Here is a 54,776-nt window from a genome sequence, read left to right on the forward strand (position 1 = left end):
TGGTGCTGATGGCGCGCACGGGCGGCGCTGGCGCCAGTGGCATATCGGCCTTCGCGGTGCCGGCCGACGCGCCGGGCATCAGCTACGGCAAGAAGGAGCACAAGATGGGCTGGAACAGCCAGCCCACGCGCACCATCAGCTTCGACAACGTTCGCGTTCCCGCGCAGAACCTGCTGGGCAAGGAAGGCGAGGGCTTCCGCATCGCCATGAAGGGCCTGGACGGCGGGCGCATCAACATCGCGACCTGTTCGGTGGGCGCGGCGCAGGGCGCGCTCGACGCGGCGCGCCGCTACCTGCACGAGCGCCAGCAGTTCGGCAAGCCGCTGGCGAGCTTCCAGGCGCTGCAGTTCAAGCTGGCCGACATGGCGACCGAACTGGTCGCGGCGCGGCAGATGGTGCGGCTCGCAGCCTCGAAGCTCGACGCCGGCCATGCCGACGCCAGCACCTTTTGCGCGATGGCCAAGCGCTTCGCGACCGACGCGGGCTTCAACGTCTGCAACGACGCGCTGCAGCTGCACGGCGGCTACGGCTACCTGGGCGAGTTCCCGCTGGAGCGCCTGGTGCGCGATACGCGCGTGCACCAGATCCTCGAAGGCACCAACGAGATCATGCGCGTGATCGTTGCGCGAAAATTGCTGGAAGGGGACAGCGACATCCGCTGAAGCCCAACTTCAGAACGCAGAAGTCGCGAAGGTTTCGCAAAGGTCGCAGAAAAGACAAAAGAAAATTGATATTCCTTCTGCGACCTTTGCGAAACCTTTGCGGTCTCTGCGTTCGGTTCCCGTATTCAAGCAACCCCAAAACATGACTGACTCAGTAGTTCTCTTCGACGAAATCAAGACCGCCGGCGGCCAGCGCTTCGCAGTGGCCACGCTCAACGCACCGGCTTCGCTCAACGCGCTGTCGGTGGACATGGTGCGCCTGCTCACCCCGAAGCTGCGCGAATGGGCCGGTGATGCCGGTATCGTCGGCGTGCTGCTGCAGGCCGCGGGCGACAAGGCCTTCTGCGCCGGCGGCGACCTGCGCCAGCTCTACCAGACGCTGCTCGACTGCGGCCCCGCGCGCAACACCTACGCCGAAGACTTCTTCCGCGAGGAGTACGAGCTCGACTACCTGATCCACACCTTCCCCAAGCCCTTCCTGTGCTGGGGCCACGGCATCGTGATGGGCGGCGGCGTGGGCCTGCTGGCCGGCGCCTCGCACCGCGTGATGACGCTGCAAAGCCGCATCGCCATGCCCGAGATCAACATCGGCCTGTACCCCGACGTGGGCGGCAGCTGGTTCCTGCGCCGCACGCCGGGCCGCACGGGGCTGTTCCTGGCGCTCACGGCTGCCAACGTCAATGCGGCAGACACCATCTTCTGCGGGCTGGCCGACGTGCTGGTGCCGCAGGAGCGCAAGAGCGAAGTGCTGGAAGCCATCGCCTCGACGAAGTGGGCCGGCGAGAACAAGGCCGACCGCGCCACGCTGTCGCGCATCCTCGCCAAGGCGGGCGAGGGTGCCGAGATGCCGGCCTCGAAGGTGCGCGAGCACTACGACACCATCAACGCGCTGATGGCGGGCGACGACCTGCTCGACATCGCGAAGCGCCTGCGCGATCTGCAGAGCGACGACGCATGGCTGCAGAGCGCGGCCAAGACCTTCGCCAAGGGCGCGCCCAGCTCGGCCGCGCTCAGCTTCGAGCTGTGGCAGCGCGTTCTGCGCATGTCGCTGGCCGAGGTGTTCCGCCTCGAATACTGGGCATCGCTCGGTTTCTGCGCGCACAAGGACTTCGCCGAAGGCATCCGCGCGGTGCTGGTCGACAAGGACCGCAATCCGCGCTGGAGCCCGGCCACGCTCGAGGAGATCACGCCCGCCTTCATCGAAGACCACCTGCGTCCGCGCGGCGAGATGCCGGCGGAGCTGGCATCGCTGAAGTAAATCGGACAGCCGAACGCAGAAGGAAGACAAAAGCTACGCAGAAGTCGCGAAGGAGAAACCTGTTTTTGTGTTTCTTCTGCGACCTCTGCGAAACCTTCGCGACTTCTGCGTTCTGAACCCGTATTCAAACAACCTGGAGACAAAGCAATGAAGATCGCATTCATCGGCCTGGGCAACATGGGCGGCCCGATGGCCATGAACCTGCACAAGGCCGGCCACGCGCTCGCCGCCTTCGACCTCTCGAAGGAGGCCTGCGCGAAGTTCGGCGCGGATGGCCTGCCCATCGCCAAGTCGGCCACCGAGGCGGTGGCCGATGCCGAGGTCGTCATCAGCATGCTGCCGGCCAGCGCGCACGTCGAGGGCCTGTTCCTGGGCGGTGCCGGCAAGCCCGGCCTGCTCGAGAGCATCCGCGCCGGTTCGCTGGTGATCGACAGCAGCACCATCGCGGCGGCCACCTCGCGCAAGGTCGCCGAAGCGGCTGCCGCCAAGGGCATCGCGATGATCGATGCGCCGGTGTCCGGTGGCACGGGCGGCGCCATCGCAGGCACGCTGACCTTCATGGTCGGCGGCGAGACACAGGATCTGGAGCGTGCGCGTCCCGTGCTCGAAAAGATGGGCGCGAACATCTTCCACGCCGGCGCGGCCGGAGCGGGGCAGACCGCGAAGATCTGCAACAACATGCTGTTGGGCATTCTGATGATCGGCACTTCCGAAGCGCTGGCGTTGGGCGTGGCCAACGGGCTCGATCCGAAGGTGCTGTCGGAAATCATGCGCCGCAGCTCGGGCGGCAACTGGGCGCTGGAGAAGTACAACCCGATGCCCGGCGTGATGGAGACCGCGCCCGCCTCGAAGAACTATGCCGGTGGCTTCGGCACCGACCTGATGCTCAAGGACCTGGGGCTGGCTCAGGAGAACGCCACTGCCGTGCGTGCGGCCACGCCGCTGGGCGGGCTGGCACGCAGCCTGTATGCGGCCCACAGCCTCGCCGGCCACGGCGCGCTCGATTTTTCGAGCGTGCTGAAGCTGGTGCAGAAGGCTTCCTGAGCCTCCCGCACTTGCCGGTTCAGCTGAAGTGGGACTGAAGCAGCCACAGCAGGCCGAGCACGACAGCGAACAGCACCGCGAACATAACCCAGGCGCGCGTGAACGCCTGGGTCTCGGTGAGTTCGATCTGCTCGATCTGCCGTGAAGGAGGCGGGCTGACGGTAACGTCGGGTTGCGGTTGTGTCATTTCCCCACTGTACAGCGCAGTTCGCCGGCCGTGGCCGGCTTTGCACGGGCATCCATCCGCGACATCGTCCACATGATGGCGGCCGCCACCAGGTTGGCTCCCACGCTGAACAAGATCGGCAGCAGGTAGCTGCGGCTGATGTCGAAGGCATAGCCCGCGGCGGCCGGACCGACCAGCGTGCCGAAGGCCACGCTGGTGTAGAGCACGCCGATGATCGCGCTGATGTTGCGCCCGCCGAAGTAGTCCATCACCAGCGCCGGCAGCAGCGCGACGAAGCCGCCGTAGAACGCGCCGTAGAAGAAGGCGAACACCGCCAGCCCCCGGAAGCCGTCCGATGAGGCCCACACCAGCAGCGAAAGCGCCATGCCGGTGGACATCAGCAGCATGGTCTGCGCGCGCCCCATGCGGTCGGCAAGCCCGCCCAGGAAGAAACGCCCGGCCGTGCTGCCCACGCCGATGGCCCCCAGCAGCAGCACCGCCGACGCGTTCGGCACCCCGTGGTCCAGCGCATAGGGCACCAGGTGCACGAAGGGCACGAACAGGCCGAACGAGCTGATGAGGCAGGCTACGTACAGGCCGGCGAAGCGCCGCGAGCGCACGGCATCGCGCACCGTGAAGCCCTCGGGCCGGGCTGTTTGGGCCTGAGGCAGGGGAGCATCGCCATCCGGCCCCAGGCCACGGTCGCGCGGGTCGTTCTCGATCAGCAGCGCCATGCCCACGCCCACCACCACCGCCAGCACACCCAGCGCCAGGTAGGCGTTGCGCCAGCCCAGCGTCTCGATGAATAGCGATGCCAGCGGCGGCATCACCAGCGTGCCCACGCCGATGCCGCTCACCGCCAGCCCCGAAGCGAAACCGCGCCGCCGGACGAACCAGCGCTGCACCGCGCCCAGCACCGGCACGTACGAAGCGCCGACGCCCAAGCCCACGCCGAGCCCATAGGCGAGGTAGATCTGCGTCAGGCTCCGTGCCTGCCCCGCGAGCGCAAGCCCCAGCCCCACCAGCACCATGCCCGCCACGGCCAGCCGCCGCGAACCCCAGCGGTCGGCCAGCGGCCCGCTGAGCACGCCGAGGCCGAAGTAGAGAAAGCCCGCCAGCGAGAACACCAGCGACACCGACCCGCGCGAGGCGCCGAAGTCCTTCTGCAGCGATTCGAGAAAGGCGCTGAAGGTGTAGGCGCAGCCGAAGCCCACGAAGGTCACGGCAAAGGCGCCCGCGACCACCAGCCAGCCTCGGAAAAGGCCCGCGCCTTGCTGCGATGCGGAAGAAGGCTGGCTCGGAGGTGTGGTCTTCATGCGGGTGTCCGGATCAAAATATCTAAGCTCGCGAGACTCGTTCTGGCCACGCGGATGCTGATACTCCTCCTTTGCTGTCTGCGGCACAAACCAGAATTTCTGCCTCTTTCGAATCAGTCTGGCTAAACGATGGAACATTAGCTCCCGCCACTCAACGCACTGCGCGCCTTCGAGGCCACCGCGCGCCATCTGTCGGTGAAGAACGCGGCCGACGAGCTCTGCGTGACGCCGGGCGCCGTGAGCCAGCTCGTCAAGGCGCTGGAGCTGCACCTGGGCGTGCAGCTGTTCCGCCGCGTCAACCGGGGCATCTTTCTGACCGACGCGGGCCAGGCCTACCTGCCGCCGGTGCGCAATGCGTTCAGGCAGATCAGCGATGCGACGCAGAAGCTGGCCGTGCCCGCCGAGAGCGGCCTGCTCACCGTGAGCACCACGCCGTTTTTCGCCTCGGCGTGGCTGGTGCCGAGGCTCAAGTCATTCCAGAAGGCACATCCCGACATCGACCTGCAGGTGCAGGCGAGCAACGCGCTGGCCGATTTCTCGCGCGACGGCGTGGATGTCGCCATTCGCCACGGCACGGGCCATTACCCGGGGCTCGTCAGCCAATGCGTGCTGACCGTCGAGGTTGTTCCCGTTGCTGCGCCTTCGCTGGTGGCCGAGCTGGGCAAGCCCGCGAAGCCAGCCGATCTGCTGCACTGGCCGCGCGTGAACGACGCGCAGCGCAAGGGCTGGCGCCTGTGGTTCGCGGCGCAGGGCGTGGCCGATACGGGCCCGGTGCGCGGACCGTCCTTCGACGATGCTGGCCTTTTGCTGGGGGCTGTGCAGACCGGGCAGGGCGTCGCCTTGCTGCCGGCTGCACTGGTGGCGAGCGACGTGGCCGAGGGCAGGCTGGTGCGTCTCTTCAAGGCCGCACTGCTCGACGGCTTCGCCTACCACCTCGTGTATCCGCCGGCCAGCCACGAACGGCCGAAGGTGGCGGCCTTCCGTTCATGGCTCGCTGAGGCGATGGGCGACGGCGGCGCTCAGACCGCTGCGAGAAAGACCTCGGCGTCGCCGCCCTCGCACTTCCAGTCGGCGAAGACGCCGACGAGGCTGCAGCTGGTGCAGCGGCAGCCGAGGTAGTACCAGCGCACGTCGTTGCTCTCGGCGTAGAGCGCAACGCCCGACACCAGTTCGAAGCTTTCCTCGCCGCACACGCATTCGTGGCCTCCGAACTCGGCCTCGTCCGCGTATTCGGCGCTATCGCCCATCAGGTGCACATTGCCGCAGGCCCTACAGGTGCGGCGGGCTGCGCCAGTCTCCTCGTCGCTTTCCAGACTGAACACGCGATGGCCGCAGATGCATGCCGATGCGGCGAAGCGGGTGGCAGGGTACTTGTTGGCCTTGCTGTAGCGCTGGATCTCGGCTTGCGTGTCTTCAGGGCCGTTGCCGTACCAGTAGCGGCCTTTCTTTTTCAGAGCCATGCGGTCTTCCTTTTTCCTCTGTTCGGTGTACGGCAGATTCTGGCGCGCGCCAGCTACAGCAGCTCGATGCCCGGCAGGCTCTTGAAGCAGCTCTCGCGCGTGATGCGCACGAAGTCGGCGAGCCAGGGCTGTGCCGAGGTGCCCTGTGTGCACGCCATGTAGAGCCGGCCGGTCAGCCCCTTGCTGCCCACGCGGCGCGCGGTGACATAGCCGCGGTCCAGGTAGTTCTGCACCGCCCACAGCGGCAGCGTCGCCACGCCGCGCCCGCTGGCCACCAGCTGCAGCATCGCGACCGTGAGTTCGGTGGTGCGCCGGTGCGCGGGCTCCACGCCGGCGGGGCCGAGCACCTGCCGCACGATGTCGAGCATATCGTCGGGCACCGGGTAGGTGATGAGCGTCTGGTCGGCGAAGTGCCGTGCCGTGAGGTAGGCCTTGGCAACGAGCGGGTGTTCGTTGGCCAGCAGTGCCACGATCTCGAAGCGGAACAGCGCGTGGTAGTCCACGGTTTCGCCGGGGTCCTGCTCGGACACGATCGCCACCTCGGCGCGGTTCTGCATCACCAGCGCGATCGGGTCGGGGTGGAAGCCCGAGACGATGTCGAGTTCGATCTCGGGCCAGCGCTGGCGAAAGGCGTCCATGGCTGGCATGAGCCAGTCGAAGCAGGTGTGGCACTCGACCACGATGCGCAGCTGGCCGCTGCGCCCGAGCGCAAGCCGGGCCACGTCGCGCTCGGCTTCCTCGATGAGCGGCAGCGCGGTGTCGGCCAGCTGAAGCAGTCGCAGGCCGGTGGTGCTGAACTGCGGCGGCACCGACTTGCGCTCGAACAGCTGCGCGCCGTAGCGGTCTTCCAGCAGCTTGATCTGGTGCGACAGCGCCGATTGCGTGAGGTTGAGCAGCTGCGCGGCGCGCACGAGGCTGCCGGTGTCGCGCAGCGCGATGAGCGTGCGCAGGTGGCGTATTTCAAGGATCGATTGCTGCATGGCGGGCTGCATGAAAAATATTCAATCGAATGGGCAAAAGGTTTCGTTTGAATCATATGCCGCAAACGCCGACCATCCCGGATTCCCAAGATCAGCGACCGGATTACCTTCAAATGACCACCCGTACCCACACCCTCGGCTTTCCGCGCATGGGCGCGCACCGGGAACTCAAGTTCGCCCTCGAGAAGCACTGGCGCGGCGAGATCGACCGTGCCGCGCTCGAAGCGGTCGGCGAGCAGCTGCGCGCCCGCCACTGGCAGGCCCAGCGCGATGCAGGGCTCGACTTCGTGACGGTGGGCGATTTCGCCTACTACGACCATGTGGCCAACCACATCCAGCTGCTCGGCTGCGAGCCGGCGCGCTTCGGCTTCCATGGCGACGAGCCCGAACTTTCGCGCTACTTCAAGATGGCGCGCGGCGTGGAGAGCGAAGCGGCCCACGCGCACGGCGAAGGCTGCGCGCACGGCAGCGAAGGCACCTTCGCGCTGGAGATGACCAAGTGGTTCGACACCAACTACCACTACCTCGTGCCCGAGTTCGATGCGCGCACGCAGTTCAGGCTGGCCTCGACGCGCCTCTTCGACGAGGTGGCGCAGGCGCAGCAGGCCGGCCACGCGGTCAAGGCCGTGCTGCTGGGGCCGCTGAGCTTCCTGTACCTCGGCAAGGAGAAGGCGGCCGGCTTCGACCGCTTCTCGCTGCTCGATGCGCTGCTTCCGGTGTACGAGCAGGTGCTCACGCGGCTGAAGCAGCAGGGCGTGGAGTGGGTGCAGATCGACGAGCCCATCCTCGGCCTCGACCTGCCCGATGCATGGCGCAACGCCTTCGAGCGCGCCTACTGGCAACTCGCCCGCAGCGCGCCGAAGCTGCTGCTGGCCACGTATTTCTCGCCGCTGTCGGACAACCTGCGCCTGGCCTGCCAGCTGCCGGTGGCCGGCCTGCACGTCGACGCGGTGCGTTCGCCGCAGGAGCTCACGGGCGTGGCCGACTGGCTGCCGGCGCACAAGGTGCTGTCGGTCGGCGTGGTCGACGGGCGCAACATCTGGCGCACCGACGTCGATGCGGCACTTGCCAAGCTCAGGCAGGTGGCGGGCAAGCACCAGGGCGAGCTGTGGATCGCGCCTTCGTGCTCGCTGCTGCATGTGCCCTTCAGCCTTGCGGCGGAAACGAAGCTCGATGCGGAACTGAAATCGTGGCTCGCCTTCGCCGTCGAGAAGCTCGACGAGCTGCGCGTGCTGCGTGCGGCCGTCGATGGCGACGAGGCCTCGGTCGCGTCCGAACTCGCGGCGGCCCGCGCCGCGGTGGAAGCTCGCCGCACCAGCCCGCGCGTGCATCGTGCAGATGTGGCCCTGCGCCTCGCGCGCAGCGTGGCGGGCGACGACAGCCGTGTCTCGTCGTTCGGAATGCGCCAGCTGGTGCAGCGCACGCGTTTCGCGCTGCCCGCGCTGCCGACCACCACCATCGGATCGTTCCCGCAGACCGCCGACATCCGCGCCGCCCGCGCCGCCTTCAAGCGCGGCGAACTCGACGCGGCCGGCTACCGCGAGAAGATGCGCGCCGAGATCGCACTGGCCGTGCGCAAGCAGGAGGAGCTGGGCATCGACGTGCTGGTGCATGGCGAGGCCGAGCGCAACGACATGGTCGAGTACTTCGGCGAGCAGCTCGACGGCTTCGCCTTCACCGCCAACGGCTGGGTGCAGTCGTACGGCTCGCGCTGCGTCAAGCCGCCGGTGATCTTCGGCGACGTGGCGCGCCCCGCGCCGATGACGGTCGAATGGACCGCCTACGCGCAAGGCCTCACGAAGCTGCCAATGAAGGGCATGCTGACCGGCCCCGTCACCATCCTGCAGTGGTCCTTCGTGCGCGACGACCAGCCGCGCGCCACCACCTGCGAGCAGATAGCCTGGGCGATCCGTGACGAGGTGGTCGATCTCGAAGGCGCGGGCATCGGAATCATCCAGATCGACGAGCCGGCCATTCGCGAAGGCCTGCCGCTGCGCCGCGCCGGCTGGCCGGCTTATCTGAAGTCGGCCACGCGCGCTTTCCGCATCAGCGCCTCGGGCGTGCGCGACGAGACGCAGATCCACACGCACATGTGCTATTCGGAGTTCAACGACATCCTGCCTGAGATCGCGGCCATGGACGCCGACGTGATCACCATCGAGACGAGCCGCTCAGACATGGAACTGCTGCGCGGCTTCGGGGGCGAGCACAACGCGGGCGGTTTCCGCTACCCCAACGAGATCGGCCCGGGCGTTTACGACATCCACTCGCCGCGCGTGCCTTCGGTCGAAGAAATCGTGCGGCTGATGCGCAAGGCGGCCGACGTGGTGCCGCCCGCCAACCTGTGGATCAACCCCGACTGCGGCCTCAAGACTCGCGGCTGGCCCGAGACGGAGGCGGCGCTTTCGAACATGGTGGCGGCTGCGAAGCAGCTGCGCAGGGAGCTGGCGCAGGCCTGAAGCACGGAAGAGACCGGGGCGGACGGGGGCGGACCAGGGCGGCGGGAGGGAAACGCCGGCGTGCCAATAATGGCGCCATGCTTTCCCCGAACCGTCTCTTCCTCTTCCGTTTCTCCCTGTTGCTTCTCTTGCTCCCGCCCCCCTTGATGGGCTGGGCGCAGAGCCGTGCGGAAGCGCTGCTGCAGTTCGAAGGCGTGCAGCAGCGCTACCAGGCCTCCTACGGGCCTGGCGCCGTCTCGCGTGGTGCGAGAGAGCTGCTGGACCCCGACGACCAGGCCATCGCCGACAAGGCGCTCAAGGCGCTGGACACGGCGGCGACGCGCGCCTTCGACACGAAGGCCTCGGTGTCCGCCATCCAGCAGGAAGTTGCATCGGCCGGTAACGGTGGTGCGGCACCCAACCCGCAATTGCTCGCCGCCGTGTCGCGCTTCGTGAAGCTGCGCACCGACTATGCGGCGATGAGCGATGCCGGCAAGGCGGAGTTCTTCAACCGCGAGCGCGCCAAGCCCGTGGACCCCGCGCGCGCGGAACTGCTGGAGCGCATGGCTGTGGCCGAGGTGCGCGAGATCGACTTCTCCAGCCAGTTGCTGATGAGCGCCGTCGTCAAGCAACTCGCGCGCGGCAATGGCGGCCAGTTCAGCTCGCTGCCCGACCGCACGCTCGACATGGCCCTCGACACGCTCTGGTCGCGCGGCGTGACCTCGACCCGCCCGCGCAACCTGATGCTCGTGGCGCGCGAATTCGAGAGGCAGGTGACGCAGGCGCTGCTCGCCGCGCTGCCCGATACCGACGTGGCCGCGCTGCTCGCATGGCGCAATGACCCGCAGGCCGCCGCCGAGCGCGAGGCGCTGGTGGGCACCTATCGCGCCGAGGTCAAGGGCAGCGGCGGCGTGGCGTTGCGCACGCTGATTCGCGCCTGGCCGCGTTCCTGACCGGCAGGCCTCTGGGAGAAATACCGAGGTCAAAGCCGACCCAGGAGCGTGCAATGGGCGCTGTACCTGACAACGACTCACAACACGCAGGAGACTTCCCATGCTTTCCAACCGCATCGCATCGCTCGCCGCCGGGCTGGCCGTGTCCGTCCTCGCCCAAGGCGCCGCCGCGCAGGCCTGGCCAACCAAGCCGATCAGGCTGGTCGTTCCCTTTTCCGCAGGCGGCGCCAACGACCTGATGGCACGCGCGGCGGCCGAAGGCGCGTCGAAGCAGCTGGGGCAACCGGTGATCGTCGACAACAAGCCCGGCGCGGGCGCGGTGCTCGGCGCCGACGTGGTCGCCAAGAGCGCGCCCGACGGCTACACCTTCCTGGTGAGCGCGGCCGGCGTGGTGTCGAACAGCATGATCAAGAAGAGCATGCCGTACAAGGACGAGGCGCTGGTGCCGGTGGCCATGATCGGGCTGGCGCCTTCGGTGGTGGTGGTGCCGGCCGATGCGCCGTACAAGGACCTGAAGGAATTCGTCGCCGCGTCGAAGAAGTCGGGCAACGGCTTCCACTGGGCCACCGCCGGCACGGGCAGCACGCCGCATTTCGTCGAGGGCATCCTGCAGACGAAATACGGCGGCAAGCTCGACGTGGTGCCCTACAAGAGCGGCTCGGAGTCGATCACCGCGGTGCTCGGCAGCCAGGTCGAGGCGACTTCCGAGGCCAGCATCGTGGTGCTGCCCTACGTGAAGAGCGGCAAGCTCAAGGCGCTGGCGGGCACGTGGACGCAACGCATCTCGGCCTACCCTGAACTGCCGACTGCGGCGGAGGAGGGCTTCCCCGAGATCCGCATCGCGCACTGGGCCGGCGTGCACGCGCCGCGCGGCACGCCCGACGCGATCATGGACAAGATGGCCGCGGCAGTCGACGCAGCAATGAAGTCGCCCGAGATCGCGAAGCGCCTGAAGGACATGGGCATCGAGCCCGTCGGTGGCACCCGCGCGAGCTTTGCCAAGTTCGTCGACGAGGAGCGTGCGCGGCTCGGCAGCGTGGTCAAGGCGACCGGCATGAAGGAGGACTGAGCGGGCGAAGCGCTCCGGAACAGGCGCACCGGTTGGCATGCAACCTGCAAGAGCTCGTTGAAACGCGCGGCGAGGGGCGAGGCTGCCTTAGCACCTTTTGCTGAAAGGCCGAGCCAGGCTGCCAGGTTCCGCTTGACGGTCTAGAGACAAAGTATGCAAACTGCCCACGTTCTTGACGGCGCAAAGAGCACTTGGATTAGCGTTGTCAGAAAGTTCCTGGCTATTGTTTCAATTTCGTGAACACTGCGGTTCATTCTTCATAGGGTTTGCCCTAGTAATCCTGGTGCACACTTGCGGCACCGAAAAGCCCAATGAAGAAGGAATTGAAATGAAGACCTCGAACATCCTCGCCGCCGCCGCTCTGTCCCTGCTCGCCGCCGCTGGCGCCCACGCAGAAACCTACGAAGGCGTCCAGCCCCTGACTTCCGGCTACAGCCGCGCCGACGTGGCGCCCCAGGCCGTGGCAGCCGCCCGTGCCGGCAACGCCTACAACGACAGCGAAGGCGCCGCTTCGACCGCAACGCCCGCTCTGACCGCTTCGGTCGACCGCGCCGCCGTCCGTAGCCAGGCCGTCGCCGCTGCACACGCTCCGGGCCAGAACCTGCGTCCCGAAACCTTCGCCGGCAGCGTGATCCCCGCGCAAGCCAAGGGCCTGACCTTCACGCGTCAAGCCGGCCTGTAATTCGAAAGCGGCGCGAGCCGCTTCATCGAATCACAAGTCACACATCAGGAGAAACCGGACCTGCGAAAGCAGCGTCCGGTTTTTTCATTGGGCCTTGCCGCGTCCGTGCTTCGTCCCGTGCCGGTGGCAATCGTGCGCATGGTCGTCCACGATGCCCGTGGCCTGCATCCACGCATAGACGATCACCGGCCCCACGAACTTGAAGCCGCGCTTCTTCAGCGCAGCCGAGATGTCTTCGGACAGCGGCGTCTTCACCGGCACGCTGCCCGTGCGGTTCACGACGGGCTCGCCGCCCGCCATGCCCCAGATGAATTCCGAGAAGTCCTCGCCCTTGGCCTGCATCGCGAGGTAGGCGCGCGCGTTGCCGATGGTGGCCTCGATCTTCGAGCGAGAGCGCACGATGCCCGGATCCTGCAGCAGCCGCTCGACGTCTGCCTCGGTGAATTTGACGATCTTCTCGGGGACGAAGCCCTTGAAGGCCTTGCGGAAGGCATCGCGCTTTCGCAGGATGGTGAGCCACGAGAGCCCGGCCTGGAAGCCGTCGAGCATGAGCTTTTCCCACAGCGCGCGGCTGTCTCGCTCGGGCACGCCCCATTCGGCGTCGTGATAGGCCATCAGCAGCGGGTCGGTCTGGGCCCAGGCGCAGCGGATCTTGTCGGTGCTGTTGCTCATTGTTCTTTCGATTCTTCGCTCGGCTATCGTCGCGGGATGTTTTCAGAATGAGGGGGAGACCCTGATGCAGCAATCTCGATTTTCATTGTCGGCGCTTTCGCTGGGCCTTGCGCTCGCGCTCGGCTCTCTGGCGCATGCGGAAACGATCAGGAAGCCCCAGCTCGATCAGCTCGCCGCCGCCTGGCAGGCTGGCAAGCCGCCCGCCGACTTCAACGCGTTCCTGGCGCAGGCCGAGAAGACCAACCCGGAACTCAAGCCGGGAGGGGCCGCCTACCGCAAAAAGGCGCCGCTGGCCGGCGAAGACCTCGTCAACATCGCGCGCCTGCTCGGCCTCTACAACCGCCTGAAGAACCAGCAGGCCGTGATCGCGAGCATCGGCACCATGGTGGCGATCCCGACGGTGCGCAACGTGCAGGTTCCGCCCCACGAAAGTGCGCCGATCATCGAGTTCGGCCAGCTCGTGCAGAAGATGGCGGGCGATTTCGGCCTGGCCTACCGCAACGTCGACAACCGCATCTTCGAAGTCAGCCTCAAGGGCACGGGCTCCGAAGAGTTCGGCATCCTCACGCACTCCGACGTGGTGCCGGCGGTGCTGTCCGAATGGGTGCTCGACGACGGCACGCGGCTCGATCCGTTCAAGATGACGCGCGTGGGCGACTTCCTCTACGGCCGGGGCACCATCGACGACAAGGGCTCCATCGCGGCGGTGCTCTATGCGATGAAGACGGTGAAGGAAAGCGGCCTGCCCATCGAGCGCAGCATCCGCCTGATGATCGAGACCACCGAAGAAACCGGCGGCGACGCGATGCAGTACTACCGCACCAAGACGCAGCTGCCGGCCTACAACATCGTCCTCGACAGCAAATACCCGGCAGTGGTGGCCGAGAAGGGCTCGGGTGCGCTGAAGGTGTTTTTCCCGGCGGAAACTGCCGATGGCGCATCGACGGCGATCACAGGCATGAGCGCCGCCGCATCGGCCAACGCGATCTCGCAGACGGCGACGGCCGTGCTCAAGGGCGGCGACCAGGCGGCCGCGCTCGCGAAGCTCGAGGCCGCGAAGCCGGCATTCCTGCAGAAGTACGAAGGGCAGGGCGGCAAGTTCTCCATCGACATCGCGCGCGGCGCCGATGGCATCGAGCTGAAGGTGACAGGCGTTTCCGCCCATGGCTCGCGGCCCGAGGAGGGCGTGAACCCGCTGCCTCGCCTCGCGCTCTTCCTGCAGGAATCCGGCGTGCCGCTCGCGCCCAATCACTACCTGAAAGCCGTGAAATACATCGACGCGCTCTACGGCACCGGCTACCTCGGCGAGAAGATGGGCCTGGGCTATGCCGACGACTTCATGGGGCCGCTGACCTTCTCGCCCAACCTCGTGCGCATGGGCAGCGATGGCAGGCTCGAAGTCACGGTCAACGCGCGCATGCCTCGCGGCCGTACGCCCGAAGAACTCAAGGCGCAAGTCACGCAGAAGATCGATGCGTGGGCCAACGCGAACAACGTGAAGCTCGAAGTCGCCTACGAGCAAGGCAACTGGATGGCGCGAGACCCGAAGGGCGCATGGCTGTCCACGCTGCTGAACATCTATGGCGACACCACCGGCCTCGAGGCCAGGCCCGTGCCCACGGCCGGCAGCACCACCGCGAAGCTGATGCCCAACGCCATCAATTTCGGACCCGCGATGCCCGGCAAGAAGTACACGGCGCACAACGCCAAGGAGTACAAGGAAGTGCCCGACCTCGACGCCGACCTGCAGATGTTCACCGAGATGCTGGTGCGCATCGGCAATCTGAAGCAGATGCAGTAGCGCCAACCGGCTGGGAGGCGAAGCCCCTGAGCTCCAGCAGTTCGTCGAGGATGGGACAGGCGGGCTGATGATTGCCCAGGCACAGGCCGGCGAGGCGCTCCAGCACGCGCTTCGTGGCCTGCAGTTCCTCGATCTGCGATTCGAGTTCCTCGGTGCGCGTCAGCGCGATGAGTTTCACCTCGGCGCTCATGCGGTGCTCGTCCTGCCTGAGCGCGAGCAGCCTTGCGATGTCGCTCATGCCGAAGCCCAGCGCGTGCGCCCTGCGCACGAAGCGCAGCACGTCGACGTGCTCGCGGGTGAATCCGCGGCCGACGGTGCCCTGAATGAGGCCGCGGGCTTCGCACTGGCGCAGCAGCCGCTCGGAGACGCCGGCGCGGGCCATGGCCTCTTCCATTCCGAATCGGCGGCCGGACTGCGTCGTTGCCGGTGCGGGCTGTGGCGTGCCAAGGGTGCGAGGGTTCATGCGGGCTCCTTCCTGTTGAGAAGGCCCGCAGTCTTCGGCTTCGCATGGTGTCAAGGTCAAGGGGCGGGCCGCTTCCCCCTGAGGGTAGGAGGGGCGATGCGCTCGCCCTCGGGCTCCTATCGGAGGCCGTGGGCGTGCAGCGCTGCCTTAAGCCTCCGCACCTCGTGCTGCAGGTCGAGGATCAGCGCCGCCGCGTCGAGATTCACGCCGAAGTCGCGCTCCAGCCTGCGTGCCTCGAGCGCGCATTGCAGGTCGGTGCTCGAGAACTCCCAGCGCTCAGGCGGCGCCTCGGCGGTTTCGATGCGCAGGATGCCGACTTCGACCAGTTGCACGACCCAGGCGGTATCCGCGCCGACGGCATGCGCCAGTTCGCTCGCGGCGAGCGGCTGCGAGGCGCTGATGGCGGTGGTGCTCGTGAGGGTGAAATTCACCATGCTCAGACTCCCAGATGCTGGCGTGGGTGGAAGGAAGAGGTGGCCTGCGCCAGCTGCTCGTAGGCCCTGCGGGCCTCGTCGCCGTCAACGGGCGGCAGTGCGATGTCGAGCAGAAGGTACAGGTCGCCCGGCGTCTTGCCCGCGAGCCCACGGCCCTTCAGGCGCAGCTTCAGGCCGCTGCGCGCGTTGCGCGGCACGGTCACCTCGACCACGCCGCCGGTCGGCGTCGGCACCTGCACCTGTGCGCCCAGCGCGGCCTCGGTGGGCGTGACGGGCAGCGTCATGTACAGGTCGCGCTCTTCCACGCGGTAGAGCTTGTGCGGCGCGATGCGCACTTCGAGGTACAGGTCGCCCGCGGGCTCGCCGCCGTGGCCGGGCATGCCCTGGCCGGCAAGGCGGATGAACTGGCCCGGATGCACGCCCGGGGGGATCTTCACGCTCAGCGTGCGATTGGTCCACTGCGGATGGCCCTGCGCGTCGATGGTCTGCGCGCGCAGCGTGATCTCGCGTTCGGCGCCGCTGAGCGCGTCTTCCAGCGTAATCTCGATGGCCGCATGGTGGTCTTCGCCGCGCGCGCGGAAGTTCTGCCGCGCGGCGCCGCGGCGCTCGGCCTCGCCGAAGAGCGACGAGAAGAAGTCGCTGAAGTCGGCATGGTCGGCCGGGCCCTGGCGCGGGCCGCGATGGAACTCGAAACCTTCGTCCCAGCCCGGCGGCGGACGGAAGTCGCCCTCGGGGCTGCCGCCGCGCGCGACGCGGTCGGCCAGCGCGTCATAGGCGGCGCGCTTTTCCTTGTCGCCCAGTACGTCCTTGGCCTCGTTGATGTCGCGCATGCGCTGCTCGGCATCGGCCTCGGTGCTGACGTCGGGGTGGTACTTGCGGGCGAGCTTGCGGTAGGCCTTGCGCACCTCGTCGTCGGACGCGGTGCGGTCGATGCCCAGTGCGCTGTAGTAGTCCTTGAATTCCATGGTGCGTGGTGCTTCGTTGGGTGGACGGCATCGAGGTGGGGAATGTCCCCGGCAGCTAGGCCAGGGCCGCGTCGCCGTCGGCGTGCCGCAGCAGCGGCGTCACGGCCCATGTGGGGCCGCGGCGCTCGAAACGCAAGGGCTGGGCGTTGCCGAGCAGGCCGAGGTCGACCGGCACGCCCAGCAGGGCGGCCAGTGCGTAGAGCGTTCCGCCGTGCGCGACCACCAGCACCGGGGCGGGCAGCCGCAGGGCGGTGTCGATGGCCTCTCGCGTGCGCGAGACGAACTGCGAGAGCGTCTCGCCGCCCTCGGGCTCGCAGGCCCAGTCGATGTTGGCGGACGAGGTGCCGATGAGCGCGCCGAAGTTGCGCTCGCGCAGCGTGGCCTGCGCGGCCGGCACCAGCTTGAGCGCGGTCGCCACCGCATAGGCGGTGTCGTTCGCGCGCCGCGCGTCGCTGCACACCACCGTGCGGATCGGCTCGCCCGCCAGCAGCGTGGCGGCGCGCGCGGCCTGCTGCAGGCCGAGCTCGCTCAGCGGCTCGTCCACGGCCTGGAAGATGCGCAGCGCGTTGCGGCCGGTCTGCCCGTGGCGCAGGAAATAGAAATGGTCGCAGTCGGGCGAGAGCGGCTGGTCCGCCGCGATGCGGATCAGCTGGTCGAGCCCGCTGGGCCTGGTGTGGGTGGGAGCGGTCTGCAATGACATGGATGAGAGGAAGCGTTGTAGATCAGTACGCGAGCTGCAGCGGCGCGCCCACCCGCTGCGCCTGCACGTCGGTGCGGTGGAAGGGCAACGGGTGCCACTGCTTGGCGGCGAACAGCGGCAGCTGGTCGTAGGCGCGCGGCGAGGCGGGGTCGCTGCTCTGGCCGTAGGTCAGCAGCCCCTGGGCGACGGGGCCGTTGGCGTCGAAGCTCACGACCTGCATGTAGCTGCTGCCGTAGTTGATGTTGTAGCCCTTCGGGTCGATCAGCGACTGGCCCTGCGACTCCAGCTTGTTGAGCACGCCCTCGAACTCGTCGCCGCCGTGCAGCGCGATCTTCTGGCCGCGCACCAGGCGCGACTGCGGCACGCCCAGCGGCACGTCGGCCGCGAAGCCGGCGGTGCGCAGGATGCCGACCGCGTCGCCCAGCGCCTTGAACACGGCCTCGCGCGTGGCCGGCGTGGCCATGTCGAGCCCCGCCGGCGTCGCCACCGGCTGCGCGGGGTCGAAGGGCACGCGCCAGACCTTCGGGATGTCCTTGGCCTTGCGCCAGAACTCGCGAAAGAGCGGCGCGCCCTTCGAGTCGGCATTGCTGGTGCGGTCCCAGGCCGAGAGCACGCGGCAGCCCAGCGCCTGGTCGGTGCCGAGCGAGCCGCCGGCGGCGCGGCAGGCGGCCTGCAGGTCGTCCATCACCAGCATGCCGGCGAGGTTGCGGTCGCGGAAGATCACGCTGCGCAGCTCGGCCGCGCCCATGCGGTTGCCGGGCAGGCCGTCGGTGCCGGCCAGGCGGCCGCGGATTTCCATGATGCCGCTGCGCGTGCGCAGCCGCTGCGGCACGCCGACGGGGCCCACCAGCGGCGAAATGCCCGCCATCGGCGCGATGTCGGGGTTGCTGAGCCAGAAGCTGTCGTTGCTGTTCTGCACGTAGTCCGGCGTGACGAGCACCGGCATGCGCGCCGGCGCGATGATGCCGGGCGAGGCGGCCGTGCTGTCGCGATTCCATGCGCAGGCGGCGCGCGAGCCGTCGAGCACCGCCAGCCCGGCCGCGTTCAGCAGCGCCGCGGCGGCGGGCGAGGGCGCGCAACTTTTCAGCATGTCGGCCGACACGTCGGGCACCACCGAAAGATCGGCATACATCGCGTTGCCGTCACGGTCCGCCGCGATGGTGTTGATCCATGGCATGCCCTGGTTGCCCATGGCGGCACGCAGTTCGGCCACGTTGCGGGCCTGCGCCATCTTCATCCAGGCCTCGGCGGAACGCACGTTGAGCGTGTTGGCGTCGCGGATGGCATAGGCCCTCTGCGCGGTCCAGCCGAGGCCGGCGCGCGGCAGCGAGATCACCGGGCCCCACTCGGTCGAATAGAAGGTGTGCTGCACCGCAGGCGCGTTGCCCCCCGTTGCCGCGGCCGGCAGCGTCACGGTGCGCGCGAGCATCTTCCGTGGCTGGCCGTCGACCAGGTACACGGTCGGGTCGGCGGGATCGAGCTTCAACTCGTACAGGGTGAAGCGCTTGCCGGTCGAGACGGTGTGGGTCCAGGCCACGTCCTTGTTGAAGCCGATCGCCACCACGGGGCTCAGCCCGCCGGTGGCGCCCATCACGTCGAGCTTGCCGGGAATGGTCAGGTGCATTTCCCAGAAGCGGTTGGTGCCGTTCCACGGGAAGTGGGGGTTGCCCAGCAGCAGGCCCCGGCCGTCCGGCGTGGCGTTGCGGCCGAAGGCCCAGCCGTTGGAGCCGAGCTCGCCGCCCTCGGGGCTGGCGTTGAAGCTGTGGCGGCCGATCTCGGCGACGGCTTCCTTCAGTTCGACGGGCGCGGCGCCGGTCTTCGCGCCGGGCGCGGGCGGCACGGCGGCCAGCACGGCGCCGGCCAGCGCGCCCAGGCCGCCCTGGATCATCGACATCTCGGTGGCGCGCGCCAGGTCGGCGGCGGTCATCGGCCTCACCCAGGGCTTGCCGCGGCAGGCCTCCGGCAAACCGCCGGGGCCGGCGTCCTGCAGGTAGCGGTTGTAGCCGGCCACGTAGCCGCGCAGCGCGGCCTGCACTTCGGGGCTGGTAGTGGCGCCCGCGCGTGCCAGCGCCGCGTCGTCCATGTGATAGCGGATGAACAGGTCGATCTGCGCGTTCGGCGCGCGGCCCAGGCCCAGCTCGCCGGTGTTCTGCGCGCCGAGGAACTGCGAGCGCTCTCCGCGCAGCGTGAGCAGGTGCTCGGCCGTCTGGCAGACGTTGTCCTGCGCATGCGCATAGGCGCTGCCGTACGCCAGACCCTCGTAGTCCGGCGCCGTGATGTGCGCGATGCCGAAGGTGGTGCGCTCGATGGTCACGCTTCGCCCGCCGGGCGGCGGCGCGCTCGCACAGGCGGCGAGCAAGGCGGCAAGGCCCAGCGAAAGGGCCGTGAGCGGAAACCGGGAGGGCGTGGCGTTCTTGGATGTCATGCGGGCGTCTCTCTTCTTTCTTGGAGGGGAACAAGCAAGCCGATTAAAGAGCGTGCCTTCGCCGCGCGTTGTCACCAGCGCGGCACGCCGCGCCGCGTTCAGCCGAACTTCATGCCCTTGGGGCGGGCCTGCAGCCGGTGGATGTACGCATCGATCTTCGGGCGGTTCGAGCGGCCGCCGAATGCGCGGTGCCAGATGAACATCGAGCCGATCATCACGTCGGCGGCCGTGAACTGCGCCCCGAAGAGGTAGGGGCCGTCGCCAAGTTCGCGTTCGACCGCGTCCTTGGCAGCCTCGAAATTGGTCCAGCCGCGCGCGCTGTTGTTGCTGCGGATCTTCATGATGGCGTCGCCCATCGCGGGCTCGAGCTGCGAGGTCGAATAGACCATCAGCGACAGGTAGCGGCCACGCTCGGGCGAACCCACGGGCGGCGCCAGCCGCTTGCCGGGAAACTTCTCCGCCACGTACATGCAGATGGCCGCGTTCTCGAAGATGCGCGTGCGGCCGTCGACCAGCGCGGGCAGCTTGCCCGCCGGGTTGATCTTCAGGAACTCGGGCGTCTTGTGCGCCTTCTCCCTGATGAGGGTGGGCACGATCTCGTAGTCGACGCCGGCTTCGTCGAGCATCCATTTCGCGACCTGGGCTCGGCTGTGCGGGTCGAAATACAGCTTCATGGTCATGGGCGTGTCTCCTGTGGCCTTGATCGGCGATGGGTCAGAACTTCGGGATGCGCAGCGTCTTGCTGATCATGAGCGTGCCCGAGAGCGCGAACAGCAGCGCCAGCGGATGCAGCTGCCAGGGCCCCAAGACCCAGGCGCCGCCCCACACGTCGGCGCCGATGCGGCCCTGCCACGCGGCGTACGCCAGCACGCCCACCAGCACCACGCTGGTCGGGATGGGCGTGCCCTCGAAATACTTCACCTTGTCGGAGCCGGCCGAGAGCGCCTCGGCCGTCACGTTGAAGCGCGCGAGCCGGCTCACGCCGCAGCAGACGAAATAGACCAGGATCGCGCAGTCCCAGCCGCCGTTCAGCCCGGCCGCGAAGCCGAGTGCGGCGGGCGCCACGCCGAAGGAGATCACATCGGCCAGCGAGTCGAGTTCGCGCCCGAGGGCCGACTGTGTCTGCCGCCAGCGCGCGATGCGGCCGTCGAGCACGTCGAACACGAAGGCCGTGGGCGCGAGCGCGGCGGCCCACAGGAACTGCGCGAGCGAATGGCTCGCCATGAAGGCCATCGCCAGGAAGACCGCGCCCACGCCGCTCGCCGCGTTGCCGAGCGTGAACACGTCGGCGAGGTGGAACTCCCGGATCATCGAGAAATGCTTGCGGGCCGGCACAGGGGAGGGGGTGGTCATGAAGGGGAAGAAAAAGGAACCGGCGGGCGGCCGATGGACCGCACCTTAACCGAAGCGGCGAGCGTAGCCTGTAGTCGCGGTCCGACGCGCGAAAGCCGCCGTCGGACAGGCCGGGTGGGATGGGTGGGTGGGGTGGGATGGGCGCTCAGGCGCCTTGGTGCGCCTCGACGATCCGCGCGAAACGCCCGAGCAGGCTGGCGGCCGCGCCGGTGTCGACCACGCGCTCGCGCATCGCGGCCGCATCGGCGCCCATCGAGGCCAGCTCGCCGGCCAGCATCTCGATGTAGCCGCGCATGGCGTCCGCGTCGAACTCCGGATGGAACTGCACGCCCCAGGCGTTCCTGCCCGCGCGGAAGGCGTGCACCGGCTCGTGCTCGTTGCCGGCCAGCAGCACCGCGCCTTCGGGCAGGCGCAGCGCGCTCTGCCAGTGCACCGCATGTGCCGGGAACTGCGCGGGCAGGCCCTGCAGCAGCGGATCGGTGGCGGCGGCCTCGCCGAGCGTGACTGTCACCGTGCCGACTTCCGCGCCCTGCGGATGATCGCCGGCCTCGCCGCCCAGCGCGTGCGCCAGCAGCTGGTGGCCGTAGCAGATGCCCAGCACGGGCGTATCGCGCGCGACCAGCTTCGCGAGCCACGCGGCCGTGGCCTCGCTCCAGGGCTCGCGGTGCGACACCATCGCATGAGAGCCGGTCACCACCACGCCCGAAACCCCGGCCGGGTCGGGCAGGGCGTCGCCGCGTCGCGGATCGATCACCAGCAGGGGCAGCGCGTGCGCGCCGAGCCCGTCGGCGATCCAGTGTTCGAAGTCGCCGCCCTGCCGCGCGCGCAGGGCTTCGAAAGTACTTCCCAGTTTGACGATGACGAGGGGATGCGGTCGGGGAATGTCCATCCCGCGATCATGCCGCAGGTGCGCAACCGGCACGCAACGGCTAAAGTGGGCGCCATCGGGAGCCGTTCCCGGTACCTGACCTGACCGAAGAACCCTGCCGGAAACACATCGATGCGCGCACTGGCTGCCTTCCTCGCGATCTCCGCTGCGGCGCTCGGCGCGCATGCGGCCGAGGTGGTGCGCTGCACCGATGCCAGCGGAGCCATCTCGTACACCAATGTCGCTTGCCCGCCGGGCAGCAAGCAGTCGCGGCAGGTGCCCATCCTCGAATCGCCGCCGCCCGACCCGGCACGCCGCGACTACACGCCGCCGCAGACCTCGTCGGTGCCGCCGGTCGTGCCGCCGAGCCAGGTGGCCAGCAATCCGCCCTCGGGCCCGGCCATCATTCCGCGCTACCCGGCCGAGAGCCAGCCGCAGGCCGCGGCCGAGCCACCGGGCGTGGTGATCCTGAGCCCCGATCCGTACTACGACGGCGTGCGTCCCATCCGCAGGCCGCGGCCGCCGCATGCGCACGACTCCGGTCCGCCGCCGGGCCAGCGGCCGTGCCAGAACCTCGCGGGCATCAAGCGCAGCAACTGCTGAAGTCCGGATGAGCGTGGGAGAAGAACAGGGTTGCGGCAACCTGCCGTGGACCATCTATTGCGACGGCAGCGCCATGCCCAATCCGGGCCGCATGGGCATCGGCGCAGTCATCACCGCGCCCGACGGCAGCCGCCACACGCTGTCGCAGGCCACGCAGACCACGGGCTGCAACAACGAAGCCGAGCTGCTGGCGCTGACCCTCGCGCTGCGTGACCTGCGCGAGCGCGGCGCCACCGCTGTGCGGGCCTACAGCGACAACAGCATCCTGGTCGAGCAACTCGGCGCGGCAGGCCCGGAGCCGGTGGCGCCCATCGTCCGGCTGGCCGCCCTGTTCGACGAGGCCCGCGTGCTGCTCGGCAGCTTCGACGACGTGCGCCTGCAATGGATTCCGCGCCATCGCAACGGCGAGGCCGACGCGCTGGCACGCGCCGCGCTGGGCTTCGGCCCCAAGCCGCCGGCCCGACGGACCCGCAAGCGCCGGTAGGCGCCAAAAGGGGAGCCCGATCCGGGAGCCCCTATCATCACGCGCCATGACAGAAGCCACCTCCCGCCCACCTCTTCCCGACCATCTTTCCATCGACCCGCGCAGCCCGCACCACGTGGCGGCCGCCTTCGAGCACGACATCGGCATCCGCTTCAACGGCAAGGACCGCCTCGACGTCGAGGAATACTGCATCAGCGAAGGCTGGATCAAGGTGCCCGCCGGCAAGACGCTCGACCGCAAGGGCAAGCCGCTGCTGATCAAGCTCAAGGGCACCGTCGAGGCGTACTACAAGTAACCGCCGCCGGCCTCTTCAGCGCCACTGCAGCAGCAGCGACCAGGGCTGCCGGCTCATGTGGCGGTCGATGCACCCGGGCACGCCCACCGTGCCCGGTGCGCACCCTTCGGGCAGGTAGCTCGGGTCCAGCCGGCGCGTGCCCGGCGCGAAATCGAGCCGGCGCCGCGTGACCGACTGCAGCACGTTGCCGCCCACGGTGTCGAAGCCCGTGGCATCCACCGCCACCACCACGTCGCAATGCATGGGCAGCGGCTCGCCGCCGGTGTCCCGCGCGGCCAGCACTTCGCCGATCTTGTCGAAGGTGTCCAGCCCGGCGCCGGTTCCACGCGCCTGGCAGACCAGGTCTCCGACGCGCGGCGGCGTGCGCCTGAGGTCGCAGGCCCGCAGCGCATGGCGCGTATCGCGGCCCGAAGCTTCATCGATGCCGGCCTGCCACGCGGCTCCCGCGTAGTCGGCATGCGCTTCGGAGAACACGAATTCCTCGTCCGTGAGCCCTGCCTGACGCGCCAGCCAGCTGATGAAGGCTGCCGACCAGGGCGTGTCGATCACCGCGACCCTTGCCAACGCGGCCTGCGCGGCGCGCAGCTCCGCTGAATCCAGCCCCTCGTCGGGGCCCACGCCCATGCCCTGAAGGCGCCCGACCGTCGCCTCGTTCAGCGCCTGCATCAGCAGATGGCGGTCGGCCGGGCGCAGGGCGCCGAAGCGCACCTGCGAGGGCAGGCGCGGATCGACTGCCTTCCAGTAGCCCAGCACACGCTGCCAGGGTGCAAGACCAGGCACGGTGCGGCGCGTGTCCTCCGCTTCGGAGTCGCCGGCCTCGGTCATGCGGCCTTCGGCATCCATCGCCTGGCCGCCGAAGGCCTCGTGCTCCTGCATGGCGAAGGTGGCCATCGCGAGCGCGCGCGAGGGCGGCGGGATCCGCGTGGCGGTGTCGAGGCAGTCTGGCGCGGCGAGCGCCAGCGCCGGCACGGCGCCGAGCCACAGTGCCCCGAGAACGGCCATCGTCCGGCGCGGGAAGGAGAAGAGGTCGGTGCGTGGCGGCATTTGGCGGCGAGCATAGCCCTCGTGCCCGTTCAGTGTTGGTCGAGCAGATACCGCGCACCCGCGCACCGGCCGCCACGTCTTCGTGACTTGGGAGCGGAAAGAGGCGGCTGCGCCGCCGCGCCGGCGTCAGGCCAGGATCACGCGCTCGCAGGCCTTGCGCAGCCCGGGCAGTCCCGGCAGTTCGCGTGCCTTGGCGTCGGTGACGATCACGTCGATGTCCGCCGTCCGCGCATAGGTCACGCGGCTGGCCTGGCCGATCTTGGCGTGATCGGCCAGCAGCACGAGCTGCTGCGACTGCTCGGCCATGGCTCGCGCCACGGTGGCCTCGTGGTGCTCGAAGCTCATGGCGCCGTGCTTCGCGTGCAGGCCCACGGGCGACAGCAGCGCGATGTCGGCGCGGTAGCGGTGAATGGCCTCCAGCGTGGTGTCGCCGAAGGTGGCCTGCCCCTTCACGTCGATCTGGCCGCCCAGCAGGATGGTCTGGTTGCCGGTGAGCCGGCCTTCGCCCGCGCCAGCGAGCTTGAGCGCGATGCTCAGCGAATTGGTGATGACCGTCATGCCGCTGAGCGTGGCGATTTCCTCCGCGCAGATCGACATGGTGCTGCCCGCGTCCATGAAGATGGTCTGGCCGGGTTGCAGCAGGGCGACGGCAGCCTTGGCGATGGCGCGCTTCTCGCGCTGCCGCGCCACCAGCCGTACGGCGAGCGGCGGCTCGGGCTCCGCCTTGACCGCGACCGCGCCACCGTGCACGCGCCGCAGCTCGCCCAGGCCCTCGAGCTCGACCAGATCGCGCCGAACCGTTTCGCGCGACACGGCAAGGTCCTGCACGATGCGCTCCACGCTCAGCCGCGAGAAGGTGGCCAGCAGGCTGCGGATACGCAGGAATCGTTCTTCTTGGAGCATGGAAACGCGGCTTACGGGAAGAAATGAAAAAGGCGGCGTTGCGAGACGGCCGCCCCGGAACAGGCGCGAAAGCCGCGCCATTGTGCCCGCGCCGAATGTCCGGCGCGGGCGTGATCAGGCGACTTCGCGATCAAACGATCACACGATCGCGTGATCACGCATCGATGCCGTGGTCAGAGATCGGCCAGGCCCATGGCCGGGTCGCTCACCGAGTGCCTGCCCGTTTCGACGCGGCCGGCGAAGCGGCGGTAGAAGGCCGGGTCGGAGTCGCAGGTGACCGCGAAGTCGTACCACTGGCCGCTGTTCGCCAGCACCCAGGCCTGCTCGGCCTTGGCACCGCCCGCGACCGTTGCGGTCCACGGGCCGTCATCGCGGTAGGCCTTGGCGCGCACCGTGAACCTGGCCGTGCCGCTCGCGCCGTTGAGCATTTCCACCGAGACGTTGCCGTTGGTGATGTCGTAGCACACGCGCACCTCGGGGTCGGGCGCGCCGCCTGCGCGCAGCCGGTTCAAGTCGCCCTTGAAGTGGCGATGGAATCCGTTGGGGCCAAGCACCCAGAGGTCGTAGAACCCGCTGTTGTCGGCGCCCGGGTTCCAGGTGTCGTCGAGCTGCTTGCCGGGCTCGACCATGTAGCGGCGCGGCAGGCGGTCGAGGTTGAGCTTGTCATAGACATGGAACACGGCGGCGGCCTTGCCGCTGTTCTTGAAGATCAGCCGCATCTGGCCCTTGACGGCGTCGCTGCGTCCGCTCACGTGCAGTTCGTAGGGCAGGGCGCGCGAGGGGCGCGAGCCGGTGGCCTGGCGGGGCAGTTGCGGGTCGAGAGGGAGAGGAACAGCTGAACGCTTAGTGACGCCGTCCGACTCGTATTCTTGAAGTTTGGTTTGCTGGTTGGCCTCGTCCAGGCTATTTCGTCCAGCGAGGGTGGGCAGGGGTTCGTCGTTCGGGTTGGCGAAGTTGAAGGCGCTGGTCAAGTCGCCGCACACGGCACGGCGGAAGGGACTGATGTTGGGCTCTGCCACTCCGAAGCATGTCTCAATGAAACGCAGCACAGAGGTGTGGTCGAAGGCCTGCGAGTTCACCCAGCCGCCGCGACTCCACGGCGAAACCACGTACATGGGAACACGCTTGCCTGGCCCGAAGACTCGACCATCAGGGGGATAGCTTTTCTGCTTGGTGGTGCCAGGCGGGGCTGGGTAGTTGTGATATTCGAAGGCCAGTTCTGCAGCACTCAGTGTTGTCTTGCCTGCGGGTGTGCCGTCTGGATTGATGGAGGGCGCGGCTGGAGACGGATAGTGGTCGAAGAAACCATCGTTCTCGTCGAAATTGATGAATAGAACCGTTTTGCTCCAAACCTCGGGCACAGCAGTGAGTGCATCCAGCACCTGTTGGATGTACCAGGCACCTTGCACCGGACTGGAAGGCCCCGGGTGCTCCGAATAGGTGGCGGGTGCGACGATCCAAGACACCTGGGGCAGCTTGTTGTTCTTCACGTCATTGCGGAAAGTATTCAGGTACTCATCCACTTTGGTGCCAGGCATCGTGTTGGCAATACCCTTGTAAAGAGGATTGCCGACGTCGTCACTGGCCGGGTCGTAAGCCAGCACGGGACCGCTGCTGCTGACCGGCTTGCTTGATGCTTCACTGGCGCGGCGGTACTGCTTGAAGCCGGTGAGCGGGTTGTCACCGAAGTTGTCACGCATGTTCTCGTAAACGATCCAGCTGACTCCAGCCGCCTGCAGTCGTTCAGGGTAAGTTTTCCATTCGTAGCCTGTGGTCGATGGAGGGGTGTAGCTGTCGTCCCATTCGTTGGTGACAGTGGCCACACCAGCGCCGGTGGGACCGTTGCTGCCCGTCCAGACGAACATGCGGTTCGAATTGGTGCCGGCGTGCATGCTGCAGTGGTAACCGTCGCACAGGGTAAAGGCGTTGGCCAGCGCCCTTTGGTAGGGCAACTCTGCTTCCTTGTAGTAGCCCATTGAAAGTGTGCTCTTGTAGCGCGGCCATTGATAGTTGCGACCACCATCCCAGGCGTTCTGTCCATCGGACCAGTCGTGTGGGGTTTGACCCGAGCGCAGCGCGTTGCCCTTGGTCTTGTCCAAGTGGTAAGGCAGGATCGTGTTGCCGGTGCCATCAGCTTGCTGCCAAACGTTCATGCCTTTGGGAAGAGGAATGGTGAAGCGGTCACCGAAGCCGCGCACACCCATCAGCGTTCCAAAGTAGTGATCGAAGGAGCGGTTCTCCTGCATCAGGATCACCACGTGCTCGACGTCCTTGATCGTGCCGGTCTTGTTGTTGGCCGGAATGGCGAGCGCGCGGCGGATGCTGGGCGGAAAGGCCGAGAGCGCGAGGGCGGCGGCGCCGGTGGTGGCGGTGCCGGTGAGGAACTTGCGACGTGAATTCGTCATGGATCTGTTCTTCTCTTGTTGGGGTATGGCGTAGGACTTGGCGCGGAACTCAGGGGGCGCAGCTCTTCACGGGGGCTGCACCAGTGTCGGGTTGTGTGGTGGGGGTGGTCGGGGGCGTCGGCGTGCCGACGGAGCCACCGCCTCCGCCGCTGCCGCCGCAGGCGGACAGGACGCAGGCCAGGAGGAGCGCGGGTGCGAGACGCGCGAGGAGATGGGAGGGAACTTGCATGGTTGGGGTCCTCTTGGGGCGTTGTTATCTTGTGGCTGAAGGTGATCGGGGTCAGGGCAGGGTCGACAGCGGCTGGCCCGACTTGAAGATGCTGTTGAGCTCGGCGCTGGTAAGGGCGCGGTTCCAGATCGCGAAGTCGTTGAAGTCCATGGCGCCGCGTGGTGAGGCGCTCTGCCGCTTGTAGTAAAGGCCGGAACCGTCCTCGTTCAATCCGATGCCGCTGTTGAGGCCGCCGAGCTTCGCAACCAGTGTGGGGGACAGGTCCGTACGGCCCGTCTGGACACCACGCACCGGATCGAAGGCGTAGCCATCCATCTTCATTGCGGCCTTGTCGATCACCATGGCAACGTATGCCCATTGGCCGGCACTCAGGTAGTGCATTCCCTTGATCTCGCCGCGCACATCGCTGCCGGTGCCGGTGTTGAAGCGAAGTTCGCAGTTGCCGAACAGCCCGATGGCAATGCCCTCGTTGGTGCCGGTGTCGTAGTTCTTGTTGGCGATGATCGAAGCGCCGTTGCTCACCCCCTGGCTGCAGGTGTTGTCGGTACGCATCCAGAACCCGATGGTGAAAGCCGTGACCGCGGCGTTGGTGGTGACGTCGTTGTTCTGCACGAGGCGGTAGCCGGCCATGCCGCTGGCGTTCTTCACCGTACTGTCGATGCGCAGCGCCTTGGCCTTGTAGGGCGCAGCGAAGCCGTCGTCGACCAGCGAGCCGCCGTTGGCGTCGGACGCCCACGGCGCGAGCGTGGAGGCGTTCTTGGTGTCCACGCCGGGCAGGGCGTCGAGCGGGTAGTAGTTGACCAGTCCGTTCGCCAGCGTGGGGGCGAGCGTCACCGGCGCTTCGGGCGCGACATACGAGATCTGCGCTGCGAGCGCCACGCTGGCTTCGCCCGCGACGACCGTGTACTGGAAGGCGTAGACCCCGTCGCTTGCCGCGACGATGGGATCGGTGTAGGCGGTGGAGCCGGCCGGCACCGTGGCCACCACCTTGCCGTCGCGCAGCACCTGCACCGCGGAGGTCGTGTTGCCGGCCAGGGTCCACGACAGCACGATGCTGCGTTTGTCCGCGCCCGTCCTGGCAGCCAGGCTGCGCAACGACGTCGAGACCTGCAGGGCCTGGCCGGCGAAGCGGTAGTCCGTCGCCGCCGGCAGCGCGCCCAGGTGACGCAGCACGGTCGGGGCGATGTCGGTGGCGGACGCAAGCGCCAGCAGCGTATCGCCGGCCGCAGCGGCGGCGCCGACGCCAGGCTGGGCCGCCAGCGTCTTGTTGCTCGCGATGAAGATGGTCTTGTTGCTGTTGTCCTGCAGGCCGGTGGCGCTGCCGAAGGCATCGAGGCCGTGGCCGGTGGTGAGGATCACCAGCCAGTCTTCCTTCGGGTCGTTGGTGGTGCGCTGCGCGATGCGGGCGAGCAGCTTGCCTACGCCGGTGGCGGTGTCGGCGATGGAGCGCTGGTAGGCGTCGCTCTTCAGGCCGTTGCCTGCGGCCGTGGCCGGCGCGCCGTACTGCGCCACCAGCAGGTCGTAGCCGGCGTCGATGAATTGCGCGGTGCGGTCGGTGACGCAGGCGTCGGCGCCCGCGCAGTCGACGGCACTGTCCACCGTGCCCGCTTCGTTCGCGAGCAGCAGCGGATAGAGAGAGCCGGCAGTGACGGATGCCGTCCTGTAGCCGGCTGCCTTGTTGTTTTGCCTGGCGAGAGCGAAGACGGAGGGCGCGAGCTTGATGTCGATGCGCTGGTCGGTTGTGTCCCAGCGCACGTTGTGGCGCTGGGCCCAGGTGCCGGTGAGGAGCGTGGCCCAGCCGGGGCCGTCGGTGGTGCGCTGTTCGCTCGGCGTGCCGTTGGCGCCGCCGGTCCAGGCCGGCGCGACCCGCAGCGATTGCAGGGCCGGCACCTTGTTCTGCGCCATCGCATCGCGAAGCGCCGAATGCGTGAGGCCGTCGATCTCGACGACCAGTGCCTTGGGTCCGCTCTTGCCCTGGTTGACCGACGGCGGTGGCGTATTGCCGCCGCCGCCGCTGGCCGGTGGCGTGCCGACGAGCGGGATGCCCGTGCCGCCGCCTCCTCCGCCACCGCAAGCCGCGAGAAGCAGCAGTACGCAAGCGCTTCCCCACGCCCGCGCACGACGCGCGTTCATTCCTCTGGTCATGTTTTCCCTCGAAGTATTGAGATGCCGGCCCGTGGCTCGAGCCCTGGGCTTGCGTGTTTCCACATGTGTTTGTGCAAGAGAATGCATTTGCAACAAAACACACAAATGCTCTGAATGCCTCGAATATTGCGTTTGCCGAGTGACAGCGGTTTGACAAGCTCTCCGAACTCCGAAGTCAGAAAAAGAAACGGGGCCCGAGGGCCCCGTGAGAGAGAAAAATGAAAAGGAGGAACGTCGCGGCTCAGCGAATCTGCGTCTCGTATTCCTTCGCGACCTCGGCGAGATTCGTCCAGAAGCCCTGGGGCTTGTTTCCCGCGAGCACGTCGATGAGCACATCGACATGCGCGTGCCAGCCGCCCGCCACGCTGAGCATTCCCTTGCGGCTGGCCAGGCGCCTGTGTGTGAGCACGAGCCGCGTGCTGTCGCCCTGCGGCGTGAGTTCGAAGCTGACTTCCGATGGCGCGGCGCTTCCTTCGTCCCAGCTGATGGTCAGCAGCTTCTGCGGCTCGATGCGCAGCAGCCGCGATTTCTGGTGGATCGGCTCGCGGCACTCGGCGAAGCGGTCGGGCGCCACTTCACCGGTTAGCTTCGTGTGTTCGAAGCGCAGCTCGAAGAGTTCGCCGGACTGCTTCGGCAACACGCCGCCTGCCAGCCAGGCGGCGCGTTTGTCGGAATCGACCAGATAGGCCCATACGCGCTCGATGGGGGCGGGCAGGGTGCGCTCCATGCGCAGGGTGCCGGTCTCGACCTGGGTGCCCAGGCTGTGCTTGATCGTCATTTGCAGTCTCTCCTTGGGTTGGATGGATGAATGAAGGAAGAAAGAGGCTCACTTCCTGCGGGATGCCGCATCGCGCCGCAGTTCCTGCTCCAGCGCGTCGAGACGGTTGCTCCAGAAGCCTTCGTAGTAGCTCAGCCACGCATCGGCCATGGCCAGCGCGGACGGCTCCAGCCGGCAGACGTGTGCGCGGCCCTGCACGGTGCGCGAGACGAGGCCCGCGCGCTCCAGCGTCTTCACGTGCTTGGATGCTCCCGCGAAGGACATGCGAAAGGGCGCGCCCAGTTCCCCCACGCTGCACTCGCCGTGCGACAGCAGCTGCAGCATGGTGCGCCGCGTGCTGTCGGCGAGGGCGTGGAAGACGGCGTCGAGCCGGTCGTCTGCAAGTTCTAGTTCAACCATGAGGTTGAATATAGATCGATTCCGATCGATGTTCAACCGAACGGTTTAGCAAAGCAGGGTTGTTACACCCGATACACCCGGGACGAGAAACACCGTCGGGAGGGTGGATCGCCACAAGGGGCGCTCCTAGCATTCGCTTCGTTCCATCCACTCGCAGAAAGAAAGAGAAAACGAAATGAACCCTTTCATCCAGCGCCGAACCCTGTTGCTCGGTGCCTCGGTGCTGCCGCTCGCCGGCGCGTGCACCGCGTGGCCTAGCACCGAATCGCAGTCTTCCGCCGAGGCCCGGCTTGCCGCGCTCGAAAGCGCCGCGGGTGGCCGCCTGGGCGTGGTCGGCTTCAACACCGGCAGCGGCGCGCGCATCCAGCATCGGGCGCACGAGCGCTTTCCGCTGTGCAGCACCTTCAAGCTGATGCTGGCGGCCGCCGTGCTCGAACGCAGCGCGAAGGACGCCAGCCTGCTGCCGAGGAACGTGAGCTACGGCAAGGGCGACCTGATCGACCATTCGCCGATCACCGAGAAGCACGTCGCCACCGGCATGACGGTGGCCGGGATGTGCGCCGCCACCATCCAGTACAGCGACAACGCCGCCGCCAACCTGCTGCTGAAGGTGCTGGGCGGACCGTCCGCCGTCACCGCCTTCGCGCGCGGCATCGGCGACCAGGCCTTCAGGCTGGACCGCACCGAACCCGAGCTCAACACCAGCATTCCCGGCGATCCCCGCGACACGACGACGCCGGCGGCCATGAGCGACAGCATCCAGCGCCTCGTGCTGGGCGATGCGCTGGGCGCCGGGCAGCGCGACCAGCTGCGCACCTGGCTGCTGGGCAACACCACCAGCACCGAGCGCTTCCTGGCGGGCGTTCCCGCAGGCTGGAAGGTGGGCGACAAGACCGGGGCGGGCTCCTACGGCTCGACCAACGATGTCGGCGTGCTGTGGCCACCGACCGGTGCGCCCATCGTGCTGTCCGTGTACCTGACCTTCCCGCAGAAGGATGCCGGGAACCGCAACGACGTGGTCGCATCGGCCACGCGGATTGCTGCAGCGGCTCTGGCAGGCTGAGGCTTCGCGGCTTCAGCGCAGGCCGAACAGCCCGGCCGCGTTGCCCCAGGCGATGCGCTGCGCCACGTCGTCCGGCAGATCGCCCAGCCAGGCCCGGTAGCCGCGCATCGTTTCGTCGTAGCTGCTCCAGCGCTGGTTGATCCAGGTGTCGGAGCCGACCATGAAGCGCCCCGGATGCTTGAGGATCAGCGAGCGCCATTCGGGGCAGAGCCTGCCGCCCTCGCAGGTCAGCCCCGGCCGGTACGAGAGCTCGCCCATCAGCAGCGGATAGCGCTCCAGCATCGCCTGCACCCGTTCGACCGGCGTGCCGCCGATGCCCGTGTGGGCCCAGATGAGGCGAAGCGACTGGCCCTTCGAGGGTGCATTCGCCATCAGCAGGTCGACCGCCACGTCGTCGACATGCGCGAGTACCGCGAGTTTCTCGCGCTCAGCCAGCGCGATCAGCTTCTTCGCCACCGGTCCATTGGCGTTCGCACTCTCGTACAGATGGAATTCGCCGAGGCCTCGATACGGTCCGCTGGCGGTGCCGCGCGCGAGTTCGGTCTGCACCATCTCGTGGATGGTCTCGTCGCGGAACCAGTTGGTGTAGTCCTCGCGGTTGCGATAGAGCCGCACGAAGGGCACGACCGTCACGCCCGCCGCGCGCGTTTCGCGCGACGCAGCCAGCGTCTGCGTGCCTGCGTTGGGGCGCGAGTTCGCGATGATCGCCCTGACGTCGTTGCGCTGCATGCGCGCAAGCGCCTCGGAAGGCGGGAAGGGGCCGGTGTTGCCGTCCCAGGCTTCCTGGTTGTAGTGCAGGTGGGTATCGAAGATGGGGCCCTTGTACGGGCCCTGTGTCCCTTGGGCGAACACCGTGCCGGCGGCCAGGAGCATGGCGATGGCGGATGCGACGGCTCTCATGCGTACCCCTCGTGATGAAAGGAGCCGGATTATCCGGCCCTCGACGCGATCCCGGGCGCTAGAGCTTCTTCCAGTTGAGGCCATCGGCCGAACGATAGGTGCCGCCGCTGGCGCAGCAGCCGCCCGCGCCGAAGGCGCGACGCCCGAGCTTCGCCGTGACCTGGCCCGCATCGAAGCTCAGCGACTGGCGCTCGCAGGCGGTAGGGAAGGGATACGGCTCGGGGGCGAGCACGCTCGTCCATTCGATCCGGCCCTGCGCGCCCTGCTGCACGCGAAGGACTTCGCAGTCGTGTACCACCAGATGAACCGGCTGGCCCGCGAGCGTGCCTTGGAACACCTGCTCGACAGGCGCGGTGCGGATGGCGATTTCTTCGGCGCCGGGTTGCGAAGCGGTGCCGGCGCGGTCGCAGCCCGCGAGGAGCGTGACCACGGCGCCCGCCACGATCGCGAGCATGGTGGGCAGTGGATGCCTGGGCCTTGTCAGCATGGGAAATTGCGTGTTCGAGGAATCGCAGACCGCCAGCGCCCGGCCGCTCGCTCCTCAGGTCTGTATGTATCCCGCTCGCCCGGCCATCGGAGACGGCACAGCCTGCGGCTCCCCCAGCATCTCGCGCACGGTCGACTCGATGGTGTGCGACATCGCATCCAGCGCAAGGTCGTTGGGCTGCGTGCCGAAGGGCTCCTCGATCTCCGCGCCCAGCGCCTCCAGAGCGAAGAAGGTATAGGCGATGAAGGCGACCACCACCGGCGTCATCGGGCCGATCGCGTCCACGAGCCCGAAGGGCAGCAGCACGCAGTACAGGTAGATGGTGCGGTGGATGATGATGGAGTAGGTGAACGGTATGGGCGTGCCCGCGATGCGCTCGCAGCCGCCCAGCGCTTCGGTCAGGCGGCCCAGCGGGTGCTCCATGGCCTGAGCGAGGGTAGGGTCCAGCCGGCCTTTCTGGCGCTGGTCGCGCAGCCATTCGCCCACCATCAGCAGCAGCATGGCGGGCTTGAAGCGCGCGGCACGCAGGCGCGCGCTGTCTTCCCCGGGCAGAAGCCGGGCGAGATCGGCAGAAGGATCGGTGCCTCTCAGCTGATGACGCAGCGCGTGGACGAAGGCGATGAGCCGCATCGCGGGTGTCGTCGCCTCCGAGGGCGCGTCCGCCAGCGTCAACGCCTGCCGCACCAGCGTGCGCGTTTCGTTGAGGAGCGTGCCCCACAGCGTGCGGGCCTCCCAGTAGCGCGAATAGCTCGTGCTGTTGCGAAAGCCCAGGAAGATGGCCAGCGTCAGGCCGATGAGCGAGAAGGGCACGAAGTTCAGCGGCACCTTCCACTGGAAGAGCCTGCCGTGCAGCACCGTCACCAGCACCGCGAAGGCGGTGGTCCACAGCAACTGGGGTGCGATGTCCGACAGGACCGAGCCGCGCCATACGAAGAGCATGCGCAGCCAGTGGGGGCGGGGTCGGACGATCATCGGCGGGGATTATCTCCGCGACGCCGCCGTGGGGACTACAGGACGAACCAGCCCACAGCCACGTAGTGGCTCGTCGTTCCCGCCAGCACGAACAGATGCCATGCCCCGTGGGCATGTTTGAAGCCCGACCGGTTGCGATAGAACACAGTGCCCGTCGTATAGAAGGCGCCGCCGACCAGCAGCCACACCAGTCCCGCCGTATCGAGTCGCGCGGCCAGCGGCACCGCGGCCAGAACCACCAGCCAGCCCAGGCCGATGTAGATCGGCAGCGACGGCTTCTTCGGCGCGCCGTTCTTCGCCGGAACCAGCTCGCGCCGGATGCCGAAGATCGCCGCGCCCCAGATCGTCGCCAGCAGCAGCAGGCCCCAGGGGCCCTGCATGGTGACCAGCGCGAAGGGCGTGTAGGTGCCGGCGATCAGCAGGAAGATTGCGCAGTGATCGGCGCGCTCCCACATGCGCTTGAGGCGCCCGCGCGTGCTGTGAAAGAGGGTGGAGGCGGCGTACAGCGCCACCGCCGAGAGGGAGAACACCAGCGCGCCGGCGATGCGCGCGGCGTCGCCGGTGGGCACTGTCTTGACGAGAAGCAGCGCCGTCGCAGGCAGAGCGAGCAGCAGGCCGAACAGATGGCTGTATCCGTTGAGGCGCTCTCCGGGGTACATCGTGTTCGCCGCCTGCTTTCGCTTTCGGCCTCGCTCAGCGGCCCGTTTCCTTCAGGTAGGTCTTGCGCGCGGCGAACGCGGTGTTCGCGAAATCCGAGAACACGCCGTCGATGCCCGCGCGGAAGAAGGCGAGGTACTCGGCCGTCGGGTCGCCCTTGTAGACGCCGGCCAGGTACTTGGCTTCGTTGCGGAAGGTGTAGCTGTGCACGAAGAGGCCGGCCTTGTGCGCGTCGGCGATCAGGCTGGTGGGCTTGATCGTGTTCACGTCGGCAAGGCCCTTGCCCGCGACGAAGGGCACGATGGTGTGGGCCATGACCTGCGGCTTCCACGGGCCGATGCCGTCGGCGTAGGTCTTGATCTCGGCAAGGCCGGCGGGCGTGAGCATTTCGCCGAACCACTTCGGGTTGCCTGCCAGCGTCCAGCTGTAGGGGCGGCCGTCGACGAAGGTGTAGACGTCGTTGGTGACGTAGATCATCTCGCCGGTCTGGTAGTCGACGTCGTTGCCGTCCACCAGCTGCACAGCGCGGGCCTTCATGCCGGCCGAGCGCAGGTACTTCAGGCTCTCGGGCTCGAAGCTCTGCACGAAGATCGGCGCGTCCTTGCGGTTGAGGTCGTTGAAATTCATGACCTTCAGGAGCGCGTCTTCCAGTGGATGGCTGCCCGCCGGGCCGCAGCCGTTGGCGATGGCCTGGGCGTTGTTCCAGATCGGGTTCTTGGTTTCCGGGTACACGGTGAGCGTGCGGCCGGTGGCGGCGCTCTTGGCCTTGGCGATGTCGATCAGCTCCTGGAAGCTGATGATCGGCAGCTTGCCGTTGAGGTCGGTGGGGCGCTGGTCCCTGGCGTCGTAGGTGGTGCCGCGGATCCACTGGCGCAGCTCGTCCATCGTGAAGTCGGTGATGGACCAGTCGTTGGTGTGGTCCTCGCCGTCGACGATCAGCGACTTGAGCACCGACTTCGGATCGTTCGGGGCCGTCAGGTCGCTCAGGTACTGGGCAGGGCCGTTGGCCGCGATGGGCGGGTACTTCACGTCCACGAGTACGCCGGGCACGGTGCGCTTGCGGCCTGCGACGGTGGCGTTGGTCTTGGCGACCTCGGCGATGTTGGTGTTGTCGCTCAGCCAGGGGTTGTGGCGCGCGACCAGTACGCAGTCCTTGGTGAGGTGCAGGTCGGTTTCGAGCGAGTCGGCGCCGGCGTCGGCGGCGGCTTCGTAGGCGGTCTTCGTTTCTTCCGGATACAGGCCCGGCAGGCCGCGGTGGCCGATGACCAGGGGCACGGAGCCATCGAGCGTGCCCAGCGGCGTGGGGGCGGGCGGAGCCGGCGTGGGGGCCGGGGCGGGAGCGGGCGCCGGCGGGAGCACCGGCAGGGAGATGCCACCGCCGCTGCCGCCGCCGCCGCATGCGGTCATCAGCAGGCTGCCGCCGACGAGCGTGATTGCTGCGATGGTTGCGAGAACGGGACGGGGCGCAGGCGCGGGAACGCTCTTTTTCATATGTGGTTTTCAGGTGTTGTTGAAGAAGAAACGAAAGCCGCCGGATGCTAGGTATGCCCCGTGACGGGACAGTGACCAGCGGGGGCCTCGAAACTCCATCTGAAACAGCCCGAAAACCAGCGCCGGATCAGCTCCGGCGCGGCTCCGGATCAGGGCCGCGTGCCCACCAGCACGGGCTGGAAGAAGGCACCGTCGACGCGCCGCACGTCCTTCAGCCCTGCCTCCTGCATGAGCTCGCACAGCCGCGTCGTCGAAATGGCGTAGTAGCGCGAGCGCATCACCCGCGTGCTCACCGCCTGTGTGGCGAGATCTTCGGTGACGAAGAAGAAGCCGAGGTCGTAGCGCTCGCCCTTGCCGCCGTCATCGAAGTCCCAGACCTGGAACAGCACGTGCCGCTTGCCGCTGTCCACTCGCGCGCCGTAGTGCTTAACGAGGTTGCTGCCGCGCTCTTCCTTCGCGTAGTCGCGCACGCTGACCACGCAGCCGCCGCCGGGGCGCAGGCAGGCCGTCATCTGGCGCAGGGCGGTCAGCAGGTCGGCGTCGGTCTGCAGGTGCGGCATCGAGTTGTCGCAGGAGATCACGATGTCGAAGCCGCCGCCGTGATGCGTGTGCGCCTCGCGCATGTCGCACACCGAGACGTCGATGTCTATGCCGCGCTGACGGGCCTCGTTCTGCGCGCGTTCGACCTCGTTGGCCGACAGGTCCGAAGCCGTCACCGCATGGCCGAGCGCCGCGAGGCCGAGCGCCTGCGTGCCGATGCCGCAAGACACGTCGAGCACCTTGCGGCTTGCCTCGCCGCACGGCCATTCGGCCTCGAAGAGCTGCGAGAGCTTTTCGCCCTGCACGCGGATGCTGTCGTTCCAGTCCGGATAGATCAGGTGATAGAGCGGGGCGAGTTCGTCGTAGAAGCGGTCGGTCATGCGCCCATTGTGCGGGCGCGCGCCGGCTAGCGCGGCACCTTGCCGGTGGTGTCCGGCGCGCGCAGGAAGTCGAAGTCCACGCCCTTGTCGGCCTGCGTCACGGTCTGCAGGAAGAGCTTTCTGTAGCCGCGCCCGGCGGTGGGCTCCACCACCGGCGATTCCTTTGCGCGCCTTGCCAGCTCTTCGTCGGTCACCAGCAGCGAGATCTCCCGATTCGCCACGCTGAGGCGGATGCGGTCGCCGCTGCGCACGTAGGCCAGCGGCCCGCCGATGGCCGACTCGGGTGTCACATGCAGCACGATGGTGCCGAAGGCGGTGCCGCTCATGCGGCCGTCGGAGATGCGCACCATGTCCTTCACGCCGGCGCGTGCGAGCTTGCGCGGAATCGGGAGGTAGCCCGCCTCCGGCATGCCCGGGGCGCCCTTGGGGCCGATGTTCTTGAGCACCAGCACGTCGTGAGGCGTCACGTCGAGTTCGTCGCTGTCGATGCGACGCGCCAGGTCTTCGGCGTTCTCGAAGACCACGGCGCGGCCTTCGTGCTCCATCAGCACCGGTTCGGCGGCCGACTGCTTGATGATCGCGCCGCCCGGCGCCAGGTTGCCCCACAGCACGGCGATGCCGCCCTGCGGGTAGATCGGCTGCGCCACCGGGCGAACCACGTCCTGCGCGAAGCCGGGGCCGGCGGCCTCGATCTCCTCGCCCAGCGTGCGGCCCGTGACCGTGAGCGCATCGAGGTGCAGCAGCGGTCTGAGCTCGCGCAGCAGCGTGGCCATGCCGCCCGCGGCGTGGAAGTCTTCCATGTAGTGCTGGCCCGAGGGCTTCAGGTCGAGCAGCACCGGCGTCTCGCGGCCCATGCGGTCGAGCGCGTGCAGGTCGATCTCCAGGCCCATGCGCCCGGCGATGGCCGCGAGGTGCACGATGCCGTTGGTCGAGCCGCCGATGGCCAGCAGCACGCGCATCGCGTTCTCGAAGGCGGCCGGCGTCAGCACCTTGTCGATGGTGAGGCGCTCGCGGGCGATCCGCACCGCCTGCGCGCCGGTCTGCTCGGCGATGCGGATGCGGTCGGCCGTCACGGCCGGCGGCGAGGCCCCGCCCGGCACTGTCATGCCCAGCGCCTCGGCGATGCAGGCCATGGTGCTGGCCGTGCCCATGACCGAGCAGGTGCCCACGCTCGCCACCAGCTGGTTGTTGACGTCGGCCGTTTCCTCCGCGTCGATCTCGCCCGTGCGGTAGCGGGCCCAGTAGCGGCGGCAGTCGGTGCAGGCGCCCACGCGCTCGCCGCGATGGCTGCCGGTGAGCATCGAGCCGGTGATGAGCTGGATGGCCGGCAGCCCGGCCGACGCCGCGCCCATGAGCTGCGCCGGCACGGTCTTGTCGCAGCCGCCGATGAGCACCACCGCGTCCATGGGCTGCGCGCGCACCATCTCCTCGGTGTCCATGGCCATCAGGTTGCGCAGGTACATGCTGGTCGGCGCGGCGAAGCTCTCGTGCACCGAGATGGTCGGAAACTCCATCGGCAGCCCGCCCGCGAGCATCACGCCGCGCTTCACCGCCTCGATGAGCTGCGGCGCGTTGCCGTGGCAGGGGTTGTAGGCGCTGCCGGTGCTGGCGATGCCGATCACCGGACGGTCGAGCGCGGCATCGGTATAGCCCGCGCCCTTGATGAAGGCCTTGCGCAGGAAGAGCGAGAAGCCGCGGTCGCCGTAGCTGGTGAGGCCCTTGCGCATGCCGGCGTTGGCGTTGCCGTCGTTGTCGTCGGGCTCGAACTTGGATTCGGTCATGGGTGTGGGGGGGTCTTCAGGGGCCTATGCGGCATCAGTCCAGCACGGCTTCATAGATGGCAAGGTCTCCGGCGGAGAAGCAGCAGAAGACGACTTCCTCTACCGGCGACGCGGCATCCGCCAGTGCCTCCCGCACCGTGCTCACCGCCAGCCTTGCCGCCGGCTCCACGGGGTAGCCGTAGATGCCGGTGCTGATGCCGGGAAAGGCGATGCCGCGAACGCCGTGCGCCGCCGCGAGCGCCATCGAACGCTGGTAGCACGAGGCCAGCAGCTCCGGCTCGCCCGAGTCGCCGCCGCGCCACACCGGACCGACCGTATGGATGATGAAGCGCGCATGCAGCCGGTAGCCCTTGGTGAGCTTGGCGTCGCCCGTCTTGCAGCCGCCCAGCAGCCGGCATTCGTGCACCAGCTCGGGCCCGGCCGCGCGGTGGATCGCTCCATCCACGCCGCCGCCGCCCAGCAGCGAGGAGTTGGCGGCGTTGACGATGGCGTCCACCCGCAGGGTCGTGATGTCGGCGCGGATGGCGCGCAGAGTGGTCGTAGGGGTCATGTGCCAAGGCATCGTAGGCGCGCTGGCCGGAGTCGGGCAAACCCGATTACGAAAAAGGTTTCAAATACTTACGATTCCAGCGCCGGACGCATTCGCCCGGCACCCGTCGCCGCGTGGCTTCGATCTTGCATGGGGTGCGGGCTGTTCTCAACCCGAGGGAGAGTCGATGAAAAGCTTGTTGCCGTGGCGCCGCGCCGGTGTTTTTCTTTGCCTGGCGTTCGCGGGCGCGGTGGCTGCCCATGCGCAGGCGCTGCAGTTCAAGTGGGGCCACGTCTACGAGCCCACGAGCATCTTCCACCAGCAGGCCGAGTTGGCGGCGCGCAAGATCGCCGAGCAGTCCGAAGGCAAGATCAGGATCGAGGTGGTGCCTTCTTCCAAATTGGGACAGGAGGGCGACTATCCGCTGATGCTGGCCAACGACTCGATGCAGATCGCCTACGTCGGGCAGGCCACGCTGGCCGAGGGCTATCCGCCGCTGAGCCTGGGGAGCTACCCCTTCGCCTTCAAGGACCTCGACCACATGCGCAAGTACCTGGCGAGCCCGCTGCTGGCCGAGCTGATGAAGGGCTACAACGAGAAGAGCGGCAACCGCATGGTCGCCTCCGTCTACTACGGCGCGCGCCAGGTCACATCGGCGAAGCCGCTGGCCAGGCCGGAGGACTTCCGCGACCTGCGCCTGTACGTGCCCGCCGCCGCGGCCTACCAGCTCTTCGCCACCGCGGTCGATGCCAAGCCGGTGACGCTGCCCTTCATGAGCCTGTACGGCGCGCTCAAGAAGAGCGAGGTGGAGGCGCAGGAAAACCCGCTGGACATCGTCAAGTCGAAGAAGCTCTACGAAGTGCAGAAGTACGTGCTGCTGACCGCGCATGTCTACGACACGCTGGGCATCGTCATCGGCAAGGCCGCGTGGGGCAAGCTGACTCCGCAGCAGCAGGCGATGGTCGAGAAGGTGCTGGTGGAAACAGCCAAGTGGACCAACGTCGGCGTGATCGCCGGGGAGCTGGAAGACGAGAAGTTCCTGCGCGACAAGGGCATGACCGTGTCGCCGGCCAACCGGCAGCTGTTCCAGGAGCGGGTCGTCAGGCGCTCGACGCCAGAGCAGCTGGGCGCGCGGCCGGGCGACTATGCGCGGCTGCAGGCGCTGGTGAACTAGGGCGCTAGGGCGTTTCGACGAAGGCGCGTTGCAGCGCAATCGACAGCTCCGCCACCAAGGCCTCGCGCTGGGGTGACGGGCGCCAGAAGCTGCGGGACGCGATGCCACTGGATTCCCATTCGGGATGGTTGCGCGCCGGCTGCGCGCCACGAACCGCGGCCGCCGCGGCGCGCGTGGGCGCATCGCCGTCCTCTGGCGATTCGGTGGCGATGCGCTGCGTGGCCGCATGGCCGCGCAGTTCCAGCGCCTGCGTGAGCTTCAGCTGCCACGCGGCCAGCGTGAACAGCACGCCGTCTTCCACGGTGAGCTCGTGCACGTCGCGCAGCTTGTTGGCCAGCTTGCGCCCGAGCGGCCCCAGGCCCTGCGACACAGCGCCGCCGATGGCGCCGCCGAGTGCCGCGCCCGCGCCCAGCGAGATGCCGGCCACGGCCAGGTCGGCCACAACGCCCACCGCCGCGCCGATGACGGCGCCCTTGCCCAGGCGCAGGCCGGCGTCTTTCATGGCCTCGGGGCTGAAGAAGTCGAGCGTCCAGCGGCCTTCGATGATCGGCAGCGGCGCCTCGTCGGCATCGCCCTGGCGAAAACCGTAGAGCGCGAGCAGGTCGTCGGTGCAGCGCTGGGCCTTGTCGAACACGTCCTTCTGCAGCGCGGCGACCAGGGCCTTGCGGCGCGCATCGTCGGCGAACTCGGTGGACGACACCGTGCGGCGCACCGCCGCGGCATCGACCAGCAGGCTTGCGATGCGCGAGCACGCCGATCCGCGCCGGCGCGCGGCCTCGGCGGCCAGCGAATCGACCACGCCGCGCAGCAGCTCGCGCCGGTCGCGCAGCAGCGTGGCGAGGTCGCCGTACAGGTCCTGCTCGGCGCCGACGAAGGGCGCCGCCGCATCGAAGCGCACCTGCACGTGCAGGCCGTAGGCCGAGAGCAGCTCCTTCCACGCCGGCTCGCGGCTGGCTGCGTCGCGCACGAAGTTGAGCACCGGCAGCACCGGGCGCGCGCAGGAGTTGAGCAGTTCGATCTCGTCGCGGAACTTGGGCAGCACCGGCTCGCGCACGTCGATGACCAGGAAGGCGGCGTCGATCTCGAGCATGGTGCGCAGCACCTTGGCCTCCTGCTCGAACACGCCGAGCGCCTCGGGCCCGCGCAGGAACTGGCGGATGCGCTCCGGTGGCGTCGCCTGCGCGTCGAAGCCGGCGGCAAGGTGCTCGCGCAGCGCGACGGCGTCTTCCAGCCCCGGCGTGTCGAAGAAGCGCACGGCGGCCTCGCCGTTCACGTCGAGATCTATCGATTCGACATGGCGCGTGGTGCCGGGGCGTTGCGACACCTCGCCGAAATCGACGCGCCGCGTGAGCGTGCGCAGCAACGAGGTCTTGCCGGCGTTGGTGTGGCCGACCACAGCGATGCGGATGGCTTGCTGCGTCATGGGGCGATGGCGCTTTCGGGCAGGGCGGCTTCGAGGCGTTCGCTGGCGGCGACGCGTTCCAGGCCAGTGTCGCGCAGCCAGTCGAGCCAGCGCTGCGTGGCGTTGGCATCGGGCGAGTCGGCCAGCCACAGGCGGCATTCGCCGCAATGCGCCAGCACCTCGCGCAGGAAGCGCTCGGTGCCGCGGTCGGGGCTGGAGGCGGCGTGGCAGACCATCAGCATCGTGCGTGGATGGACCCGGGCCAGCTGGTCGAGCAGGGCGCGGCGTGCGGGGGCGCTGCCGTCGATGCGCTGAGCCTGCGCTGCAATGGCCGCGGGCAGCGCGGCTGGCGGCCAGGGCATGTCGGGCGGCAGCTCGAAGCCGAGCACGAAGATGGCGTCTTGCAGTTCCGATGCAGGCAGGCTCGAAGGCGTGGCGCCGCGCAGGCGGCCCGGGTCGGCATCGACGATGGCTGCCGGCGCCATCGCGGCGAAGCGGGCCAGCAGCTTGCGGTAGTAGGGTTCGTGCCAGTCGGGCTGCAGCGCCTTGCGGCGGCTGCGCAGGACGCCTGCGCTCAGCAGCGCCAGCGCAAGGCGTGGCAGCAGTCCGTAGACCGCGATGCAGCCGGTGAGCCACAGCGCCCAGGTGCGTTGCCCGCCTGCGCTTGCGGCGCCAGGGGCGGCCATCACCGTGGCGGCATCGGGCACCGGAAAGCCCAGCTTCGCCGGCAGCCACCCCAGTGCCTGCACGGCACGCACGAAGAATTCCGGCTCGAGGATCGTCGTTTCCCAGCTCAGCGTGTAGCTGCGAAACGCGAGCGCGAACAGCATCGCTGCCAGCACGACCGCGAACGACAGCGACCAGATGCCGTGGCTCACGAGCCCGAAGGCCCAAGGCAGAAGCTTCGCGCGAGACAGCAGCCCCGTGGCCGCGCGCACCAGCACCGGCGCCTGCCCGCGCTTGCCGCCGGCCACGCGCGCAGTGAGCGACAGCCAGATCCAGCCCAGCGAGGCGGTGTTGAAGGAGCCGATCGGCAGCCACAGCCCGACGAGCCACAGCAGCAGCGTCAGCGCATGCAGCCCCAGCAGGCTCGCGAGCGCGACGATCACGTTGATGTGGCGCTCCCCGCCGCCGACCACGTTGCCCGCGAGTCCAAGGCCAGCCACGACGATGAGCGCCGCGAGCCCGAGCAGCACCCAGGGCGCCCATTGCCGGGCACGCGCGAGTTCAGGCTGCAGGCCGATGCGCTCGCCGAGCAGCAGCGCGCGCTCGGTGACCTGGCGGTGGGAATCCGCTGCGCGGGAGGCCGCGGTGCGCAGGGCCTGCGCGTCGTCGAGCGGACCGTTCTGCTCGGTCCATCGGATCGCCTCGGTGATCACCGCGTCTGTAAAGGCGGGTTCGCGCAGCGCGGTGTTGGTCAACAGGGTCCCTTCGCAGCCAGTCTGTATCTGTAGCAGTCATCGAGGCCCGGCGCAGGGCGAGGCCGCGCAAATTATGCCCGGCGCTTTCCGGCCGGCCACGACGAAGAACGGGGCCGCGAGCGGCCCCGTTTCACGGGATGAGCGGGGGGGATCAGCGAAGGCCGAAGAACGAAAGCACGGCAACGACCACCACGACCAGACCGACGATGTAGATGATGGAATTCACGCGAGGACTCCTCTGTGTTGAAGATGAATCCAGCATCGCGCGGGCATCGCGGCCCGACTGTCGGCAGGGGGCGGCGCGTGCTGTAGGCGGGTGTGAAGCGCCGGGCCGGAGGGGGCTGTCAGCGTTTACGAGCGGGGCCCAGCGCGCGCTCCAGCAGCCACAGCATCGCCGTGCGGGTCTCTTCCACATCGGCGCCCGCGTCGATGGCCAGCGCGGCGCGGTCGAAGGCGGCCGAGAGCAGCGGGGTGAGGGCGTCCAGCGAAACCTCGTCCTTGCCCACGCCGGCACGCACGAGGCCCTCGCGCAGCGAAGCGGCCGAGGTGGTGTCGTCCAGCGCCATGATTTCTTCCATGCCGAGCACAGCGGGCCCGTCGATCAGCAGCAGCCGCGTGCGGCCCGGCGCCGTCATCGCGTTCAGGTAGGCCTTGCTGCCTTCCAGCAGCGCCTCGCGCGGCGAGAGCTGCTCGGGCGCGGCGGCCTCGATGTCGGCCGCGACAGCCTGGCTTTCGCGCTGCAGCACCTGGCGGAACAGGTCGCGCTTGTCGGCGAAGTGGTGGTACAGCGCGCCGCGCGTGATGCCCGCGGCCACCGCGATCTCGGGCGTGGAGGTGTCGCCGTAGCCCTTGCCGACGAAGAGGGCACGCGCCGCGTCCAGCAGCGCGAGGCGGGTCGTTTCGGTGCGCTCGCGGTTGGTTATGACCGTCGCCGATGTGGTCTTGCTCATTTACATACAGCCTGTCTGTAAGTTATATTCAATTTACATGCAGCCTGTATGTTAAGTGAAAGGACCCACCGTGAAAGTGACGAGCTACTACCCCGTTCTCATGACCAACGACGTTGCCGGAACGGCGGACTTCTACAAGACGCACTTCGGCTTCACGCCGCTCTTCACGAGCGACTGGTACGTGCACCTGCAGCTGGCTGACGAGCCCTCGGTGAACCTGGCCGTGCTCGACGGCCGGCACGAGACCGTCCCGGCCGCGGCGCGCGGTCAGGTGGCGGGCGGCACGCTGCTGAACTTCGAGGTGGACGACCCCGATGCGGTGCACGACCGGCTGAAGGCCGCCGGCCTGCCGATCCTGCTGCCGCTGCGCGACGAGGCCTTCGGCCAGCGCCACTTCATCACGCGCGATCCGAACGGGGTGCTGATCGACATCATCAAGCCGATCCCGCCGTCGGGCGAATTCGTGGCGCAGTACGAGGCGGGCGCCCTCCCGACCTGAAGGCCGGTCAGGCGCGCAGCGCTTCGTCTTCTTCCAGGCTGTCGCCCAGGAAGCCGCCGCTCTGGTGCGCCCACAGCCGCGCGTACAGCCCGCCCTGGGCCATCAGCGTGCGGTGGTCGCCTTCTTCCACCACGCGGCCTTCGTCGAGCACGATGAGCCGGTCCATCGCGGCGATGGTCGAGAGCCGGTGGGCGATGGCGATCACGGTCTTGCCTTCCATCAGCGTGTAGAGGCTCTGCTGGATGGCGGCTTCCACCTCGGAGTCGAGCGCGCTGGTGGCTTCGTCGAGCAGCAGGATCGGCGCGTCCTTCAGCATCACGCGCGCGATGGCCACGCGCTGGCGCTGGCCGCCCGAGAGCTTCACGCCGCGCTCGCCCACGTGGGCCTCGTAGCCGCGCCGGCCTGTGGCGTCGCCCAGCGTCTGGATGAAGTCGTGCGCCTCGGCGCGTTTGGCTGCCGCCTCGATCTGCTCCTTCGTCGCGTCGGGCCGGCCGTAGGCGACGTTGTCGGCCACCGAGCGGTGCATCAGCGAGGTGTCCTGCGTCACCATGCCGATATGGCCGCGCAGCGAGTCCTGAGTGACGTGCGCTATATCTTGTCCGTCGATGAGGATACGGCCGCTTTCCAGGTCGTGGAAGCGCAGCAGCAGGTTCACCAGCGTCGACTTGCCCGCGCCCGAGCGGCCGACCAGGCCGATCTTCTCGCCGGGCTTCACGGTCAGCGTGAGGTCGTCGATCACGCGGCGGCCCGCGTCGCCGTAGCGGAAGCTCGCATGCTCGAAGCGCACTTCGCCGCGCGGCACTTCGAGCGCCCGGGCATCGGCCGCGTCGAGCACGGTGCGCGGGCGCGAGAGCGTCTTCATGCCGTCCTGCACCGTGCCGATGTTCTCGAACAGGCTGGTCATCTCCCACATGATCCAGTGCGACATGCCCTGCAGCCGCAGCGCCATCGCGGTGGCCGCCGCCACGGCGCCGATGCCGACCGCGCCGTGCGACCACAGCCACAGTGCCACGCCCGCCATGCCGGCCGTGAGGCCCATGCTCAGGGTGTGATTGACGATCTCGAAGGCGCTCACCAGGCGCATCTGGCCGTAGCCCGTCTTCATGAACTCGCGCATCGCGTCGCGCGCGAAGCCGGCCTCGCGCTGCGTGTGCGAGAACAGCTTGACGGTCGCGATGTTGGTGTAGGCGTCGGTCACCCGGCCGGTCATCAGCGCGCGGGCGTCGGCCTGCTCCTTGCCGACCTTGCCCAGGCGCGGCACGAAGTACACCAGCGAACCGATGTAAAGAGCCAGCCAGATCAGGAAGGGCCAGACCAGCTGTGCGTCGAGCACGCCCACAAGAATGATCATGGTGGCCACGTACACGCCCATGGCCACCAGCACGTCGGCCAGCACGAACACCGTGTCGCGCACCGCCAGCGCGGTCTGCATGACCTTGGCCGTGATGCGGCCGGCGAACTCGTCCTGGTAGAAGGCCATGCTCTGGCCCAGCATCAGCCGGTGGAAGTTCCAGCGCAGGCGCATCGGCAGGTTCACCGCGAGCGTCTGGTGCTTCACGATGGTCTGCAGCGCCACCACCACGATGCTGATGACGAGGAAGGCCGCCAGCCACATGAGCGTGCCGCCGCGCTCCTGCCACAGGCGCGAGGGCTCCTGGCCCGCGAGCCAGTCGACGATGCGCCCGAGGATCGCGAACAGCGCTGCCTCGAAGATCGACATGGCGGCGGTGAGCACAGCCATCACCGCGATCTTGCCGCGCACGCCGTGCGTGCAGGCCCAGAGAAAGGCGAAGAAGCCCTGCGGCGGCATCGCGGGCTCGGCGGCAGGGTAGGGGTGAAGGAGTTTTTCGAAGAAGCGGAACAAGAGCGAGGTCTCCCGGAGAGCTCAGGACTTTAGCCGTGCATGCATGACCTTGCCCCGAAAAGGTGCGTTCTTCAGGAAGCGTTCAGCGTGCCGCGCGGCTTGCCCTGGCTCGCCGCAGGCGGGCCCAGCCGCTCGCCCAGGAAGTCGATGAAAGTACGCAGTTTGGGCGCCATGTACTGCCGGCTCGTGTAGACCGCGAAGAGCGTCACGGGCGTGGCCTCGAAGTCCGGCAGCAGCCGCAGCAGCCGGCCCTGCGCGATGTCGTCGTCGATCAGCCAGGTGGGCATGTAGGCGATGCCCATGTCCGCGCGCACCGCGTGCAGCGTGAGCGTGGTGTCGTCCGAGCGCATGGCCGGCACCAGACGCAGCGGAAACATTCGCCCGCCCGGGCCCTTGAGCGCAAGGTTGTCCAGGTTCACGTAGCTCGGCACGATGGCGCCCAGCTTCGCGAGGTCGGCCGGCACGGCGGGCACGCCGCCCATGCGCTCCAGGTAGGCGGGCGTGCCGGCGAGGAAGAAGGGCACCCGGCACAGCGGCCGGGCGATCAGCGCGGGCGAGGGCTCCTGCGTGGCGCGCAGCGCGAGGTCGTAGCCGTCGGCCGCGAGGTCGACCTTGCGGTTCTCCAGGTGCATGTCGACCAGCACTTCCGGGTACTTCTCGCGGTAGTCGGCCAGCACCCGGGCGAAGCGCGGCGTGGCGCACCACACGGGCGCGCTCACCTTGAGCTGGCCGCGCGGCACGTCGCTGGTCTGGCCGATGGCGGCCTCGGCCTCGTCGAGCAGATCGAGCGCGCGGCGGCTCTGCTCGTACCAGGCGGTGCCGGCCTCGGTCAGGCTCAGGTGCCGGCTGGAGCGGTGCAGCAGCCGTGCGCCCAGCGACTTCTCCAACTGCGCCACGTGCTTGCTCGCCATCGGCGCAGACATGCCCAGTCGCCCGGCCGCCGCCACGAAGCTGCCCGCTTCCACGACTTCGCGGAACACCCGCAGGCTGGTCATCCGGTCCATGTGCGCATCCTTGTCGAAGATTTCCTGGCAGGAACTGATCCGATGCATCGTAGCCTGTCGATTTCCTTGGAGGAAATGTCTACAGTCGATCCAACGCTTTCATCGAGGAGCATCGACTTGACCCACGACAACACTTCCGCTTCGCCCCGACTGCCCACGTATTTCATCTCGCACGGCGGCGGCCCCTGGCCGTGGATGAAGAAGGAGATGGGCTCGACCTACGACCGGCTCGAAGCCTCGCTGGCCGACATGCCCCGCCAGATCGGCCGCACCCCCGCCGCCATCCTGATGGTGTCGGCCCACTGGGAGGCGCCCGCCTTCACCGTGCAGGGCAACGCCAGGCCGCCGATGATCTACGACTACGGCGGCTTCCCCCCGCATACCTACGAGGTGCACTACGACTCGCCCGGCTCGCCCGAGCTGGCGCAACGCGTGCAGTCGCTCATCGCCGCCGCCGGCCTGCCGGTGCAGATCGACCCGCAGCGCGGCTACGACCACGGCATGTTCTCGCCGATGGCCGCCATCTACCCCAAGGCCGACGTTCCGGTGGTGCAGCTGTCGCTGCGCCGAGGGCTCGACCCCGCCGAGCACCTCGCGCTGGGCCGCGCGATCGCCCCGCTGCGCGACGAGAAGGTGCTGATCGTCGGCAGCGGGCTGAGCTATCACAACCTGCGCAACTTCGGGCCGCAGGCGCACGGAGTGTCGAAGGCTTTCGATGACTGGCTCGACGCTGCCGTGGTGAAGAGCACGGCCGGCGAGCGCAGCGCGCAACTGCTGCAGTGGGATTCAGCCCCGGCGGCGCGCATGGCGCATCCGCGCGAGGAGCATCTGATTCCGCTGATGGTGGCCGTTGGCGCGGCAGAAGGCGAAGCCGGCGAACGCGTCTATCACGAGGACGCGTTCATGGGCGGGCTCGTGGTGTCGAGCTTCCGGTTCGGCGGCTGAAGCTTCAGCCGCGCCGAACGCCATCGGCATCGACCAGCCCCACCCGCGTCTGCCGGCCCCAGGTGCCGCGCCCCGTCAGGAACATCCACCAGCCCCATGCCGCACCCGTGTGCCGCAGGATCTGGAAGGTGAAGGGCTCGACCAGCGCGGCTGCGAAGGCCTGCACGAAGTTGGCTTCGCTGCCGTTGCCGACCCAGCGCCGGTACAGGTGCACCGACCACAGGTGGAAGACGAGGTCGAGCACGATCTTCGCGCCGATCACGCCGGCCACCGGCGCCAGCACCCCGAGGTTGCCGCGCGCCAGGTACACCAGCAGCAGGCCGAAGGCGGCCAAGCCATAGAGCGGCTGCAGCGTGTCGACGGCCTTCACCGGCAGCATCGCGACGCCGAGCCAGCCGTAGCGCCGGTCGCCGACCATCGCGCGGTACCAGAACTGCGTCTGCAGGAAGCCGCCGAACCAGCGGCGGCGCTGGCGCAGGAAGGCGCCGGTGCTGCTCGGCGCGTCGGTGTGCGCCTGCGCGTCGCCGAGCACGCGCACGGTCCACGGCAGGCCGTGGGCCTGGGCGTGGCGGTGCAGGCGGTGGATGAGTTCGTAGTCTTCGACGAGGCAGTCGGTGTCGAAGCCGCCCACCGCACGCACGGCCTCGGTGCGAAAGCCCGCGAAGGCGCCCGAGATCAGCAGCAGGCCGTTGACGCGCATCCATGCGTAGCGCGAGAGGAAGTTGCGGATGTACTCGTAGGTCTGGAACCACTGAAAGCAGCGGCCGGCCAGCGTGCGGCTGCACACGGGCGTGATGACGCCGGTGGCGGCGACCAGTTCCGGCTCCTCCGAGAAGGCGCGGCGCACGGCGCCGATGGCGCGGCCGTCGAGCAGGGTGTCGCCGTCGACCGTGAGCACGATGTCGGTGTCGATGCGCAGGATGCCCGCGTTCAGCGCCACCGCCTTGCCGCCGTGCGGCAGCCGCAGCCAGCGCAGCGACGGATGCAACGTGCTGGGCGCGCTCAGCTCGCCGGGCTCGGGAGCGACGAGTCCGTAGCGCGTGGTGAGCAGCTCGGCCGTGCCGTCGCTCGAGCCGTCGTCCGCGATCACGATGCGCTCGGGCAGGTCGGTCTGGCCGAGCAGGGCGGCCAGCGTCACCGGCAGCACGGCGGCCTCGTTGTGCGAGGCGACGATCACGCCCAGGGTGTTGCGCCGGGCGGCCGCAGCGGGTGAAGGCGCCGGCCGGGGCCGCAGGATCGGCAGCGTCATCCACGCGACGAACAGCAGCAGCACCGTGTCGTAGAGCACGTAGGCCACGCCCACGGACCACGCCCCGACATCGACCGCCTTGAACGCCATGGCGAAAAGCAGCGCCCACAGCACGAGCACGCTCCCGTGGATGAGCCAGCTGCGCAGCGGCGTGGCGGGGGGAGACAGGCGCGGCGACGCGGCCAGGAAGGCGCTTTGCAGAGGATCGTTCAAGGGAAGTGGGCCCGGGCGGCTGTCGATCGGTCGGAGGTTGGTGATACGCAAATACTCGGCCTGCGGTTTCGAAAAGCCCGGGGAATGCCCGGACAATCGCACGCGCTCCCGACTGAGTCGGCCCCCGCCCGAAAATTCCCCGCATGCTCGCACAAACCCGCTACACCCGAACCGCGATCGCGCTGCACTGGCTGATCGCCGTTCTCATGATCGTCAACATCGCGCTGATCCTGCTGGTCGACCGCTATCCCGACGACTGGGTGCGCCCGGCCGTCGACACCCACAAGTCCATAGGCATCACGGTGCTGGGCCTGGTCATCATGCGGATCCTCTGGCGCGCCACGCACCGGCCGCCGGCCATGCCGGGCTCCTACGGCGCCTTCGAGCGCTTCGCCGCCCACCTGGCGCACGGCGCGCTGTACGTACTGATGATCCTGCTGCCGCTGTCGGGCTGGATGCACGACTCGGCCTGGAAGGATGCCGCCACGCACCCGATGCAGCTCTTCGGCCTGTTCGAATGGCCGCGCATCGGCTGGATCATGGCCATCGAGCCGACGGTGAAGGAGACCTGGCACACCGTGCTGGGCGGCGTGCACGAATGGGCCGGCTACGTGCTTTATGTGCTCGTCGGGCTGCACGTGCTGGCCGCGCTGAAGCACCAGTTCCTCGACGGCGAACGCGAACTGCAGAGGATGTGGCCATGAACGCCGACCTCATCGCGCGCATCGACGCGCTCTCGACCCATCACGACGCGGTGCACGAGGGCGTGCGCGTGCGCTGGCGCCGCTTCGGTTCGGACGCCAGCCGGCCACCGCTGGTGCTGCTGCACGGCGGCCACGGCAGCTGGATGCACTGGCTGCTCAATGCGCAGGCGCTCTCGGCCGGCCGCACGCTGTGGCTGCCCGACATGCCGGGCTTCAACGAATCCGACGCACCGCCGCGCGTGGCAACCGGCGAAGACCCGCTGCAGCCGCTGCTCGCCGCGCTGGGCGGCACGCTCGACCAGCTCATCGGCGCGGGTACCGTCATCGACCTCGGCGGCTTCTCCTTCGGCGGGCTGACGGCCGCGCGCTTCGGTGCCGGACGGGGTGCGGTCCGCCGCCTCGCGCTGATCGGCAGCGGCGGCCACGGAACGCTGCGGCGCATGACGGCGCAGATGATCAACTGGCGCGCCGCCCCCCACCGCGAAGCCGAGCGCGCCGCGCTGCTGCACAACCTGGCGGCGCTGATGCTGCACGACGCCGCCGCCATCGACGAGCTGGCGTTCGCCATCCACGACATCTCCTGCCACGGCACGCGCTTTCGCAGCAAGGAGGTGTCGCAGTCGGGCGGGCTGCAGCAGGCGATCGGCACCATGGGCGTGCCTACGCTGCTGCTGTGGGGCGAGTTCGACGTCACCGCAGATCCGCGCCCGCTGGTGGCGCAGCTCGCCGCCGAGGGGCCGGCGCGCGAGGGCGTGGTGATCGACGGCGCCGGCCATTGGGCGCAGTACGAGCGCGCCGACGAGGTCAACGCGCGGCTGGTGAGCTTTTTCGATTGACCTCTACTGCGGCTGCTTCACCAGCCCCAGCTTGCGGATGATGTCGCCCCACTGGTCGTAGGTCGAGCGCGTCAGGTCGGCCAGCTGCTTCGGGCTCGACGACTCGGCCTCGTACGCGCCCTGGCGGAAGAAGTCGCGCGTGGCCGGCATCGCCAGCACCTGCGCCAGCGCGGCGTTGAGCTTCTCCACCACCGGTGCCGGCATGCGCGCCGGGCCGTAGAAGCCCAGCCAGCTCGGCATGTCGACGCCGCTCACGCCCTGTTCGCCCATGGTGGGCACGTCGGGCAGCATCGGGCTGCGCTTGGGTGCGGCCACGGCCAGCATGCGGACCTTGCCGGTGGCGGTGTTCTGGATGGCGTTGGGCGCCGCGTCGAAGTAGTACTGCACACGGCCCGCGAGAAAGTCCTTGGCCGCGTCGGCGCCGCCCTTGTACGGCACATGCACCACGTCCAGCCCCGCCTGCCGCGCAAAGGCTTCGCCGTAGATGTGCGAGGAGGTGCCGGTGCCGAAGGAGGCGTAGCTCATCTTCCACGGGTTGGCCTTGATGTACGCCACCAGCTCCTGCACCGTGCGCGCCGGCACGCTGGTGTGCACGGTCAGCACCAGCGGGCCGCGCGCGCCGAGCGAGATCGGCGTGAGGTCCTTGAAGGGGTCGTAGCGCACCTGCGCCAGCGTCTGCGGGTTCTGCGCCACCACGGAGGAGGGCGCGTACATGAAGGTGTAGCCGTCGGGCGCGGCGCGGATCACCTCCTCGGTCGCGAGGATGAAGCTCGCGCCCGGCCGGTTCTCCACGATCACCGGCGTCTGCAGCACCTCGCCGAGCTTGTTGGCGACGAAGCGCGCCTGCGCGTCCGAGGCGCCGCCGGCCGCCAGGCCCAGCACGATGCGGATGGTGCGGCCCTTGTCCGGAAAGGGCGCGGCGGCATGCGCAAGCAGCGCAGGCATGGCGGCACCGAGCGCGAGGCACGCGGCAATCCGGCGGCGGGAAAGGGGCTTGTCGTTCATTGCTTGACCAGCCCCACCTGCTGCACCATCGCGCCCCAGCTGTCGTAGGTGGAGCGCGTGATGCTGGCGAATTCCTCCGGCGAGGTCGCTCCCGCCTCGTAACCGCCGCTGCGATAGAACTCCTGCACCTGCGGCATCGCCAGCACCTTCGTGAGTGCCGTGTTGAGCTTCGCGACCACCGGCGCCGGCATGCGCGCCGGGCCGTAGAAGCCCAGCCAGCTCGGCAGGTCGAGCCCGGCGTAGCCCTGCTCGGCGAACGTGGGCACGTCGGGCAGCGCCGCGATGCGCGCATTGGAGGCCACCGCGAGGATCTTCACCTTGCCGCTGGAGGCCGTGATGATGGCCGAGGAGGCCGAGTCGAACATGTACTGCACGCGCCCGCCGATCAGGTCCTTCGCCGCGTCGGAGCCGCCCTTGTACGGGATGTGCACCGCGTCGATGCCGGTCTTCTTCACGAAGGCCTCGCCGTAGATGTGCGAGGAGGTGCCCGCGCCGAACGAGGCGTAGCTCACCTTGCCCGGGTGCGACTTCACATAGGCAACCAGCTCCTTCACGTTGTTGACCGGCACGCTGGTGCTCAGCGACAGCACCAGCGGCCCGCGCCCACCCATCGAGATGGCGGTGAAGTCCTTGAACGGGTCGTAGGGCACTTGCGCGAAGGTGTGCGGGTTCTGCGCCATGGTGGAGGAGGGCGCATACAGCAGCGTGTAGCCGTCGGGCTGGGCGCGCGACACCTCGTTGGCCGCCAGCATGGTGCTGGCGCCGGGCTTGTTGTCGACGATCACGCTGGTGTTCAGGACCTCGCCGAGCTTCTGCGCAACGATGCGCGCCTGCGCGTCGGTGCCGCCGCCGGGAGTGAAGCCCACGACGATGCGGATGGGCTTGCCGCGCGCCGGGAAGTCCTGCGCCATGGCCAGGGGCGCGAGGCCCAGAAGGACTGCGGCGCCGATGGCCGAGCCGAAGGCACGGCGGGTGCCGTGGGGTTTCTTCATCGATGTCTCCGTTGGAATGCTCCATTCAATATTGATCTTGAAATCCACAAAAATCCATATTCACCAGGGAATACCCTAGATAAATGACTTTTGATTTTGACAAAATGGAAAGTGAAATCAAAATACGACGAAACAAGCCAAGCCGAGAACGCATTCATGAAAACTGTCGTCCGCACCGACGAGCGCATCCTGACCTCCGACATCTTCGACCGCGACAGCCGCGTCAAGCGGCCTGACCACGGCAGCTGGGCCGAGCCCGGCAAGAGCATTCCGGTCTATCACCGCTGCGGCGTGCTGGTGGTGGGCGGCGGCCCCTCGGGCACCGCCGCCGCGGCCGCCGCCGCCCGCGCGGGCGCCGACGTTGCGCTGCTGGAGCGCTACAACCACCTGGGCGGCCTGTCGACCGGCGGCCTGGTCATCTGGATCGACCGCATGACCGACTGGGAGGGCAAGCTGGTGATCCGCGGCTTCGCCGAAGAGCTGTTCGACCGCCTGCCGGCCGAGGCCATCGCCGGCCCGGCGCGCGAGGACTGGGGCTCGCAGGACACGGCCAAGGCCGCGCACTGGTCGCAGCGCACCGCCGCCTACCACGGCGTCGTCACCTGGTCGCCCACCATCGACCCCGAGCGGCTGAAGCTGCTCTCGCAGGAGATCGTGCTGGAGCGCAAGGTCAAGCTCATCTATCACTCGTGGGCCGCCATTCCCATCGTGCAGGACGGCGCGG

The 54,776-nt window shown here is 68.4% G+C and carries 55 protein-coding genes (2 of these 55 running past the window's edge); 19 read left to right on the top strand and 36 right to left on the bottom strand.

The window, feature by feature from the left end:
• The 3 genes from EJP67_RS12155 to mmsB all read left to right on the top strand — a co-directional run.
• Positions 1-662 carry the 3' portion of an acyl-CoA dehydrogenase family protein gene (locus EJP67_RS12155; RefSeq protein ID WP_126021964.1) on the top strand. It extends 493 nt beyond the left edge of the window, so only the last 662 of its 1,155 coding nucleotides appear in the window; its start codon lies beyond the left edge, outside the window; its stop codon occupies positions 660-662.
• 142 nt (positions 663-804) lie between these two features.
• On the top strand, positions 805-1,920 hold the full coding sequence (locus EJP67_RS12160) for an enoyl-CoA hydratase/isomerase family protein (protein ID WP_126021965.1): 1,116 nt from the start codon (positions 805-807) through the stop codon (positions 1,918-1,920).
• Between the two features lie 147 nt (positions 1,921-2,067).
• Positions 2,068-2,964 (top strand): 3-hydroxyisobutyrate dehydrogenase, encoded by an 897-nt coding sequence (mmsB, locus tag EJP67_RS12165; RefSeq protein ID WP_126021966.1) that lies wholly within the window; start codon positions 2,068-2,070, stop codon positions 2,962-2,964.
• 19 nt (positions 2,965-2,983) lie between these two features.
• Here the strand turns inward: mmsB and EJP67_RS33610 are convergent, their stop codons facing one another.
• A complete protein-coding gene (locus tag EJP67_RS33610; RefSeq protein ID WP_165909621.1) occupies positions 2,984-3,151 on the bottom strand; it encodes a hypothetical protein in 168 nt (55 codons plus the stop codon).
• The gene (locus EJP67_RS12170) at positions 3,148-4,446 is read right to left on the bottom strand and encodes an MFS transporter (protein WP_126021967.1); all 1,299 of its coding nucleotides are present in this window, start codon (positions 4,444-4,446) and stop codon (positions 3,148-3,150) included. Before EJP67_RS12170 ends, EJP67_RS33610 begins: the two co-directional genes overlap by 4 nt.
• A 195-nt stretch (positions 4,447-4,641) precedes the next feature.
• Here EJP67_RS12170 and EJP67_RS12175 point away from each other — a divergent pair, with 195 nt between their 5' ends.
• Positions 4,642-5,565 carry a LysR substrate-binding domain-containing protein gene (locus EJP67_RS12175; protein WP_420824264.1) on the top strand — a complete coding sequence of 308 codons (924 nt, stop codon included), beginning with the start codon at positions 4,642-4,644 and terminating at the stop codon, positions 5,563-5,565.
• Here EJP67_RS12175 and EJP67_RS12180 read toward each other — a convergent pair.
• Both EJP67_RS12180 and EJP67_RS12185 read right to left on the bottom strand, forming a co-directional pair.
• Positions 5,466-5,906 carry a hypothetical protein gene (locus tag EJP67_RS12180; protein ID WP_126021968.1) on the bottom strand — a complete coding sequence of 147 codons (441 nt, stop codon included), beginning with the start codon at positions 5,904-5,906 and terminating at the stop codon, positions 5,466-5,468. The two genes, EJP67_RS12175 and EJP67_RS12180, sit on opposite strands and share 100 nt — an antisense overlap.
• A 53-nt stretch (positions 5,907-5,959) precedes the next feature.
• Positions 5,960-6,886: a LysR family transcriptional regulator gene (locus tag EJP67_RS12185; protein WP_126021969.1), complete on the bottom strand. Its 927-nt coding sequence runs from the start codon at positions 6,884-6,886 to the stop codon at positions 5,960-5,962.
• A 113-nt stretch (positions 6,887-6,999) separates the two neighbouring features.
• Between EJP67_RS12185 and metE the strand changes: the two genes are divergently transcribed.
• The 4 genes from metE to EJP67_RS12205 all read left to right on the top strand — a co-directional run bounded on the left by metE (position 7,000) and on the right by EJP67_RS12205 (position 12,028).
• The gene (gene metE, locus EJP67_RS12190; protein ID WP_126021970.1) at positions 7,000-9,345 is read left to right on the top strand and encodes a 5-methyltetrahydropteroyltriglutamate--homocysteine S-methyltransferase; all 2,346 of its coding nucleotides are present in this window, start codon (positions 7,000-7,002) and stop codon (positions 9,343-9,345) included.
• A 128-nt stretch (positions 9,346-9,473) separates the two neighbouring features.
• Positions 9,474-10,277 (top strand): hypothetical protein, encoded by an 804-nt coding sequence (locus EJP67_RS12195; RefSeq protein ID WP_240650621.1) that lies wholly within the window; start codon positions 9,474-9,476, stop codon positions 10,275-10,277.
• A gap of 100 nt (positions 10,278-10,377) precedes the next feature.
• Entirely contained in the window at positions 10,378-11,346 is a 969-nt protein-coding gene (locus EJP67_RS12200) for a Bug family tripartite tricarboxylate transporter substrate binding protein (RefSeq protein ID WP_126021972.1), read from the top strand.
• 328 nt (positions 11,347-11,674) lie between these two features.
• Positions 11,675-12,028 (top strand): alpha/beta hydrolase, encoded by a 354-nt coding sequence (locus EJP67_RS12205; protein WP_126021973.1) that lies wholly within the window; start codon positions 11,675-11,677, stop codon positions 12,026-12,028.
• Positions 12,029-12,112: 84 nt separating this feature from the next.
• Here EJP67_RS12205 and EJP67_RS12210 read toward each other — a convergent pair whose 3' ends face one another.
• A complete protein-coding gene (locus EJP67_RS12210) occupies positions 12,113-12,700 on the bottom strand; it encodes a DNA-3-methyladenine glycosylase I (RefSeq protein WP_126021974.1) in 588 nt (195 codons plus the stop codon).
• A 64-nt stretch (positions 12,701-12,764) separates the two neighbouring features.
• Here EJP67_RS12210 and EJP67_RS12215 point away from each other — a divergent pair, with 64 nt between their 5' ends.
• On the top strand, positions 12,765-14,501 hold the full coding sequence (locus tag EJP67_RS12215; RefSeq protein WP_240650623.1) for a dipeptidase: 1,737 nt from the start codon (positions 12,765-12,767) through the stop codon (positions 14,499-14,501).
• On the opposite strand, the gene EJP67_RS12220 is transcribed toward EJP67_RS12215, so the two are convergent.
• From EJP67_RS12220 to EJP67_RS12255, 8 genes are all read right to left on the bottom strand, one after another.
• Positions 14,455-14,964, bottom strand: coding sequence for a MerR family DNA-binding protein (locus EJP67_RS12220; RefSeq protein WP_126021975.1), 510 nt, complete (start codon positions 14,962-14,964; stop codon positions 14,455-14,457). The genes EJP67_RS12215 and EJP67_RS12220 overlap by 47 nt on opposite strands.
• Positions 14,965-15,080: 116 nt before the next feature.
• Positions 15,081-15,398, bottom strand: a complete 318-nt coding sequence (locus tag EJP67_RS12225; protein ID WP_126021976.1) for a chaperone modulator CbpM — start codon at positions 15,396-15,398, stop codon at positions 15,081-15,083.
• A gap of 2 nt (positions 15,399-15,400) precedes the next feature.
• Complete coding sequence (locus EJP67_RS12230) at positions 15,401-16,363, bottom strand: DnaJ C-terminal domain-containing protein (RefSeq protein WP_126021977.1); 963 nt, start codon at positions 16,361-16,363, stop codon at positions 15,401-15,403.
• A gap of 55 nt (positions 16,364-16,418) precedes the next feature.
• Entirely contained in the window at positions 16,419-17,063 is a 645-nt protein-coding gene (locus EJP67_RS12235) for a histidine phosphatase family protein (protein ID WP_126021978.1), read from the bottom strand.
• Positions 17,064-17,085: 22 nt separating this feature from the next.
• Positions 17,086-19,488 carry an acylase gene (locus tag EJP67_RS12240; protein ID WP_126021979.1) on the bottom strand — a complete coding sequence of 801 codons (2,403 nt, stop codon included), beginning with the start codon at positions 19,486-19,488 and terminating at the stop codon, positions 17,086-17,088.
• Between the two features lie 98 nt (positions 19,489-19,586).
• Complete coding sequence (locus EJP67_RS12245) at positions 19,587-20,168, bottom strand: glutathione S-transferase family protein (protein ID WP_126021980.1); 582 nt, start codon at positions 20,166-20,168, stop codon at positions 19,587-19,589.
• Between the two features lie 34 nt (positions 20,169-20,202).
• Positions 20,203-20,841 carry a CDP-alcohol phosphatidyltransferase family protein gene (locus EJP67_RS12250; protein ID WP_126021981.1) on the bottom strand — a complete coding sequence of 213 codons (639 nt, stop codon included), beginning with the start codon at positions 20,839-20,841 and terminating at the stop codon, positions 20,203-20,205.
• A gap of 145 nt (positions 20,842-20,986) precedes the next feature.
• Positions 20,987-21,730 carry a glutamine amidotransferase gene (locus EJP67_RS12255; RefSeq protein WP_126021982.1) on the bottom strand — a complete coding sequence of 248 codons (744 nt, stop codon included), beginning with the start codon at positions 21,728-21,730 and terminating at the stop codon, positions 20,987-20,989.
• A 111-nt stretch (positions 21,731-21,841) separates the two neighbouring features.
• Between EJP67_RS12255 and EJP67_RS12260 the strand changes: the two genes are divergently transcribed.
• Genes EJP67_RS12260 through EJP67_RS12270 form a run of 3 tightly spaced genes read left to right on the top strand, consistent with a single transcriptional unit; the run spans position 21,842 to position 23,091 of the window.
• On the top strand, positions 21,842-22,312 hold the full coding sequence (locus tag EJP67_RS12260; protein ID WP_126021983.1) for a DUF4124 domain-containing protein: 471 nt from the start codon (positions 21,842-21,844) through the stop codon (positions 22,310-22,312).
• A gap of 7 nt (positions 22,313-22,319) precedes the next feature.
• A complete protein-coding gene (locus tag EJP67_RS12265; protein WP_126021984.1) occupies positions 22,320-22,796 on the top strand; it encodes a ribonuclease HI family protein in 477 nt (158 codons plus the stop codon).
• Between the two features lie 46 nt (positions 22,797-22,842).
• A complete protein-coding gene (locus EJP67_RS12270; protein ID WP_126021985.1) occupies positions 22,843-23,091 on the top strand; it encodes a DUF3297 family protein in 249 nt (82 codons plus the stop codon).
• A 15-nt stretch (positions 23,092-23,106) separates the two neighbouring features.
• Here the strand turns inward: EJP67_RS12270 and EJP67_RS12275 are convergent, their stop codons facing one another.
• The 7 genes from EJP67_RS12275 to EJP67_RS12305 all read right to left on the bottom strand — a co-directional run bounded on the left by EJP67_RS12275 (position 23,107) and on the right by EJP67_RS12305 (position 30,994).
• Entirely contained in the window at positions 23,107-24,135 is a 1,029-nt protein-coding gene (locus tag EJP67_RS12275) for a DUF2272 domain-containing protein (protein WP_240650625.1), read from the bottom strand.
• Positions 24,136-24,261: 126 nt separating this feature from the next.
• On the bottom strand, positions 24,262-25,038 hold the full coding sequence (locus tag EJP67_RS12280) for a DeoR/GlpR family DNA-binding transcription regulator (protein ID WP_126021986.1): 777 nt from the start codon (positions 25,036-25,038) through the stop codon (positions 24,262-24,264).
• 173 nt (positions 25,039-25,211) lie between these two features.
• The gene (locus EJP67_RS12285; RefSeq protein ID WP_126021987.1) at positions 25,212-27,443 is read right to left on the bottom strand and encodes a phosphocholine-specific phospholipase C; all 2,232 of its coding nucleotides are present in this window, start codon (positions 27,441-27,443) and stop codon (positions 25,212-25,214) included.
• A gap of 49 nt (positions 27,444-27,492) precedes the next feature.
• Positions 27,493-27,672 (bottom strand): hypothetical protein, encoded by a 180-nt coding sequence (locus EJP67_RS12290; RefSeq protein ID WP_126021988.1) that lies wholly within the window; start codon positions 27,670-27,672, stop codon positions 27,493-27,495.
• Positions 27,673-27,723: 51 nt separating this feature from the next.
• The gene (locus tag EJP67_RS12295; RefSeq protein ID WP_240650627.1) at positions 27,724-29,817 is read right to left on the bottom strand and encodes a LamG-like jellyroll fold domain-containing protein; all 2,094 of its coding nucleotides are present in this window, start codon (positions 29,815-29,817) and stop codon (positions 27,724-27,726) included.
• Positions 29,818-30,058: 241 nt separating this feature from the next.
• Positions 30,059-30,595, bottom strand: a complete 537-nt coding sequence (locus EJP67_RS12300; RefSeq protein ID WP_126021989.1) for an SRPBCC family protein — start codon at positions 30,593-30,595, stop codon at positions 30,059-30,061.
• 48 nt (positions 30,596-30,643) lie between these two features.
• Positions 30,644-30,994 (bottom strand): ArsR/SmtB family transcription factor, encoded by a 351-nt coding sequence (locus EJP67_RS12305; RefSeq protein ID WP_126021990.1) that lies wholly within the window; start codon positions 30,992-30,994, stop codon positions 30,644-30,646.
• 175 nt (positions 30,995-31,169) lie between these two features.
• Here EJP67_RS12305 and bla point away from each other — a divergent pair, with 175 nt between their 5' ends.
• Positions 31,170-32,057: a class A beta-lactamase gene (bla, locus tag EJP67_RS12310; RefSeq protein WP_126021991.1), complete on the top strand. Its 888-nt coding sequence runs from the start codon at positions 31,170-31,172 to the stop codon at positions 32,055-32,057.
• A gap of 12 nt (positions 32,058-32,069) precedes the next feature.
• Here the strand turns inward: bla and EJP67_RS12315 are convergent, their stop codons facing one another.
• The 8 genes from EJP67_RS12315 to EJP67_RS12350 all read right to left on the bottom strand — a co-directional run bounded on the left by EJP67_RS12315 (position 32,070) and on the right by EJP67_RS12350 (position 39,815).
• Positions 32,070-32,957 (bottom strand): amidohydrolase family protein, encoded by an 888-nt coding sequence (locus EJP67_RS12315; protein WP_126021992.1) that lies wholly within the window; start codon positions 32,955-32,957, stop codon positions 32,070-32,072.
• A 58-nt stretch (positions 32,958-33,015) separates the two neighbouring features.
• Positions 33,016-33,444 carry a hypothetical protein gene (locus tag EJP67_RS12320; RefSeq protein ID WP_126021993.1) on the bottom strand — a complete coding sequence of 143 codons (429 nt, stop codon included), beginning with the start codon at positions 33,442-33,444 and terminating at the stop codon, positions 33,016-33,018.
• A gap of 54 nt (positions 33,445-33,498) precedes the next feature.
• On the bottom strand, positions 33,499-34,416 hold the full coding sequence (locus EJP67_RS12325; RefSeq protein ID WP_126021994.1) for a bestrophin family protein: 918 nt from the start codon (positions 34,414-34,416) through the stop codon (positions 33,499-33,501).
• Positions 34,417-34,451: 35 nt separating this feature from the next.
• Positions 34,452-35,075, bottom strand: a complete 624-nt coding sequence (gene trhA, locus EJP67_RS12330) for a PAQR family membrane homeostasis protein TrhA (protein WP_126021995.1) — start codon at positions 35,073-35,075, stop codon at positions 34,452-34,454.
• Positions 35,076-35,109: 34 nt separating this feature from the next.
• Positions 35,110-36,564, bottom strand: coding sequence for a glycerophosphodiester phosphodiesterase family protein (locus tag EJP67_RS12335; protein ID WP_126021996.1), 1,455 nt, complete (start codon positions 36,562-36,564; stop codon positions 35,110-35,112).
• Positions 36,565-36,713: 149 nt separating this feature from the next.
• Entirely contained in the window at positions 36,714-37,484 is a 771-nt protein-coding gene (locus EJP67_RS12340; RefSeq protein WP_126021997.1) for a class I SAM-dependent methyltransferase, read from the bottom strand.
• A 26-nt stretch (positions 37,485-37,510) separates the two neighbouring features.
• Entirely contained in the window at positions 37,511-39,265 is a 1,755-nt protein-coding gene (locus tag EJP67_RS12345; protein ID WP_126021998.1) for an IlvD/Edd family dehydratase, read from the bottom strand.
• A gap of 34 nt (positions 39,266-39,299) precedes the next feature.
• Complete coding sequence (locus tag EJP67_RS12350; protein WP_126021999.1) at positions 39,300-39,815, bottom strand: O-acetyl-ADP-ribose deacetylase; 516 nt, start codon at positions 39,813-39,815, stop codon at positions 39,300-39,302.
• 166 nt (positions 39,816-39,981) lie between these two features.
• On the opposite strand from EJP67_RS12350, the gene EJP67_RS12355 reads away from it, so the two are divergent.
• Positions 39,982-40,968 carry a sialic acid TRAP transporter substrate-binding protein SiaP gene (locus EJP67_RS12355; protein ID WP_126022000.1) on the top strand — a complete coding sequence of 329 codons (987 nt, stop codon included), beginning with the start codon at positions 39,982-39,984 and terminating at the stop codon, positions 40,966-40,968.
• Between the two features lie 4 nt (positions 40,969-40,972).
• Here EJP67_RS12355 and EJP67_RS12360 read toward each other — a convergent pair whose 3' ends face one another.
• From EJP67_RS12360 to EJP67_RS12370, 3 genes are all read right to left on the bottom strand, one after another.
• The gene (locus EJP67_RS12360; protein WP_126022001.1) at positions 40,973-42,391 is read right to left on the bottom strand and encodes a GTPase/DUF3482 domain-containing protein; all 1,419 of its coding nucleotides are present in this window, start codon (positions 42,389-42,391) and stop codon (positions 40,973-40,975) included.
• Positions 42,388-43,791: a DUF2868 domain-containing protein gene (locus EJP67_RS12365; RefSeq protein WP_126022002.1), complete on the bottom strand. Its 1,404-nt coding sequence runs from the start codon at positions 43,789-43,791 to the stop codon at positions 42,388-42,390. The genes EJP67_RS12360 and EJP67_RS12365 overlap by 4 nt, the downstream gene beginning before the upstream one ends.
• A gap of 344 nt (positions 43,792-44,135) precedes the next feature.
• Positions 44,136-44,741, bottom strand: coding sequence for a TetR/AcrR family transcriptional regulator (locus tag EJP67_RS12370; RefSeq protein WP_126022003.1), 606 nt, complete (start codon positions 44,739-44,741; stop codon positions 44,136-44,138).
• Positions 44,742-44,811: 70 nt separating this feature from the next.
• Here EJP67_RS12370 and EJP67_RS12375 point away from each other — a divergent pair, with 70 nt between their 5' ends.
• Complete coding sequence (locus EJP67_RS12375; protein ID WP_126022004.1) at positions 44,812-45,240, top strand: VOC family protein; 429 nt, start codon at positions 44,812-44,814, stop codon at positions 45,238-45,240.
• 7 nt (positions 45,241-45,247) lie between these two features.
• Here EJP67_RS12375 and EJP67_RS12380 read toward each other — a convergent pair whose 3' ends face one another.
• Entirely contained in the window at positions 45,248-47,104 is a 1,857-nt protein-coding gene (locus tag EJP67_RS12380) for an ABC transporter ATP-binding protein (protein ID WP_206169489.1), read from the bottom strand.
• A gap of 71 nt (positions 47,105-47,175) precedes the next feature.
• Complete coding sequence (locus tag EJP67_RS12385) at positions 47,176-48,156, bottom strand: LysR family transcriptional regulator (protein WP_420824265.1); 981 nt, start codon at positions 48,154-48,156, stop codon at positions 47,176-47,178.
• Positions 48,157-48,225: 69 nt separating this feature from the next.
• On the opposite strand from EJP67_RS12385, the gene EJP67_RS12390 reads away from it, so the two are divergent.
• Positions 48,226-49,053, top strand: a complete 828-nt coding sequence (locus EJP67_RS12390) for a DODA-type extradiol aromatic ring-opening family dioxygenase (RefSeq protein WP_126022006.1) — start codon at positions 48,226-48,228, stop codon at positions 49,051-49,053.
• A gap of 4 nt (positions 49,054-49,057) precedes the next feature.
• On the opposite strand, the gene EJP67_RS12395 is transcribed toward EJP67_RS12390, so the two are convergent.
• The gene (locus EJP67_RS12395) at positions 49,058-50,515 is read right to left on the bottom strand and encodes a glycosyltransferase family 2 protein (protein ID WP_126022007.1); all 1,458 of its coding nucleotides are present in this window, start codon (positions 50,513-50,515) and stop codon (positions 49,058-49,060) included.
• Positions 50,516-50,658: 143 nt separating this feature from the next.
• On the opposite strand from EJP67_RS12395, the gene EJP67_RS12400 reads away from it, so the two are divergent.
• The gene (locus EJP67_RS12400; RefSeq protein ID WP_126022008.1) at positions 50,659-51,219 is read left to right on the top strand and encodes a cytochrome b; all 561 of its coding nucleotides are present in this window, start codon (positions 50,659-50,661) and stop codon (positions 51,217-51,219) included.
• The gene (locus EJP67_RS12405; protein WP_126022009.1) at positions 51,216-52,055 is read left to right on the top strand and encodes an alpha/beta fold hydrolase; all 840 of its coding nucleotides are present in this window, start codon (positions 51,216-51,218) and stop codon (positions 52,053-52,055) included. Before EJP67_RS12400 ends, EJP67_RS12405 begins: the two co-directional genes overlap by 4 nt.
• Before the next feature lie 3 nt (positions 52,056-52,058).
• On the opposite strand, the gene EJP67_RS12410 is transcribed toward EJP67_RS12405, so the two are convergent.
• A complete protein-coding gene (locus EJP67_RS12410; RefSeq protein WP_126022010.1) occupies positions 52,059-53,060 on the bottom strand; it encodes a Bug family tripartite tricarboxylate transporter substrate binding protein in 1,002 nt (333 codons plus the stop codon).
• The gene (locus EJP67_RS12415; protein WP_126022011.1) at positions 53,057-54,052 is read right to left on the bottom strand and encodes a Bug family tripartite tricarboxylate transporter substrate binding protein; all 996 of its coding nucleotides are present in this window, start codon (positions 54,050-54,052) and stop codon (positions 53,057-53,059) included. The genes EJP67_RS12410 and EJP67_RS12415 overlap by 4 nt, the downstream gene beginning before the upstream one ends.
• 156 nt (positions 54,053-54,208) lie before the next feature.
• Between EJP67_RS12415 and EJP67_RS12420 the strand changes: the two genes are divergently transcribed.
• On the top strand, positions 54,209-54,776 hold the beginning of the coding sequence (locus EJP67_RS12420) for an FAD-dependent oxidoreductase (protein ID WP_126022012.1). Its footprint extends 887 nt past the window's final position; 568 of the gene's 1,455 nt are visible here — the first part of the coding sequence; the start codon lies at positions 54,209-54,211; its stop codon lies off the right edge, out of view.

The sequence above is a fragment of the Variovorax guangxiensis genome (assembly GCF_003952165.1).
Classification (GTDB): Bacteria; Pseudomonadota; Gammaproteobacteria; order Burkholderiales; family Burkholderiaceae_C; genus Variovorax; species Variovorax guangxiensis.

Bases quoted from the DNA above. Each gene is read 5' to 3' on its own strand.
- EJP67_RS12315 (WP_126021992.1), bottom strand. From the start codon at position 32,957: ATGAGAGCCGTCGCATCCGCCATCGCCATGCTCCTGGCCGCCGGCACG.
- EJP67_RS12215 (WP_240650623.1), top strand. From the start codon at position 12,765: ATGCAGCAATCTCGATTTTCATTGTCGGCGCTTTCGCTGGGCCTTGCG.
- EJP67_RS12405 (WP_126022009.1), top strand. From the start codon at position 51,216: ATGAACGCCGACCTCATCGCGCGCATCGACGCGCTCTCGACCCATCAC.
- EJP67_RS12170 (WP_126021967.1), bottom strand. From the start codon at position 4,446: ATGAAGACCACACCTCCGAGCCAGCCTTCTTCCGCATCGCAGCAAGGC.
- EJP67_RS12410 (WP_126022010.1), bottom strand. From the start codon at position 53,060: ATGAACGACAAGCCCCTTTCCCGCCGCCGGATTGCCGCGTGCCTCGCG.
- EJP67_RS12160 (WP_126021965.1), top strand. From the start codon at position 805: ATGACTGACTCAGTAGTTCTCTTCGACGAAATCAAGACCGCCGGCGGC.
- EJP67_RS12235 (WP_126021978.1), bottom strand. From the start codon at position 17,063: ATGTCATTGCAGACCGCTCCCACCCACACCAGGCCCAGCGGGCTCGAC.
- EJP67_RS12285 (WP_126021987.1), bottom strand. From the start codon at position 27,443: ATGACGAATTCACGTCGCAAGTTCCTCACCGGCACCGCCACCACCGGC.
- EJP67_RS12240 (WP_126021979.1), bottom strand. From the start codon at position 19,488: ATGACATCCAAGAACGCCACGCCCTCCCGGTTTCCGCTCACGGCCCTT.
- EJP67_RS12370 (WP_126022003.1), bottom strand. From the start codon at position 44,741: ATGAGCAAGACCACATCGGCGACGGTCATAACCAACCGCGAGCGCACC.
- EJP67_RS12345 (WP_126021998.1), bottom strand. From the start codon at position 39,265: ATGACCGAATCCAAGTTCGAGCCCGACGACAACGACGGCAACGCCAAC.
- EJP67_RS12355 (WP_126022000.1), top strand. From the start codon at position 39,982: ATGAAAAGCTTGTTGCCGTGGCGCCGCGCCGGTGTTTTTCTTTGCCTG.
- EJP67_RS12320 (WP_126021993.1), bottom strand. From the start codon at position 33,444: ATGCTGACAAGGCCCAGGCATCCACTGCCCACCATGCTCGCGATCGTG.
- EJP67_RS12205 (WP_126021973.1), top strand. From the start codon at position 11,675: ATGAAGACCTCGAACATCCTCGCCGCCGCCGCTCTGTCCCTGCTCGCC.
- EJP67_RS12305 (WP_126021990.1), bottom strand. From the start codon at position 30,994: ATGGTTGAACTAGAACTTGCAGACGACCGGCTCGACGCCGTCTTCCAC.
- EJP67_RS12385 (WP_420824265.1), bottom strand. From the start codon at position 48,156: ATGCATCGGATCAGTTCCTGCCAGGAAATCTTCGACAAGGATGCGCAC.
- EJP67_RS12255 (WP_126021982.1), bottom strand. From the start codon at position 21,730: ATGGACATTCCCCGACCGCATCCCCTCGTCATCGTCAAACTGGGAAGT.
- EJP67_RS12185 (WP_126021969.1), bottom strand. From the start codon at position 6,886: ATGCAGCAATCGATCCTTGAAATACGCCACCTGCGCACGCTCATCGCG.
- EJP67_RS12200 (WP_126021972.1), top strand. From the start codon at position 10,378: ATGCTTTCCAACCGCATCGCATCGCTCGCCGCCGGGCTGGCCGTGTCC.
- bla (WP_126021991.1), top strand. From the start codon at position 31,170: ATGAACCCTTTCATCCAGCGCCGAACCCTGTTGCTCGGTGCCTCGGTG.
- EJP67_RS12350 (WP_126021999.1), bottom strand. From the start codon at position 39,815: ATGACCCCTACGACCACTCTGCGCGCCATCCGCGCCGACATCACGACC.
- EJP67_RS12230 (WP_126021977.1), bottom strand. From the start codon at position 16,363: ATGGAATTCAAGGACTACTACAGCGCACTGGGCATCGACCGCACCGCG.
- EJP67_RS12270 (WP_126021985.1), top strand. From the start codon at position 22,843: ATGACAGAAGCCACCTCCCGCCCACCTCTTCCCGACCATCTTTCCATC.
- EJP67_RS12275 (WP_240650625.1), bottom strand. From the start codon at position 24,135: ATGCCGCCACGCACCGACCTCTTCTCCTTCCCGCGCCGGACGATGGCC.
- EJP67_RS12220 (WP_126021975.1), bottom strand. From the start codon at position 14,964: ATGAACCCTCGCACCCTTGGCACGCCACAGCCCGCACCGGCAACGACG.
- EJP67_RS12300 (WP_126021989.1), bottom strand. From the start codon at position 30,595: ATGACGATCAAGCACAGCCTGGGCACCCAGGTCGAGACCGGCACCCTG.
- trhA (WP_126021995.1), bottom strand. From the start codon at position 35,075: ATGTACCCCGGAGAGCGCCTCAACGGATACAGCCATCTGTTCGGCCTG.
- EJP67_RS12280 (WP_126021986.1), bottom strand. From the start codon at position 25,038: ATGCTCCAAGAAGAACGATTCCTGCGTATCCGCAGCCTGCTGGCCACC.
- EJP67_RS33610 (WP_165909621.1), bottom strand. From the start codon at position 3,151: ATGACACAACCGCAACCCGACGTTACCGTCAGCCCGCCTCCTTCACGG.
- mmsB (WP_126021966.1), top strand. From the start codon at position 2,068: ATGAAGATCGCATTCATCGGCCTGGGCAACATGGGCGGCCCGATGGCC.
- EJP67_RS12415 (WP_126022011.1), bottom strand. From the start codon at position 54,052: ATGAAGAAACCCCACGGCACCCGCCGTGCCTTCGGCTCGGCCATCGGC.
- EJP67_RS12335 (WP_126021996.1), bottom strand. From the start codon at position 36,564: ATGAAAAAGAGCGTTCCCGCGCCTGCGCCCCGTCCCGTTCTCGCAACC.
- EJP67_RS12245 (WP_126021980.1), bottom strand. From the start codon at position 20,168: ATGACCATGAAGCTGTATTTCGACCCGCACAGCCGAGCCCAGGTCGCG.
- EJP67_RS12340 (WP_126021997.1), bottom strand. From the start codon at position 37,484: ATGACCGACCGCTTCTACGACGAACTCGCCCCGCTCTATCACCTGATC.
- EJP67_RS12225 (WP_126021976.1), bottom strand. From the start codon at position 15,398: ATGGTGAATTTCACCCTCACGAGCACCACCGCCATCAGCGCCTCGCAG.
- EJP67_RS12210 (WP_126021974.1), bottom strand. From the start codon at position 12,700: ATGAGCAACAGCACCGACAAGATCCGCTGCGCCTGGGCCCAGACCGAC.
- EJP67_RS12180 (WP_126021968.1), bottom strand. From the start codon at position 5,906: ATGGCTCTGAAAAAGAAAGGCCGCTACTGGTACGGCAACGGCCCTGAA.
- EJP67_RS12260 (WP_126021983.1), top strand. From the start codon at position 21,842: ATGCGCGCACTGGCTGCCTTCCTCGCGATCTCCGCTGCGGCGCTCGGC.
- EJP67_RS12325 (WP_126021994.1), bottom strand. From the start codon at position 34,416: ATGATCGTCCGACCCCGCCCCCACTGGCTGCGCATGCTCTTCGTATGG.
- EJP67_RS12290 (WP_126021988.1), bottom strand. From the start codon at position 27,672: ATGCAAGTTCCCTCCCATCTCCTCGCGCGTCTCGCACCCGCGCTCCTC.
- EJP67_RS12295 (WP_240650627.1), bottom strand. From the start codon at position 29,817: ATGACCAGAGGAATGAACGCGCGTCGTGCGCGGGCGTGGGGAAGCGCT.
- EJP67_RS12400 (WP_126022008.1), top strand. From the start codon at position 50,659: ATGCTCGCACAAACCCGCTACACCCGAACCGCGATCGCGCTGCACTGG.
- EJP67_RS12265 (WP_126021984.1), top strand. From the start codon at position 22,320: ATGAGCGTGGGAGAAGAACAGGGTTGCGGCAACCTGCCGTGGACCATC.
- EJP67_RS12360 (WP_126022001.1), bottom strand. From the start codon at position 42,391: ATGACGCAGCAAGCCATCCGCATCGCTGTGGTCGGCCACACCAACGCC.
- metE (WP_126021970.1), top strand. From the start codon at position 7,000: ATGACCACCCGTACCCACACCCTCGGCTTTCCGCGCATGGGCGCGCAC.
- EJP67_RS12250 (WP_126021981.1), bottom strand. From the start codon at position 20,841: ATGACCACCCCCTCCCCTGTGCCGGCCCGCAAGCATTTCTCGATGATC.